This window comes from Haemophilus sp. oral taxon 036 (assembly GCF_002998595.1).
Taxonomy (GTDB): Bacteria; Pseudomonadota; Gammaproteobacteria; order Enterobacterales; family Pasteurellaceae; genus Haemophilus; species Haemophilus haemolyticus_K.
The window spans coordinates 840,858-898,528 of the sequence record NZ_CP027235.1; the positions used below are offsets into that span (position 1 = coordinate 840,858).

A 57,671-nucleotide genomic window follows, 5' to 3' on the forward strand; every position below is an offset into this window, starting at 1 on the left:
GTACAAATCAAAGCGGTGCATAATCTAACTGGTACAGTTTTACACACAAATCTTGGGCGGGCACTTTGGTCTGAAGCAGCACAACAGGCAGCGCTTTCTGCGATGCAAAAAAATGTTTCGCTTGAATATGATTTAGATGAAGGTAAGCGTAGTCATCGCGACAATTACATCAGTGAATTATTATGCAAACTCACAGGTGCTGAGGCAGCCTGTATAGTGAATAACAACGCTGCTGCGGTATTGTTAATGTTAGCGACTTTTGCTCAAGGTAAAGAAGTAATTATTTCTCGTGGCGAATTAATTGAAATCGGCGGTGCATTTCGTATTCCAGATATAATGGAACAAGCTGGATGCCATTTAGTGGAAGTGGGCACCACTAATCGTACCCATCTGAAAGATTATCGTAATGCTATCACTGAAAATACGGCTTTTTTAATGAAAGTGCATAGCAGCAATTATCAAATTTGTGGTTTTACCTCTTCAGTTTCAGAAGAAGAGCTTGCGAAACTAGGCCGAGAAATGAATGTGCCTGTAATAACTGATTTAGGTAGCGGCGCATTAGTTGATTTAAGCCAATATGGCCTACCAAAAGAGCCAACCGTGCAAGAAAAAGTCGCACAAGGTGTGGATTTGGTCTCTTTCTCTGGTGATAAATTACTTGGTGGTGTGCAAGCAGGCATTATCGTGGGTAAAAAAGAATGGGTCGAACAATTACAAGCCCATCCACTCAAGCGTGCATTACGTTGCGATAAAGTCATTTTAGCAGGCTTAGAAGCCACATTACGTTTATATTTAAATCCTGAAAAATTAACTGAAAAGTTACCAACTTTGCGCTTACTCACGCAACCATTAGAACAACTCAAAATAAATGCTATGCGTCTCAAAGAGCGGTTAGAATCTCGCTTAAATTCACAATTTGAGCTTCAAATTGAAGATAGCCAAGCACAAATCGGTAGCGGCTCACAACCGATGGAAAGAATCCCTTCCGTGGCTGTTACTATTGCAGAAAAAACAAACGCAAAACTTTCCGCACTTTCAGCTCGTTTTAAACAACTTTCTCAACCTATTATTGGGCGAATGGAAAACGGAAAAATGTGGCTAGACTTACGTAGCCTTGCGGATATTGAAACATTATTAAATACATTGGATGAACTATGATTATTGTTACTTCAGGTCACGTTGATCACGGCAAAACAGCGTTATTAAAAGCATTAACTGGCACAAGTACCGCGCATTTACCAGAAGAAAAAAAACGCGGAATGACCATTGATTTGGGGTATGCCTATCTGCCGTTAGAAAACAAAGTGCTTGGCTTTATTGATGTACCTGGGCACGAAAAATTCTTATCAAATATGCTAGCAGGATTAGGTGGTGTGCATTATGCAATGTTAATTGTGGCTGCGGATGAAGGCGTTGCAGCACAAACAAAAGAACATTTAGCAATATTACGCCAACTTCAATTCCACGAAATTATTGTTGTTATCACAAAAGCAGATCGTACAAATTCAGAGCAAATAGAATCGTTAATCCAAACAATTAAACAAGATTATAGTTTTTTACGCGATGCTAACTACTTCGTTACCTCTGCAGAAACGGGACAAGGAATTAATGAATTACGTCATTACTTAGCTAATCTACCTGAATTAGCTGATACTCAGAAACCTTTCCGCTACGCAATAGACCGAGTATTCAGCGTAAAAGGGGCTGGTACCGTAGTGACAGGCACAGCCTTTTCAGGAACAGTGAAAGTCAACGATGAAATTTACCTTTCCACAGGACAGAAAGTTCGAGTAAAAGCGATTCACGCACAAAATACATCAAGCGAACAAGGTATTGCAGGGCAACGTTTAGCGTTAAATTTAAATGCTGATTTAGACCGCACGCCAATGAAACGAGGCGATTGGTTATTGCAGGATGAACCTCTCCCACCAACAGATCGCATCAGTGTACAAATTTTGGCTGAAGTACCATTAAATGAAAGCCAACCTGTGCATATTTATCACGGGGCGAGTCGCACTACGGGTAAGCTCACCTTATTACAAGGAAAAAATGCCGCTAAAAATGACCGCACTTTGGCTGAAATCATATTAGATTCACCTTTATTCTTGGCTTTCGGAGACAAACTTATTTTACGCAGTGGTGATGCTAAATCGTTAATTGCAGGTGCGCACGTATTAGAAATTGATTCACCCAAACGCCATAAACGAACAGAGAGACGATTAAGCTTCTTGGCAAATTTAGCGCTTGCTGAAAATGCAGCCCAACGAATTGCATTCATCCTTCAACATAATGCAATATCAGCTCATAAACTGATGTGGATAGAACAACTCACAAATAAACAACTAGATGATGCACTTACCGAACGTAGCGCCGTACGTTATCAAGATTGGTGCTTTAATACAGACTACAAAAAAGAAAAAATACAACTAATTTTAACCGCACTTAATACCTATCACGAGCAACATAATGATCAACTTGGTGTAAGCAAAGCACGTCTCTACCGAATGGCTGCTTTAAATCAGCCAGAAAACTTGATCAATCATTTTATTGATGAAATGTTAGAAGAGGGAAGATTACAGCAAACTCGAGGTTGGCTTCACTTACCCGAACATAAAATCCAATTTAGCCAAGAAGAACAAAAATATTGGGCAAGTGTACTCGATGAATTTGAAAAAGCTCAAGGACAAGCAATTTGGGTGCGTGATATGGCAAATGCCTTGGCTATGGATGAATCCAAAATGCGTAACTTTATGTATAAAGCAGGCAAACTAGGGTATCTCACACCCATCGTAAAAGATAGATTTTTCTTAACTGAAAACATTTATGCCTATGCTCGCCTTATTAAGCAAATCGCAGAAAAAGAAGGGAAAGCATCAGTAAATGAAATTCGAGATCGATTAAATTTTGGGCGAAAACTGACGGTTCAACTCATGGAATATTTTGATCGTACTGGTTTCTTACGTCGCAAAGGAAACGATCATATCCTGCGCGATAAAAATGTTTTTGATTTATAAGGAAACATTTTACTGATATATAACTAACTTCAATGAAGTAAATAACCAAGTGAAGAGCTCGAACAATACAAAGTGTAATTGCACCCATACAACGTGCGTAAAAGTATTTTATCAGTTCTTCACTGACGTAAATCAAATGTACGATGCGTTATTGAATAAATCAGGTGCAACTGGCGTATTCACCGATTTCCCAGATACTGGGTTGAGTTTTTGAAAAAACAAAAATAATACGTAAGTAAAGTAATAAAAAGAGCGGTCAAAATTCGTTGTGATTTTTGACCGCTTTTTTTACTAAAAAATCAATGTCGATTTTGGAAAAAATATATTAGGAGCTATTTTCTACAAACGGAAGATAAATATATGATTGAGGTGCTCTCTTTATACCAAAATCACTTAATTTTTTAGGTTCATGGTATTTATTAACTCTCCCTATTTTTATGGCATAAGCTATATTAGTATTATTAAAATAACTAAAATAATCATCCCTAGAAATACAAATTTTATCTTCAAATTGTTGAAAAATACTTACTGGAGTTCCTGCTATAATATCCTCTACCTCAATCTCTCCTATAACCATCATTATTGGACTAGATGAGTAAACTACTATAGAGCTTACTTTTTTCTGAAAAATCTTCCTTCTTAATTCATACAGTTTTTCACCTGTAAATATTTTATTAGCATACTTGGGTTTAATTGACATCAAAACCTTCATTTAAAAAAACCATTATAAATATGTTCAATTTTGTTTTTCCGATATAAATCTGGGATTTCATCTTTCTTTTCAAAACCATATTTATTAAAAATTTTTGAAAAGGCCTCTACAGATTCTTCTGGAACTGTAATCAATGGTTTGTCTGTTTCCAAAAAATCGAATGCTTTCTGAATGAGTTCGGAGCCAATGCCTCTTTTTTGATAATTTTCTTTCACTCTCAATGTGCAAATTTTTTTCTCATCACATGAGTTTTTCAATATCATTAGACCTGATATAGATAATAAATTTTCCTCATTAGATAAACAAATAAACATTTCTCTACTTTGGGGATCATTATTTATTTCTGCAATAATTTTTTGATACCAAATATCAATATTAGGGTATGCCAACTCTCTCAAAAAAAACTCAACCTGAGATTTTCCATGAATAATGGAAGTGCCTTCTAAATATTCTAATGACAAGGATTTAAATACTTTTTTTAAACCTTCCGGATTTATATCTGAATATCTAATTATTTGATAATTCATAGTTAGCCTCCGAACTTAACTTTAGATAAAAAACTACAAACCCAACCTAAAAAACCATAAACTATATTAGCAGCCACTGAAATTGTCATAATAGCCAAAATATAAGGAGCAAGTCTTCTCTTAATATTCAAAGGATATTTAAATCTTGAAAGGTTCGTAAAAGAAGATATATAATTTACACCTTTTTTTTCTGAAATTTCTTTAAAATGATATGCAATTACATCATTGTTATCTAAAGCTATATAATCCTTCCAAACTTCTCTTTCTAAAAGCCGACTCTTATAGCTATCAGAACCAGAAATAAATTCATCAGTCGAGTCTCTCATTATTAAATAATGAATGCTACTTATATTAAAGGTATTTAATCTAAAAACCTCTTCTTTCATATTATCTGTTATAGCTCTAAAATCATTAATTCTAAAATCTATAATTTCAGTTATTCTTAATGATAGATTTTGTAGTATGTTTGCATCTTCATTTTCTCGCTTTAATATATAAATAGGGTCATTAATTTTTGGATATACTCTTACTCTAAAGTAATAAGTTTTAACTTCACTTAATTCAGAAAAAAGCTCTTCATTCCCAGATAAAATATGTTTAACATTAATTTTTAATTTTCCATATTCATGCTGATCAGAAAAATTAATTAATGACTCGTCTAATTTATATAATATGAATGCCTTACCCTTATCACTAATAGATTTAAAGTTATCACCTCTTTTAGTAATTTTGGTTCTATTAGGATGAATTTTAGATAAAACCTCACAATCCTCATTAAAGATAGCTTCAATAAGATCTGGTTTTTGAGATAACTTACCTCCCAAATCTTCAACTTTATCTATATGAAACGGGCAATACAGTATAATCTCACTAATATTTTTAATATCCTCGATCATAAGACCAAAATCAAAAATCATCGTTGGAGCATTTTCAGATTTTTGAGCATTTACACCCCACAGATTGATGTGGATATCAATCTCAGTATTTTCAGAAGCTTTTTCCCTTTTTTCATACTCTAATAAGAAACTACGCATAAAACTTGTCTTTGCTCACCCATAACTCAACTAGGATACAGTTTAATCTACTTAGAATCTAACGTCTAATAATTTTAAAAACAATTCATAAGAAAAAACTAATAAAATAATACCATTTCACTCTTGGCTCACCTTCACATTTTAAAAATTCTCATCTAAGCAACATTTCCAATCTATCAACAGAATACCTCGTTTCTTACCATATTAGTTCATGCTCGAGAAGGAATCTCATCGCTACAATTAGCTTTTGAATGTTATTAATCCCTTCTTTGTTATTAAGCTCTTATATTTTAATAACAAAAAAGGCTTGCCATTTATCTCAGCAAGCCTTTTAAAATAAGGCAATTAAGCAAATTGTTTTTTATTATTTAAATAGCGTTTTGCACATTCTGCTGCAGCAACTAAACCGCCTGCCATCATAATAATATCTTTAATCACGAGTCGGCCAGCACCTGAGAGATATGGGAAGCCATAATTAGGTGTTGGGAAGTCCCCGCCTAAATTCGGCACCCAGGTTTCTGGCGTAAATATCAGGAAAGACAGCGTGACTATCGACATGCCAAAGGTGAGTAAACCTCCGAATAAACCTAATGTTGGAGACCAAATCCCTGCTAATACTAAAATACCAATGGTGACGATTATCGCGCCAATAATATAAGAAGCGGTATAGGTGCCATTAGCTTTATGCCACTCAATATTTTTAGCGACCATTTTGCCTTCAGGGTTTTTGTATAAGGTATATTCTTTTACTAAAACACCCTTATCATTTTCTACCATGTTCGCTCCATTTTTGTAAAGGAAGCTTAAGAAAGGGCTATTTGACACAAAATGTGCGATACCGTCAGCCTCATATTGGCAAACTTTTAAGCCACCAATCCAAACCATCACTACACAAATAGCAATGCGGATAAAGTTAATAAATTGACGTTGCAATGGCGCAACAATATTAGCTAGCAATGTAACTAAACTACTCATTAAGAACTCCTCATATAGTTCAATTGATATTACGGACAAAATATCCAAGAATTATTCAGTATAAAAAAGAGATACTGACTCACTCAGTATCTCTTATTTTGTATTAATTTTCTGTGAGCAATTTCACATTATTTGAAATTTATTCTCGCATTTCTAAAAATTCGCATCCAAGCACCATCTTCAGACCAATCTTCTGGATACCATGAGTTACTCACGGCACGGAATACACGTTCTGGGTGTGGCATCATCGCAGCAATACGACCGTCCACGTTAGAAATCGCGGTAATCCCTAATACCGAGCCATTTGGGTTGGCTGGATAAGTTTCAGTCACGTTTAAATGGCTGTCGATATATTGCGCCACAATCAAGTTTTGCGCTTGAAGTGCGGTCAAATTCTCAGGTGTTTTGAATTCTACGCGTCCTTCACCATGAGAAACGGCAATCGGCATATGTGAACCTGCCATGCCTTTAAACCACAATGAGTTGGTGTCGTTGATTTTCACCATCGCGGCACGCGCTTCAAAGCGTTCTGATTTATTACGCACGAAACGTGGCCAGTTTTCTGCACCTGGGATAATTTCCGCAAGGGTGGAGATAAATTGACAGCCATTACATACCCCTAATGAAAGGGTGTTTTCATTGGCGAAGAATTGGCTAAATTGATCGCGTAATTGTGGGTTAAATAAAATGGATTTCGCCCAGCCGCCGCCCGCGCCTAATACGTCACCGTAAGAGAAGCCACCACAGGCCACCATTGCGTTGAAATCGTTTAAGTTGTAACGGCCTGTCATTAAATCACTCATGTGAACATCAATCGCCGCAAAGCCAGCGCGGTCAAACGCTGCCGCCATTTCAACATGGCTGTTTACGCCTTGTTCACGCAATACGGCTACTTTCGGTTTCACGCCTTTGCTGATGTACGGCGCAGCAATATCTTCATTTACATCATAGGTTAAGTAAGCCGATAAACCTTTGTTGTCTGTCGTTTTTTTCGCTTCAAATTCTTGGTCAGCACATTCTGGGTTATCGCGTAAGCGTTGCATTTGATGGGTCAATTCTGCCCAAATGCCACGCAATTCAGAGCGTTTTTCATCCAAAATTTCCCTTCCGAATTGATGGATCACAATGCGATCATCGTTGCTAACCTTGCCGATGTCGTAGGTAATTCCCTCTAATCCATGTGTTTTCAACACCGTATAAATAGCGTCAAGTTCCGCCTCTAATACCTGAATCACCGCGCCTAATTCTTCGTTAAATAAAATGGCTAACTCGGAAATTTCTTGCGCATAGTGTTCCGCACCGAGCTCAAGCGCCCATCCTTTTCCGCTATCGAATAACGGAGAAATATCCACATCCACGCCACAGTTACCCGCAAACGCCATTTCTGCAAGCGTGGTAATTAAACCACCGTCTGAACGGTCGTGGTAAGCCAATAATTTACGCTCTGCCACCAATACTTGCATTGCATCGAAGAAATTTTTCAGTTTGGCTACGTTCACCACATCGGCTGGTTTGTCACCTAATTGTTTATACACTTGCGCAAGTGCGGTCGCGCCTAAGCGATTTTTTCTTTCGCCTAAATCAATCAACAATAAACGACTTGCACCTTTGTCTGTGCGCAATTGAGGTGTGACAGTTTTACGAACATCTTCCACGCGCGCAAAAGATGAAATCACTAAAGAAAGCGGTGCAGTGACGGATTTTTTCTCGCCATTTTCTTCCCAAGTGGTTTTCATCGACATAGAGTCTTTACCCACTGGAATAGTGATACCTAATGCAGGGCAAAGTTCTTCACCGACTGCTTTCACCGCTTCATATAAGCCAGCGTCTTCACCACCATGACCCGCTGCAGACATCCAGTTTGCAGAAAGTTTGATACGTTTAATATCGCCAATGTTAGTGCCCGCAATGTTAGTGATAGATTCAGCCACCGCTAAACGTGCAGAAGCACCAAAGTCTAATAACGCTACAGGTGCTCGTTCACCCATAGCCATGGCTTCACCGTGATAGCTGTCTAATGATGCAGTTGTGACCGCCACATCAGACACCGGAATTTGCCATGGGCCAACCATTTGATCGCGCGCCACCATACCGGTTACCGAACGGTCACCAATGGTAATTAAGAAAGTTTTTTCTGCCACCACCGGTAAACGCAATACGCGATGGAAGGCTTCTTTTAATTGAATATTTTCCGTTGCAAGCGGTCGGTTTTCGACAGTTTTTGACGAAACCTCACGGGTCATTTTCGGGGTTTTGCCTAATAACACATTCATTGGTAAATCAATTGGGTTATTGTCGAAATGACTATCGTGCAAGGTTAAATGTTTCTCTTCCGTTGCCTCACCAATGACCGCAAACGGCGCGCGCTCACGTTCACAAAGTGCGGTAAATAATTCGAGTTTTTCTGGCGCAACGGCTAAGACATAACGTTCTTGCGATTCGTTACACCAAATTTCCAATGGTGACATGCCTTTTTCATCGCAAAGGATTGAGCGTAAATCAAATTTACCGCCACGTTCACCATCGTGCACCAATTCAGGCATCGCGTTGGATAAACCACCCGCGCCCACGTCGTGAATAAAGAGAATTGGGTTTTCATCACCTAATTGCCAGCAGCGATCAATCACCTCTTGGCAGCGGCGTTCCATTTCTGGGTTTTCACGTTGAACAGAGGCAAAATCTAAATCTTCTTTTGATTTCCCGCTGTCCATAGAAGAAGCTGCGCCACCGCCTAAGCCGATGTTCATGGCTGGGCCGCCTAATACGATCAATTTTGCCCCGACTGGAATTTTGCCTTTTTGAACGTGTTCGCCACGAATATTACCAATACCGCCCGCTAACATAATCGGCTTGTGATAACCACGCACTTCTTCGCCATTGAAGCTGTTGACTTTCTCTTCATAGGTACGGAAATAGCCTAATAACGCAGGACGACCAAACTCATTGTTAAATGCGGCGCCGCCTAATGGACCTTCAATCATAATATCTAAGGCTGAAGCAATACGGTTTGGTTTGGAAAGTGGATTTTCCCAAGGCTGTTCAAAGTTTGGAATGACGAGGTTTGATACGGAGAAACCAGTTAAACCTGCTTTAGGTTTGGCACCACGACCCGTTGCACCTTCATCACGAATCTCACCTCCTGAACCTGTTGCGGCACCAGGGAATGGCGAAATCGCGGTTGGGTGGTTGTGGGTTTCCACTTTCATTAAGATATGTGCATCTTCATTGTGATAGCGATATTGCCCATCTTGATCTGCAAAGAAACGGCCAACTTTTGAGCCTTCCATCACCGCTGCATTATCTTTATAAGCTGAAAGCACGAAATCAGGGGTTTTCTCAAAGGTATTTTTAATCATTTTAAACAGGGATTTATCCTGTTTTTTGCCATCAATAATCCAATCCGCATTAAAGATTTTATGGCGGCAGTGCTCAGAGTTGGCTTGCGCGAACATATAAAGTTCAATATCGTGCGGATTTCGTCCTAATTGGGTAAAGTTTTCCACCAAATAATCAATTTCATCTTCTGCCAGTGCCAAGCCTAATTCTACATTGGCTGTCACTAAGGCTTCACGTCCGCCTTTCAAAATATCCACGGTTTTAAACGGTTTCTGATCTTGATGGCGGAATAAAATCTCAGCGTCTTCTGGATTATGCACCACGGTTTCCATCATTCGGTCATGTAAAAGTGCGGTCAATTTTTCTGTTGTTTTTTCATCAAGCGGTTGGCTTAACTCAAAATAATACGCCAAACCACGCTCAATACGCTCTACTTCATTTAAACCGCAGTTATGTGCAATATCCGTCGCTTTAGAAGACCAAGAAGAAATCGTGCCAACGCGAGGAATCACGATAAAGGTTTCGCCTTTGGCATCGTGTTCTGCCAAGGTCGGTCCGTAATGTAACAATGCTTTTAATTTTGCTTCCTGCTCGCTAACAAGCGGTCGATTTAATTCCACAAAATGCAAATATTCCGCGTAAACCGATTTCACCGGTAATTGATTTTGTTGGAATTTTTGCATTAAGCCTTGAATACGGAATTCAGAAAGGGCGGGTGAGCCACGAAAAGTTTGAAACATAAGGGGTCCTTTATGAGGATAGAAATGAAAATCGAGGGGTATTATAAAGGATATTTCTAGAAACGAAAACGTTTGCGCTAGCTGAAAATAAAATCCCCATCTTAAGAATTAGATGGGGATAAGAAGGTTATAGGGTTATAAAACCATCATATACATGGGTCGCTTCGCCAGTCATATAAAGTGGATAACCAACGCCATCCCATTCAATGATTAATGAACCGCCTGGCAAATCGACTTGAACTCGATTATTCAATAAACCTTGCATTATTCCAACTGCAACAGCTGCACAAGCTCCACTGCCACAGGCTTGCGTTTCTCCAGCACCACGTTCATAAACTCTAAGTTTAATATGCTCTTTATTGATGATTTGCATAAAACCAGCATTGACACGCTCAGGAAAACGCTCGTGACTTTCTAGCAAAGGACCGAGCTGTTCAACATTTGCTGTTTGAATATCATCTACTTGTACAACACAATGAGGATTCCCCATTGAAACGGCACCACATAAGACGGTTTGAATGTCTGTGCGTAGGATGTAATTTTTCTCGAATTTATTTGCGGTAAATGGAATTTTTGCTGGCTCCCAAATCGGTTCACCCATATTCACACGAATTTGGTTATCGTCTTTTACCGTTAGAACCATATTACCTTTTTGCGTGCTAACCGAGATGTCTTTTTTGTTAGTTAGTCCTTTCAATGTCACAAAACGAGCAAAACAGCGGGCACCATTTCCGCATTGCGAAACTTCACTTCCATCGGCATTGAAAATACGATAATGGAAGTCGAGTTCAGGATCATAAGGTGGTTCGACAAGTAAAAGTTGATCAAAGCCAATTCCACGGTGGCGATCCGCTAAGCGTTGAATGGTTTCTGACGTGAAAAAAACATTTTGAGTAACACCATCAACCACAACAAAATCGTTGCCTAATCCGTGCATTTTGGAAAACTGCATTTTTCCATCCTTTATTTAAATTCAAGATTGATTGCATTATAGAGAGCGGTAAAAAGAATGGCAAATTCAGAATTTTAGATTAAGAAAAGTGCGGTAAAACACAGGAAATTTTTACCGCACTTTATTCGCTAGTTTACTCAGATTACATCCAAGCATTATTGCGAATGATCCCTACTGCAATCCCTTCAATCTCAAAGTTTTCTTGTTCTTCAAGATTTACCACTATTGGATCAAATTCTTCATTTTCTGCGTGTAAATAAATGATAGAGCCTTTTTTCTCAAGGCGTTTTACCGTCACTTCATCTTCAATACGGGCAACGACAATTTGTCCATTGCGTACATCCTTGGTGCTATGTACAGCTAATAAATCACCATCTAAGATACCAATGTCTTTCATGGATTGACCATAAACTTTGAGTAAGAAATCGGCTTGTGGTTTAAACATATCGGCATCTACGCGATAAGTTGCTTCGATATGTTGTTCTGCAAGAATCGGTTCTCCAGCCGCTACGCGCCCCACGAGTGGTAAACCATCAAATTCTTCATTTGCGCTATTGTCTAAAATTCGGATACCGCGAGATGCGCCTGGAATAATTTCAATCGCACCTTTGCGTGAAAGCGCTTTTAAATGTTCTTCTGCAGCATTGGGTGATTTAAAGCCTAATTCTCGAGAGATTTCGGCTCGTGTTGGTGGCATGCCTGTTGTTTCTAAATGACGTTTTAATAAATCCAACACTTCTTGTTGGCGTGCTGTTAATGGTCTCATATACACTCCTGTTTTTAAATACAGATAACTGGTATTGTATACAGATTGTGTAAAGTTGCAATAGTTATTTTTTAAATCTGTGTATTAGGTCACATTCTGCCACTAAATTTTTTAAAGCGGTTGAGATCGGATGTGTTAAAATATTTCAAATTTACAACAAAGAGAAAATTTATCATGGCAAATTTTGTAAATATGTATCGTCAATTATTGAGCTTGCCTCTGTCAGTATTAGTGAAAAATAATCCAATTCCAGCCAATCCGATAGAAGAGCTTTCCCTCAATATTCACCAACCTGTTGTTTATGTTTTGCCTTATACCTCTCAAACCGATTTCGTTATTTTCCGTCGAAATTGTTTGGCGCTAGGTTTGCCTGATCCTGCTGAGAAAAATGAAATTGATGGTGTGAAGTTGCCTCGTTATGTGTATTTAGATGAGGGGCGCCGTATTTTTAAATCGAAAGGTGCGAAAGATGAAACTACCACGATTTTCAATAAATACCTCGAATTACACCGCACTTCTGAGAGTTTAGATGTGCAACTTATTCCAGTTTCCGTTCTTTGGGGGCGTTCTCCTGGGCATGAAGATAAATCCAGTTTGCCTAACTTGCGTTTGTTAAATGGCATGCAAAAAACTTTTGCTGCTATTTGGTTTGGACGTGATACTTTTGTACGTTTTTCTCAAGCCGTTTCATTACGTTATATGGTGAATGAGCATGGCTCTGATGAAAAAATTGCGCAAAAGCTGGCTCGAGTTGCAAAAATGCATTTTGCTAAACAGCGTATTTCTGCCACGGGTCCGCGTTTACCGAATCGCCAAGCTATGTTTAATAAATTATTGCAATCAGAAGCACTTCAACATGCGATTGAAGATGAAGCAAAATCGAAAAATATCAGTATTGAAAAAGCGCAAAAAGAAGCACATAAGATTTTGGATGAAATCGCTGCAGATGTAAGTCATTCAAGTTTACGAGCCGCTGATCGTTTTTTACGTTGGCTTTGGAATAAACTTTATTCTGGTATTGATGTGCAAAATGCAGATCGCGTACGTAAATTAGCACTTGAAGGTCATGAGATTGTTTATGTGCCTTGTCACCGTAGTCATATCGACTATTTATTACTTTCTTATGTGCTTTATCATCAAGGGCTTGTTCCACCGCATATCGCAGCAGGGATTAACTTAAATTTCTGGCCTGTGGGTAGAATGTTCCGCAGTTGGGGCGCATTCTTTATTCGCCGCACTTTTAAAGGAAATAGATTATATTCTGCCATTTTCCGCGAATATTTATCAGAGTTATTCCATCGTGGTTATTCGGTAGAATATTTTATTGAGGGTGGTCGTTCGCGCACTGGTCGTTTACTTGCGCCAAAAACAGGCATGATGTCGATGACTCTTCAAGCGTTGCAACATAATCAAACTCGTCCAATTTCTGTTGTGCCAGTTTATGTGGGCTATGAGCATGTATTGGAAGTGGATACTTACGCAAAAGAATTACGTGGCGCGGCGAAAGAAAAAGAAAATGCAGGTTTGGTTATTCGAGTAATAAAAAAATTACGCAATCTTGGTCAAGGTTTTGTGAATTTTGGCGAGCCAATTACACTTTCAAACTACTTGAGCCAACATTTCCCTGATTGGAAAGAGCAAAATCATGAAGAAAAACCACAATGGTTTGCTCCTGCTGTTGATTCTGTATCAAAACAAATAATGGTGAACATTAATAAAGCTGCCGCGGTGAATGCAATGAATTTGGTTGGGACAGCATTATTGTCTTCTCGTCAGCGTGCACTTTCTCGTGAGCAACTTTTAGAACAACTGTCGAGTTACCAACAATTACTACAAAACGTGCCTTATTCCGCAGATGTTGTATTGCCAACGGTTACGCCTGAAATGATGTTAAAGCATGTATTAACGCTTGATCGTGTTGGCGTGTTAGTCGAAAAAGATAACTTTGGGGAAATTGTGCGTTTAGAACGCGCATCAGCCGTCTTGATGACTTACTATCGCAATAATATTCAACACTTATTTGTATTGCCATCTTTAGTTGCAAGCATCATTTTGCATTATGAGGCGATTCAAAAAGATTTATTAGTCGAAGCTATCGGCAAGATCTATCCGTTCTTAAAAGGCGAGTTATTCTTACACTTTAGTGAAGAAGAGTTAAAAACTCAAATTCACCAAATTATTGATGAATTTGCGCGCCAACAGGTGATTAACTCTAATGATAATTTCTTATCTATCAATAAATCGAAAGTACGTATTTTACAACTTTGGTCTGCGGGAATGCGTGAAATCTTGCAACGTTATTACATCACAGTGACAATTTTGCAAAAACAACCAGATATTTCACGTGCAGAACTCGAAAAAGAAAGCCAACTTGTTGCACAGCGTTTATCTGTATTGCATGGTATTAACGCGCCGGAGTTCTTTGATAAAGCCGTCTTTTCTATGTTCATTGCGAACTTAAAAGAACAAGGTTATTTTGATGATAACGGCCAAGGTAACCTTGAAAAATTAGAGGCGTTATCCTCTATTCTTGCACATTTAATTTCAACCGAAATTTGCCTCACTGTAAAAGGCACGGTAGCTAAAGTTGAAGATAACTAAATATTATCATGTTACAAAGTGCGGTGAATATTCACCGCATTTTTTATTATCAACCCGATAAATAAAAATGTGATAGAGATCACATTTTTCATGTTTTTCAATTGTATTTTATTTTACGTGGGTGTATAACTCTGCCGATGATGAGAGAGAGATTTCGTCGTATCGTTGAGCTATCAGTAGTCGTCTTGATTTAGCACTTCCTTAAACCTCCCTTTCTATATTCTCAATAACGAATCAATGTGTTTTTACATATTGTTTGTTGTCATTTCTACAAATTTATTCCAAATAATTTAATGAAAAAGGACTGTTTTTATGAAATATGAACTTTTAAAACGTACTGCAATTGCGTTATTTGTTGGTGGTATTGTTTCTACTTATGCTATGGCAGATGATAAAGCTGTTGACGAGGCTCTAGCAGCTCTTGGTAAAGCTATTAACGCAAATGCTACAAAACAAACTGAAGCAACTGAAGCAGTGAAATCAGAACTCACTAAAAAAATTGAAGAACAAGATAAGAAAATTAACGATGATCTTTCTGGCGTTGCTAGTGATTTAGTCGGAGTTGCTGCCAATTCTTACAATAACACATTAACTTTAAATGGTTTTAAAGCTGGTGAGGATGTGTTGTATGATGTAGATACTACAACAGGTGCGGTGAGTAAAAAAACAGCAACAGAGGAAGATGTTAAAAATGATCCTTTAGAAGGAAAAGGAGTATTAGCTACAGTTATTAAAAATAAAAATTCTCTTGATGGTTTAAGTGAAGATTTAGGGAATTTAAAAAATAAAGTAGATGATATTGGTGAAACTGCGGCAAATAAAGAAGACTTAGGAAAATTAAATGATGCTGTAGTGAAGCTTCAAGAAGATACTAATGAATTCACAGGTATTTTGAGCAATAATAGTGAAGATATCGCTGCTAACAAGGAAGCTATTGATATAAATAAAAAGGATATTGAAACATTGAAAAAATCAGATCAATATCGTGATCTGATAAAAGTGAAAGATTTAGTTGAAAATAAAGCAGATAAGCAAGCATTAGAAGACCTTAAAAAAGAGGTTAAAGATAACGAAGAAGAAATCGGTAAAGTATCAGACTTTGTTAATAATGTTGACAGTGACGTTGATGAGTTAGTTGAAGAACATAATTCTCTTGCAGAAAAGCATGATAAATTAGTGGAAGGTGTTAAAAAATTTACTGAAGAGTATAATGTCTTTACCAATGCTACAAATGAAGAACTGAACAAAAAAGCATATGCTGATGATGTAGAAGATGCTTTATCTAGAAAGGCAAATGTATCAGATGTATATACTAAGGCTGAAAGCAACAGCAAACTAGATGCTAAAGCAGACAAGAATAGCGTTTACTCAAAATCTGAAACCGATAATAAATTTGCATTAAAAGCGGATAATTCAGTTGTTAGAAATCATACAGTAGACATTGATAAGTTACGTACGGATGTTAATGCTCATACAAAACGCCTTGATCATTTAGATAATAGAGTAAATAAACTTGATAAAGATCTTAAACGTGGTCTTGCTGCTCAAGCTGCTTTAACTGGTTTATTCCAACCATATACTGTGGGTAAAGCAAACTTTACAGCAGCTGTAGGTGGTTATAAATCTCAAACAGCAGTAGCTGTAGGTACAGGTTATCGTTATAACCAAAATATTGCAACCAAAGCAGGGGTTGCCTTTACTCAAGGTGGCGGTGTAACTTATAACGCTGGTGTAAACTTTGAGTGGTAAATAAATATTACCGATAAGGGCAGACATTGTGTCTGTCCTTTTTTCTTTATTAAACGTTAATAAACTGGTTAGAAATAAATTAAGACGGAATCTTATTATAAGTAAAAAACACTAAAGATTTTCACCGCACTTTTAAGTAAAATAGCGCAATTTTCTAAAGAGATAATAAATATGAAAGCCAAATTAGCTAGTTTACTTGCGCAAGCAAATATAAAAATAAGTGATCAACAAATTCAGCAGCTGATTGATCTGGTTAATTTACTCAATAAATGGAATAAAGCTTATAATTTGACATCAGTTCGTGATCCACAAGAAATGTTAGTCAAACATATTTTAGATAGTCTTGTTGTAAGCCCTTATTTACAAGGCGATCGTTTCATCGATGTCGGTACAGGCCCAGGCTTGCCTGGTTTACCTTTAGCAATTATTAATCCTTCTAAACAATTTGTTCTCCTTGATAGTTTAGGCAAACGTATTAGTTTTATTCGAAATGCAGTACGTGAGCTTGGGCTCACTAATGTAACGCCTGTTTTAAGTCGAGTAGAAGAATATCAACCTGAAGATAAATTTGATGGTGTATTAAGTCGCGCTTTTGCTTCGTTAAAAGATATGACTGACTGGTGCTATCATTTACCCAAAGAAAACGGTCATTTTTATGCATTAAAAGGTATTTATCAGGAAGATGAAATTAATGAATTGAATAAAAAATACACTATTCAAGAAGTGATTGAACTACATGTTCCTGAACTTATAGGTGAGCGACATTTAATCGTTTTGCGCTAAATCGTTACACTTTTATAAATTTTTTTCTAAAAGTGTGATTTAATTAACGTTTTTCTATACTTTTTAAGTTGAATCTAATTTGATCAAAGGTATAATTAGCGCGTTTTAAGGTTTTGAAAATGTCGAGAATTATACAACAAGCAAAAACACAGTATCGAAACGCTATTTTAATTGAAATAGTCATTATGCTGGTGTCTGCTTGTTTTTTTGCGTTTTGGCAAATAAAAAGTGCACTCGATTTTTTACTTGGATTTTTTTCTGCTTTACTGCCTTTTAGTGTGTTTATTTATGTGGTGTTTTATCTAAAACAACAACTTACCACAAAATTAACCGCACTTTATCGCGGGGAAGCAATTAAGTTTGTTTTAACGATTATATTGATTTCGATTTCATTTAGATACCTTGAAGTCACCAAGTTTTTACCGTTTTTTAGTGGTTTTTTTATGGCATTAATGCTGAATAACTTTATTCCATTTTTGCTTCGCCGAATTTAATTTTTATTTATACTAAGGGTTCATTATGTCTGGACAAACAACATCGGAATACATTAGTCACCATTTATCCTTCCTTAAGACTGGCGATGGCTTTTGGAACGTTCATGTTGACACATTGTTCTTTTCTATTCTTTCAGCCATTATTTTTCTTTTTATTTTTTCTCGTGTAGGAAAAAAAGCAACAACAGGCGTTCCTGGAAAAATGCAATGCTTAGTTGAAATTGTGGTGGAATGGGTTAATGGCATTGTGAAAGAAAATTTTCATGGCCCACGCAATGTAGTTGCGCCACTTGCATTAACCATTTTCTGTTGGGTATTCATCATGAATGCTATCGACTTAATTCCTGTTGATTTCTTGCCTCAATTTGCAGGTTTGTTCGGTATTCATTATCTTCGTGCTGTGCCAACAGCAGATATTAGCGCAACTTTGGGTATGTCCATTTGTGTTTTCTTTTTAATTCTTTTCTACACAGTAAAATCTAAAGGATTCAAAGGTTTAGTTAAAGAATATACGCTTCATCCATTCAATCATTGGGCGTTTATTCCTGTTAACTTTATTCTTGAAACCGTAACCTTATTAGCTAAACCTATTTCTCTTGCATTCCGTTTATTCGGTAATATGTATGCTGGGGAGCTAATCTTTATTCTTATTGCTGTGATGTACTCCGCAAATGCGGCCATCGCGGCATTGGGAATTCCATTACACCTCGCTTGGGCGATTTTCCATATTTTGGTTATTACGTTACAAGCATTCATCTTTATGATGTTAACGGTGGTTTACTTAAGTATTGCTTATAATAAAGCAGATCATTAATCATTTTTTATTAACCGGCTCTAGGGCTAAAACTTAACTTCTATTGGAGAAAATTATGGAAACTGTAATTACAGCTACAATCATCGGTGCATCAATTCTTCTTGCATTTGCTGCATTAGGCACTGCAATTGGCTTTGCTATTCTAGGTGGTAAATTCTTAGAATCATCAGCTCGCCAACCAGAATTAGCATCTAGCTTACAAACTAAAATGTTTATTGTAGCTGGTCTTTTAGATGCGATTGCAATGATTGCTGTTGGTATTTCATTACTTTTCATTTTCGCAAACCCATTCATCGGTTTATTACACTAATCACCTTATTTGCTTATCAACGTAAAACAAGCATAGTAAGGAGGACGTTGTGAATTTAAATGCAACATTGATTGGTCAACTTATTGCATTCGCACTTTTCGTGTGGTTTTGTATGAAGTTTGTTTGGCCACCAATTATTAATGCGATTGAAACACGTCAAAGCCAAATTGCGAACGCTTTAGCGTCAGCCGAAGCAGCTAAAAAAGAGCAAGCAGATACGAAAAATCTTGTTGAACAAGAACTTTCAGCTGCAAAAGTACAAGCTCAAGACATTTTAGATGCAGCGAATAAACGTCGCAATGAAGTATTAGACGAAGTGAAGGCAGAAGCAGAAGAACTAAAAGCAAAAATTATTGCTCAAGGTTATGCAGAAGTAGAAGCAGAACGTAAACGTGTTCAAGAAGAATTACGTCTTAAAGTGGCTTCATTGGCTGTGGCTGGTGCTGAGAAAATTGTGGGTCGTTCTATTGATGAAGCGGCAAACAATGACATTATTGATAAATTAGTTGCAGAGTTATAAGAGGCTTAGCTTATGTCAGAATTAACTACAATAGCTCGCCCTTATGCAAAAGCTGCATTCGACTTTGCCATTGAACAAAGTGCGGTCGAAAAATGGACTGAAATGTTAGGTTTTGCTGCAGCCGTAGCTGAAGATAAAACGGTAAAAGCTTACTTAAGTAGTTCTCTTTCTGCACAGAAATTAGCTGATACAGTAATTTCTATTTGTGGCGAACAATTGGATCAATATGGGCAAAATCTTATTCGGTTAATGGCTGAAAATAAGCGTTTGAGTGTTATTCCTGCGGTGTTTGAAGAATTTAAACATCACGTAGAGGAGCACCAAGCTATTGCAGAAGTTGAAGTAACGTCTGCGCAACCATTGAATGCAACACAAATCGAAAAAATTGCAGCTGCAATGGAAAAAAGATTAGCTCGCAAAGTGAAATTAAATTGCAACGTGGATAACGCACTTATTGCTGGTGTGATTATTCGTACTGAAGACTTTGTGATTGACGGAAGTAGCAGTGGGCAACTTACTCGTCTCGCAAACGAGTTGCAATTATAAGAGGAATACAAGATGCAACTAAATTCAACTGAAATTAGTGAATTGATTAAAAAACGCATCGCTCAATTCGACGTGGTCAGTGAAGCGCGTAATACAGGGACAATTGTTTCTGTAAGCGATGGTATTATTCGCATCCACGGTTTAAGCGATGTGATGCAAGGTGAAATGATTGCCTTACCAGGTAATCGTTATGCGATGGCACTTAACCTTGAACGCGATTCTGTTGGTGCTGTAGTTATGGGACCTTACGCAGATTTAGCGGAAGGTATGGAAGTTCAATGTACAGGTCGTATTCTTGAAGTACCAGTTGGTCGTGGTTTATTAGGTCGTGTAGTTAATACGCTTGGTCAACCAATCGATGGTAAAGGCGAAATTGAAAATGATGGTTTCTCACCAGTAGAAGTGATTGCACCAGGTGTTATCGATCGTCGTTCTGTTGATCAACCTGTTCAAACTGGTTATAAAGCTGTTGACTCAATGGTGCCGATCGGCCGTGGTCAACGTGAGTTAATCATCGGTGACCGTCAAACGGGTAAAACTGCGTTAGCTATTGACGCTATTATTAACCAACGTAATTCTGGTATTAAATGTATCTATGTTGCGATTGGTCAAAAAGCCTCTACTATCGCAAACGTCGTGCGCAAATTAGAAGAACATGGTGCGCTTGCAAATACTATCGTGGTAGCTGCATCTGCATCTGAATCAGCTGCGTTACAATATTTAGCACCTTATGCTGGTTGTGCGATGGGTGAATATTTCCGTGATCGCGGCGAAGATGCGTTAATTGTTTATGATGATTTATCAAAACAAGCCGTAGCTTATCGTCAAATTTCATTATTATTACGTCGTCCACCAGGTCGTGAAGCTTATCCAGGTGATGTATTCTATTTACATTCTCGTTTACTAGAACGTGCTTCTCGCGTAAACGAAGATTACGTAGAAAAATTCACTAAAGGTGAAGTGAAAGGAAAAACAGGTTCTTTAACCGCACTTCCTATTATTGAAACCCAAGCTGGTGACGTATCTGCGTTTGTTCCAACCAACGTAATTTCTATTACTGATGGTCAGATTTTCTTAGAATCTAACTTGTTTAACTCAGGTATCCGTCCTGCGGTAAACCCAGGTATTTCGGTATCTCGTGTTGGTGGTTCAGCGCAAACTAAAGTTATTAAGAAATTAGCGGGTGGTATTCGTACCGCGCTAGCTCAATATCGTGAATTAGCAGCGTTTGCACAGTTTGCATCAGATCTTGATGATGCGACTCGTAAGCAACTTTCTCACGGTGAAAAAGTAACTGAATTATTAAAACAAAAACAATTTGCTCCATTATCTGTTGCAGAACAAGCGGTTGTATTGTTTGCTGTTGAATTTGGTTATTTGGATGACGTGGAATTATCAAAAATTGCAAGTTTTGAGACCGCACTTTTAGATTATTCTAACCGTAATCACGCTGAGTTTATGCAAGAGCTTACTAAAACCGGTAACTATAATGACGAAATCAAAGATACATTAAAAGGTATTTTAGATAGTTTTAAAGCGAATAGTGCTTGGTAGTAACGGAGAGATAAGATGGCAGGTGCAAAAGAGATAAAAACCAAAATTGCCAGTGTACAAAGTACACAAAAAATTACTAAGGCAATGGAAATGGTGGCGACCTCAAAAATGCGTAAAACGCAGGATCGTATGGCTGCATCTCGTCCGTATTCTGAAACTATCCGTAACGTTATTAGTCATGTGTCTAAAGCAAGTATCGGTTATAAACATCCGTTCTTAGTTGAGCGTGAAGTGAAGAAAATCGGTATCTTGGTTATTTCAACAGATCGTGGTATGTGTGGTGGATTAAATGTTAATTTATTCAAAACCACACTTAACCAAATCAAAAATTGGAAAGAACAAAATATCTCTACAGATTTGGGCTTAATAGGTTCAAAAGGGATTAGTTTTTTCCGTTCCTTTGGATTTAATATCAAAGGTCAACTTTCTGGTTTAGGCGATACGCCCGCTCTAGAAGAATTAATTGGTGTCGCAAATACAATGTTTGATGCTTATCGTAATGGTGAAATTGATGCAGTTTATATTGCATACAATAAATTTGTTAATACGATGTCTCAAAAACCAGTTGTACAACAATTAGTTCCTTTACCAGAATCTAAAGACGATCATTTAAATGAAAGACAACAGACTTGGGATTATCTTTATGAACCAGAACCAAAAGTACTATTAGATAGTCTTTTAGTTCGTTATTTAGAATCCCAAATTTATCAAGCGGTTGTAGATAATTTAGCTTCAGAACAAGCGGCTCGAATGGTAGCAATGAAAGCAGCAACTGATAATGCAGGTAATTTAATTAATGATCTGCGGTTGGTGTATAACAAAGCTCGTCAAGCAAGTATCACAAATGAATTGAATGAAATCGTAGCCGGTGCGGCAGCGATTTAAGAAAAGAGGAACGGTAATGTCAGCAGGAAAAATTGTACAAATCATCGGTGCGGTGATTGACGTTGAATTTCCACAAGATGCAGTGCCAAAAGTTTACGATGCATTAAAAGTTGAATCAGGTTTAACACTTGAGGTGCAACAACAATTAGGTGGCGGTGTGGTACGTTGTATCGCATTAGGTGCTTCTGATGGTTTAAAACGTGGTTTAAAAGTAGAAAACACGAATGAGCCGATTCAAGTACCGGTAGGCACAAAAACCCTTGGTCGTATTATGAATGTATTGGGTGAACCAATTGACGAACAAGGTCCAATCGGTGAAGAAGAGCGTTGGGCTATCCACCGTTCTGCACCAAGCTATGAAGAACAATCAAACAGTACGGAATTATTAGAAACTGGTATCAAAGTTATCGACTTAATTTGTCCATTTGCTAAAGGTGGTAAAGTTGGTTTATTCGGTGGTGCGGGTGTAGGTAAAACCGTTAACATGATGGAATTAATCCGTAACATTGCGATCGAGCACTCAGGTTACTCTGTATTTGCGGGTGTAGGTGAACGTACTCGTGAAGGTAATGACTTCTATCATGAAATGAAAGATTCTAACGTATTAGATAAAGTATCTTTGGTTTATGGTCAGATGAATGAGCCACCAGGTAACCGTTTACGTGTTGCGTTAACTGGTTTAACCATGGCAGAAAAATTCCGTGATGAAGGTCGTGACGTATTATTCTTCGTGGATAATATCTATCGTTATACCCTTGCTGGTACTGAAGTATCTGCGTTATTAGGTCGTATGCCATCAGCAGTAGGTTACCAACCAACCTTAGCAGAAGAAATGGGTGTGTTACAAGAACGTATTACTTCAACCAAAACAGGTTCTATTACCTCTGTACAAGCGGTATACGTACCTGCGGATGACTTAACTGACCCATCTCCGGCAACAACCTTTGCGCACTTAGACTCAACCGTTGTATTAAGTCGTCAAATTGCATCTTTAGGTATCTACCCAGCGGTTGATCCATTAGATTCAACTTCACGTCAGTTAGACCCTCTTGTTGTTGGTCAAGAGCATTATGATATTGCTCGTGGTGTACAAGGTATTTTACAACGTTATAAAGAATTGAAAGATATTATCGCAATTCTTGGTATGGACGAATTATCTGAAGAAGATAAATTAGTGGTAGCACGTGCACGTAAAATTGAACGTTTCTTATCACAACCGTTCTTCGTTGCTGAAGTATTTAATGGTACTCCAGGTAAATATGTTCCATTAAAAGAAACTATTCGCGGCTTTAAAGGTATTTTAAGCGGTGATTACGACCATATCCCAGAACAAGCGTTCTATATGGTAGGTTCAATCGACGAAGCGCTAGAAAAAGCCAAAAATATGTAATCACTTCAAGTCATTTGAAGGAGAACAAAAATGGCGACATTTAATTTAACAATAGTAAGCGCAGAGCGAAAAATCTTTGAAGGTGAAGTGAAACAGATCCAAGCAACAGGTGTTGAGGGAGAATTAGGAATTCTCCCTGGACACACACCATTGCTAACGGCAATTAAACCAGGGATTGTTAAATTTACCCTTCAAGATGGAAATGAAGAAGTTATCTATGTTTCCGGTGGTTTTTTAGAGGTTCAACCAAATATTGTTACGGTACTAGCAGATGTTGCTATCCGTGGTAGTGAATTAGATGCTGAGCGTATTCGCGAAGCAAAACGTAAAGCTGAAGAGAACATTGTATCTCATGCATCAGATGTAGATCATGATTTACTGGTTGCGAAACTTTCTAAAGAGTTAGCAAAACTTCGAGCTTATGAATTGACTGAAAAACTCTTGAAAACAAGACGGTAATAAAAAAGTGCGGTGAATTTTCACCGCACTTTTTATATCTAATAATATATCCTTTAAACATACCTTTCTATATCAACTGTTGACTACTCTATTCACTTATTATAGCCACTCTATACCATATTATTTTCCCAAATGGCTTTGACCAACTTTTCTATATTAGATTAAAATATACGCCTTTTTAAATTTTATCCTTAAGGAAGAAAAATGGAAGAATCTTCGGAATTAGAAAAGCTCCCAAAAATGATAACAGGAGTCCTAAAAATAGTGTTAAGTTCCGCATTAATTGCATTAGCAATTGTACTAATTATTGCTTTGGGTAAAATAACTTATACCTTAGCAATGATGGTTTTAAATACATCAAGCTTTGTACCCTATGATGTTGCTGAACAAGCTGTAATGTTTTTCTTATATTTCGGGTTTATAGGATTAATAGTTCAATATTTTAAAAGTGGCTATCATTTTCCATTGCGCTATTTTATATACGCAGGGATTACAGCAATGTTACGACTCATTATTGTAAATCATGAAAGCTCAGTTGATACCTTATTATTTGCTGGTTCAATTCTTGTTATGGTTATTGCGCTTTGCCTTGTTTTATATTCTAACAGACTTAAAAATCTATAAGGATATAAAAATCCAAAGCATAATAAAACGCACTTCATTGAAGTGCGTTTTATCTATTATAACTAGCATTTATTCTAATTTGCTTTTGAAAGCTAATTTCCATTTTTTAGCATATTTTCCTCATTTTTTTCAAGAGGAATATTGTCTATAGCCATTACGGATTTTAAACTATCTTGTCGTACTTGTTCTGCTAGGACTTTATCACCAGACTGTTCAAAAACGTAAGAAGCCATCATCAAATCATTTGATTCTAATTGATTAGGGCAAGCAATCACCTTTTTAAAAACTTCAGCAGCTTGGGAAAATTCGTTATTACGAACATATAAATAGCCCAACGCTCGATTAATACAACATTTTTCTACATCACCAGCATGTTTAGCTCGTTTTGCTACAAGTTTAATTAACTTGCTGTTATCTTCCGGCTGTAAACGTGTAATTTGAGTGCAAAGCGCTTTACCAATTGGTGTGTTGTCACCAATTTTTTTCAAGATTTCAAGGGTAAATTCTGCTGCAGACTCATGATCATTACAATCAATTAAACGTTGAATTAAGCCTACTTTTAAATCAACATTATTACGGCGACGACGAGGTAGCTCATCCCACCATGCAAGTAATCCATCAACGCCTTCCTCATTCATCTTTTCATCAAGTAGGCCATTTTCTGTTTGCGTACGAAGTTCTTGAAACTCTTCTGTGCTAAATAAACCACTATTTTCTACACTGTCTAAAATCTCATCAAGCGCTTGATAAGCTTTAGAGCGCAAATAAATATCCACAGCAAGTTTTAATACTTCTTTATTACGGTTAGACATTTCAAGCAGGCTATCTACTGAACTACGCGCTGCTGGTAATTTATTTTGTTGTAATAAAATCCGTGTCCGAGCGATTTCAACCAATAAATTATCAGAACCCGCTAACTCTGTTGCCTCAATTAAATAACGATTTGCACTAAATTCATCACCACGTTGTTGTGCAGCTTCAGCTGCTTTGATTAGATTTAATACTGGCTCAGCAGAGTGTTTGGCATTTTTACCAATCAATTTTTCTGCTTTTGCATAATCTCCCTCATTCATTTTAACCAAACCTTCAAGGGTTTGTTTTTGTGCTCTAACACGTTTACGGCGTGAAAACCAGTTGTAAGATCCTCTACTTAAACGTAAAAATCGGGTAATAATCCACTCCAATCCATAAATGATTGCTAACGCGATAACAAAAAAGATGACTAGCGTTGTAATAGACATTTCAATAATATTGTTAGCCGTTTCAATACGGACATAACCTTGCTGACCAGAAAGATAAGGTCCAGCCACAAGTCCTGCAAGCAGCGCTATCATTAGAAAAAGCACTCTAAACATAGGCTCTCCTTATTGTTGATGCTCGGCTTTTGCCGGTTTATCTTCAGATTTTTGCATTGTATCCTCTACTTTCGGCATACTTTCAACCGCTTTATCTGTCTCAATTTCTACTTTTTGTACATCTAATGGTAAGCGATTAAGATATTTATCAAGCAATGTTAAACTCGCCAATTGTTCTGGAACATCCACATAAATAGACAGTTCTAACAATTCATCCACAGATTTTAAGAAGTTCTGCGTAGTTTCAGAATTTGTATCAAAATAGCTACGAACCCAAGACGACACAGCATCTAAAGATTGTTTATAAAGCTCATCCTGTTGACGAGGTACAGCCATAATAGCAAGTTGTAAACGTAAACGAATATTTTCACGAAGATAAATATCTTGATTCGGTGCTAATAATTCTTTCTTATTTGCACTTTGTTTTGGCGAAATACGAATAAAATGATTTAAGAAAGAAGTAGCACTTTTTTCAACATTTTGTTGCCAATCCTCGATACTATCGGATAATTTATTATTATTTTCAGGGGTGTCATCAAAATTTACATTAAGCACTTGCAACTCATCAACTGTGTTGGCAAGCTGTGAAAGTTTTTGCATCACTGAATTTTGATCCACACTAGAAAGAGAAAGTAATTTCTTCAAATCTTGGTTAATCGCATTACGAACAGAATTAGCTTGAGTATTATTAATTTTAACTAGCGTTTCATCAGCTAATTTCAATAAAGAAACAGCTGTATCAACATCATTATCTAAAATAAGTTTACGTAGTGCGTTATTCAATAAAAAATCAACTTCAGAGAATAACCAATCATTTGGTTGTTGTGCACTTGCAAGTTGACCCACTTGTTTTATTTGTGCCTGTAAAGTAGTAATTTCTTCCGTTTTACTTTTATTAAATTCTTCTAATTGAATTACCTTTTCCTGCATGGCTTTTAAACCACTTTCTAATTGGCTTACTTGCTCATTTTTCTCATTTGAAGTAACACGAGAGGCTGACTCTCCTACTTGGTTTTCAAGAACAATTAACTTTTTCTGAAAGTCTGTAACTTGTTGTTGGCCAATATAATAACCAGCACCGCCAACACCAAGCGCAATTAAAATAGCTAACAAACTTAATGCTGTACCATTTTTTTTAACTATCGTTTGTTGAAGAACCGGCTGTTCTGCAAATTGTTCCGCTTCCGTTTTTTCTACTACTATTTCAGGGGTATCGCTGACTTGTTCAGTGATATCATTTGATTGATTCTTTGCCATATCAATTCCTTAATGAGTCTTAAGTAAGGTATTTAATAAACTTGTGTTATCTGCTTTAGGAGAAATGACGACATTAGCCCAACCAGCTTCTTTCGTAAAATTAGCAATACGTTGGCTTACAGTAATCAGTGTGCATTGTTTTAACCATGCCTGATCATTTTCAGGCACAAATGTTAATAGGGATTGAACGATGTCTAAACTTGTCGCCACAATAGTATTTACACCTAAACGCTTACAAATATTTATTTTTTCTTCTGCATCATAAAGAAGAGGCTCCCGACGGTAGCATTCAACATAGCTTACCAATGCTCCACGTAATTCTGCTTGTTTGCGAAAAAAATCTCGACCACTATTAGCCCGTAATATTAAAATTTGTTTGCCTTGCAAAAATTGCATTTCGGGTAACTCTAACAAACCTTCACTGCTTTCAGAACAAATGGGGTAACGCACATTGCGCTCGCTTTGACAAGAAAAATACTGTGCGGTTCGTTCTCCAACTGTAAAGAAATGTAAATCTTTTCTCCAAACATTATTTGTTTTTTTTAATATTTTATCAGCAAAATCCACCGCACTTTTAGAAACCAGAAACACATAATCACCAGCATTGAGTTGATTTAATCTAGTGGGTAAATTAACAAGCTCATAGCCTTCTTCTAGAGTAAATAAAGGTAAATGAAGTGCTGCCACACCTGATTGACTTAACATCTCAACCAATTGTTTACCACGTTCGTCAGGGCGAGTCACTAAGACAGCCATTACTTCCCCCTATTATGCATAAATTCTTGCTAAAATTTTATCAGCACCTTGAGCTAATAACTGTTTAGCCAAAGTACGGCCTAATTCTTCTGCATTTTCTACCGCACTTTTGCCTTCTGCTCGAAGAATCAACGAACCATCCACATCACCCACTAATGCACGTAAATAAATTTCATCTCCCTGTAACACAGCATACCCGCCAATTGGTACCTGACATCCACCTTGTAATGCAGTATTCATCGCACGTTCAGCCAAAACACATGCTGTTGTTTCTTCATCAGCTAGCGGTGCTAATAAATCTTTCACGACTATATCATCCATTCGGCATTCTATTCCTACGGCACCTTGTCCTGCAGCCGGCAATGACTGTTCTACTTCAATAAAAGAAGCTATTCTAGATGCTAAACCTAAACGAATTAAACCTGCAGAAGCCAAAATAATGGCATCGTATTCACCAGCATCAAGTTTACTTAAACGCGTACCCACATTTCCACGTAAAGAACGAATATCTAAATCTGGTCGAAGCTGTTTTAACTGGCATTGACGACGTAAGCTAGATGTTCCTACAATCGCACCCTGTGGTAATTCAGATAAAGAACAGTAAGAATTTGAAACAAAAGCATCTCGTGGATCTTCGCGTTTACAAATCACACTTAAGCCCAAACCTTCAGGAAAAGTCATTGGTACATCTTTCATTGAATGTACAGCAATATCTGCTCGCTTCTCCAATAATGCATGCTCTAGTTCTTTCACAAATAAACCTTTTCCCCCAATTTTTGCTAAAGGTGAATCTAAAATCACATCACCTTTTGTCACCATAGGCACAAGTTCAACAGTTAAATGGGAATGAAGTTGCTCTAAGCGTTCTTTTACAAAATTTGCTTGCCATAAAGCTAAAGGACTTTGACGCGTTGCGATTTTTACAATTCGAGATTGGGTCATAATTGATTCAATTTACATAATAAAATTGCCAATTATCCTATCACTGTTAGGAAAAAAAGTCATTTTGATTGTACTGTGATGATGATTAGCAAAATAAAAGTTCAACTTAATTTTTTGATCTCGATCACAAAATAAAAATAATTATCAAAAACATATACAAAATAAAAAATTCATTATTTATAATAATTATCATTTATATAACTTAAGGAAATTATTGTGAAAAAATACAAATTAACACCTTATACACTATTGTTAATAGCAACAGGGATATCTGTAACAAGTTATGCTTTGGCTGAGGAGCAATTGTCTGAGATTAAGGTTACGGATGAAATGAGTAGTACAACTCATACACAAACTCAACCAGCTGTGATTCATAAAAATGTAAGAGCTATTCGTGAAGAGATGATTCGTGATACACGAGATCTTGTACGTTATACAACAGATGTTGGTATAAGTGATAATGGTCGCCATTTAAAAGGCTTTGCTATGCGTGGTGTAGAAGGTAATCGCGTTGGTACTAGCGTTGATGGTGTTTCTATTCCTGATTTTGAAGAAAACTCTCTTTACGCTCGTTATGGTAACTTTAATAGCTCTCGTCTGACTATTGATCCTGAGTTAGTGCGTGGAATTGATGTTGTTCGTGGTTCTAGTTCTTTTAACTCTGGTAGTGGGTATTTAGGTGGTGGTGTAAATTATCATACTTTAGAAGCTATTGATTTAGTAAAACCTGAAAATAAGTTCGGTGGATTATTAAAAAGCGGTTATTCCAGTAAAAACCGAGAATGGATTTATACATCAGGTCTAGGTTATAAAGATGGAAAATGGGAAGCTGCATTACTTTATTCTCAACGTCGTGGTCATGAAATGAAAAGTAATGGTAAGGGTGGGCTAGATACTTATGGTAGTTCACGTGGTATTCCAGACCCATCTCAACATACTAATCATAGTTATTTAGCTAAAATATCCTATTTACTAAATGATACTCATAAATTTAGTGCATCATTAAATGGACAAATAAATAAAAATAATACAGATGAGAAATCTTATAATTTACAAGAGGGCGATTGGCGTGAAACTAGTGATTTGGGAAAACGTCAAATGGTTAATTTAGCCTATGAATATTTTCCTCAAGAGGGAGGGATTAGCTATTTTCGTACAGATTATGATTGGCAAAAAACAGATGTTGGAGCTATAAATTACAAAGGTGCATACCCAACTGACTATACTACATTTCTACCTGATTTTAATAAAAAAGAATTAAGACAAATTTATGATCGTCTTATGCAAACTGACTTCAATCGAATTTCTTTTAGATTGGATAGTAAGGAATTTGATAGTGATATTGGTATTCATAAATTTTCATTAAAAGTAGGAACATCTCGCCATAATTTCAGAAATATAAATATAGATAGAGAGGATGTGACTTCAACTGAAATTAATCGTAATACAATACAAAGACCAATAAGAACTAATCATACTTATATTTCTTTGCTTGATTCAATAACTTGGAATAATACTTTTAGCTCTGATGTAGGAATACGTTATGATCGCTACAAACTCAAACCTCAAGCTTTAAATGCAAGATGTATATTTTGCACTACTGATATTGATAAGGCAAGTTTTAATGGTTTAAGTGGGTTTGTGGGATTAAATACAAATTTGACTGAAATATGGAAATTAGGATATACATTATCGAGTGGTTTTCGAGTTCCAAATGCTTCAGAAATTTATTTCACTTACACGCATCCCGCGGGAAACTGGTTGGCTAATCCAAATTTAAAATCGGAAAAAAGCTTAACGCATAATATTTTATTAGAAGGAAAAGGGGAGTTAGGCAAACTTAGTGTTAATTTATATTACACCAAATATAGAAATTTCTTGTTTGATGAAACAACGGTTGGTATTTATGATAATCGTGAAACCTTGTTTACTCAGCAAGTAAATAAAGATAAAGCTCATATTTCTGGAATTGAAATTAATGGACACCTCAATTTGCATCAATTAGCCTCATCCATTCCAAATGGATTCAAGTTTATGGGGGGATTAGGATATTCAAAAGGTAAAGTATCGGGAGAAACTAGTTTGTTATCTATTCAACCATTAAAAGCAATTTTGGGGCTAGATTATGAAGATCCTAATGGAAAATGGGGAATATTCAGTCGTTTAACTTATTTAAGTGGTAAAAAAGGGAAGGATGCAAAGGTTTTAATAGATGATGAACGTTGTACTGTTCCAGAGGTTCCTAATCCAGATTACACTAATGGTGATTATTGGGCACCCCCAATAATATGTCCAACTCACAAAAAACTCTATTTAGATAGTATTGAATTTCCTTATTTAAATAAACGAGCAATGATTTTTGATTTATATGGTTATCTAAATGTAACAAAAGATATAACATTAAGAGCTGGCGTATACAATGTGTTTAACCGTCGTTATCATACTTGGGATTCATTAAGAGGTATCCCATTAGTTGGGGCTACAACTAACACAGTTGATTCACAAGGGAAAGGTCTTCAACGTTTCTATGCTCCAGGTCGTAACTTCGCAGCCTCTTTAGAAATTCGATTCTAATTAATTTGTAGGGTGTGAGAATAGTTTTCCATTAACGCACATAAATAATCTCAGTGTATGGATTGTACTAACTTCCATTCCCTACGTATAAAGTACGCATAATTCTATGCGTACTTCTTTTTATTTTAGGAGCAATCATTATGATGATAGATAAACGCCTAATTAACACGGTGGCTGACAGCAAAAAATGGATTGGCGTCACTGTGTTGTGGAATTGGGTCGCGTTAGTTGGCGGAATTATTAGTGCCGTCGTGTTTTCTTATATTTTACAAGCCGCTTATTTTAAAGAGTTGACGATGTCAAGTGCGGTGGGTTTAGGTGTGATTTTAATTGCAGCATTGGCATTACGTGCTTTTGCAGGTAAAAAATCAGTGCAGGCGTCTTATTTTGCTAGCACAAAAGTGAAGCATGAATTACGTAGCCTTATTTATCGTAAATTGGCTTCTATGCCACTTAACCAAGTGAACCAACAATCTACTTCAAGCATTATCCAAGTGGCATCAGAAGGTGTAGAACAGCTTGAAATCTACTTTGGGCGTTATTTGCCGCAACTTTTTTATAGCTTGCTTGCACCGCTTACCCTCTTTGTTTTCTTGATTTTTTTCAGCTTTAAAACAGCCATTATTTTATTAATTTGCGTGCCGCTTATTCCGATGTCAATTATTGCAGTGAATAAAATTGCGAAAAAACTCTTGGCAAAATATTGGTCGATTTATGTGGGATTAGGCAGCAGCTTTTTAGATAACCTACAAGGTTTAATCACGTTAAAAATCTATCAAGATGATGCTTATAAAGCGAAAGAGATGGATAAAGAGGCTGAGCATTTCCGCAAAATTACCATGAAAGTGCTTACCATGCAGCTTAACTCAGTTTCTCTTATGGATTTACTCGCTTATGGTGGCGCAGCAATTGGGATTTTAACCGCATTATTACAATTCCAAGATGCGCAACTCAGCGTGTTAGGCGTGATTTTATTTATCCTACTTTCCTCCGAGTTCTTTATTCCGCTTCGTTTGCTTGGTTCATTCTTCCATGTGGCGATGAATGGTAAAGCGGCTTCAGATAAGATTTTCACATTGCTTGATACGCCAGTGGAAACCCAACAAAGTGCGGTAAATTTTGAAGCAAAAAATAACCTTCAAGTGGAAATAAAAGATCTACATTTTGCGTATTCTGCAGAAAAACCAGCAATTCAGGGTTTAACTTTAACGATTCAACCAAATCAACTTTCTGTGTTTGTGGGTAAAAGTGGTTGCGGTAAATCAACTTTAGTTTCGTTGTTGATGGGTTTTAATAAAGCGCAACAAGGTGAGATTTTGTTTAATGGACAAAATGCCTCAGAAATTGACCGCACTTCTTTCTATCAAAAAGTATCGTTGGTGAGCCATAGCAGCTACGTGTTTAAAGGCTCGCTGCGTGAAAATATGACGATGGCGAAAATTGATGCCACAGATGAACAAATTTATGCTTGTTTAGAACAAGTGAATCTTGCCCATTTTGTACGCGAAAATGGTGGATTAGATATGCAGCTATTAAGCTGTGGTGCAAATTTATCGGGCGGTCAGATTCAACGTTTAGCCTTAGCGCGTGCTTTATTACACAATGCCGAGCTTTATATTTTTGATGAAGCGACCAGTAACATTGATGTAGAAAGCGAAGAAATTATTTTGCAGTTTATTCAACAATTTAAACAACAAAAAACCATTGTGATGATTTCTCACCGCTTAGCAAATGCGGTAAATGCGGACTGTATTAACGTACTTGACCAAGGCAAATTGATTGAGCAAGGCACTCACGAAACCTTAATGGCAAAACAAGGTGCGTATGCTGAAATGTTCCAACAACAAAAAGATTTAGAACAAATTAGAGAGGTGGCAAATGCGTAAAAATGGTTTTGTTGTAATGGGGCATTTGTTGAAATTAGTGACTCCACTTGCACATATTATGGCGTTTACCATTACTATGGGTACGCTCGGTTTTCTTGCCGCCATCTTTATTATGGTGCTGGGTGCGATGGGGTTAGTGAATCTCTTAAACTTTGATACCCATTTAAGTTTCTCTGGAATTTTGACCGCACTTATCGTATTGGCGGTGGCTCGTGGCGCATTGCGTTATTTAGAGCAAATGTCAGGGCATTATATTGCTTTTAAATTACTCGCATTATTGCGTGACAAAGTGTTTTCTTCTTTGCGCCGTTTGACTTTTGTGAAGTTGCAGGACAAACAAGCTGGGCAATTAGTGTCATTAGTAACCAATGATATTGAATTACTCGAAGTGTTCTATGCGCACACTATTGCACCAATTATGATTGCGTTCTTTACCTCTGCGATTTTATTGTTGGTCTTTGCGCATCTTTCAGGTTGGTTTGTGCTTGTGGCATTGGCTGCGTATTTAACAGTGGGCGTGATTTTACCGATTATCACCACCAAATTGGCACGTGAAGATGGCAGACGTTATCGTGAATTAGTGGGCGAAATGAATGATTTCTTCCTCGACAGCGTGCGTGGTATGAAAGAAATTCAACTTTTTGGCTATGCACAACAACGTTTAGCAGAAATCCAACAACGCAGCCAAAAAATCGATACGGCTTTTGAGCGCATTAAAGATCAAGAAGCGAAAGTCCGTGTTTATACTGAAGTGGCGGTATCTGTTTTCAACATCATTATGCTATTTACCGGATTAATTTTATTTAGCTTAGATAAAATTGATTTTTCTGCCTTTTTAATCGGCGTGATTTTATTGATGTCGAGCTACGGGCCAGTTATTGCGTTAAGTAACCTTTCAAGCAACTTATTACAAACTTTGGCTTCAGGTGAGCGTGTATTAAGTTTGTTAGCGGAAGAACCAGAGTTAAAAGACGTAGAAAGTGCGGTCGATTTGAAGGACGTTTCTTGCATTGATGTGGAGAATGTAAACTTTGCTTACGGCGAAGAACAAATTTTATCGGATGTGAGCTTATCTGTGAAAAAAGGTGAAATTTTGGGTATTCACGGCAGAAGCGGTAGCGGTAAAAGTACCTTGTTGAAATTGCTGATGCGTTTTTACGATCCAAAATCAGGCAGCATTAAAATTAACGGCGAAACCTTACCGAATATCAACACTCGTAGCTTGCGTGACAATATGGCGTACATTACTCAGCAAACCTATATTTTCAACGAAACCATTGAAGAAAATATTCGTCTTGCGCGCCGTGACGCAACGTTAGAAGAGATTATGGAAGCGGCGAAGAAAGCCTCAATTCATGATTTCATTTTAAGCTTACCACAAGGCTATCAAACAAAAATGACGGAATTGGGCGGTAACCTCTCTGATGGTGAAAAACAACGTATCGGTATTGCCCGAGCATTCTTGCATAATGCGCCGATTATCTTGCTTGATGAGCCAACCAGCAATTTGGATAGCTTAAACGAAGCAATGATTTTGAAATCATTACTCGATGTTAAAGCTGAAAAATTGATTATTCTCGTTAGCCACCGCCAATCCACGATGGCAATTTGTGATCAGGTGATTGGTATAGAAAACGGCAGAATGTCCTAAATTAATATAAGAAAAAATCGCACTGTTAAAGGTGCGATTTAATTATATTTTAAAACTAATCTTATAAAAAAGAGCGGTGAAAATTCACCGCACTTTTACTTTCAAACACAGAAAATCTTATTCCCCACGCTTCAGCATGCCTTGTTTTTTCAAATTCACCAAAATAATTGAAATTGCAGCAGGGGTGATACCTGAAATTCGGCTGGCTTGGCCAATGGAAACAGGACGATGCTGTTCCAACTTCGCACGTACTTCATTAGATAAACCAGACACTTTGCTGTAATCAAAGTTAGCTGGGATAGCTGTATTTTCGTGGCGTTTTTGTTTTTCAATTTCTTCTTGTTGATGCTCAATATAGCCTTGATACTTAATGGCAATTTCCACTTGTTCTACGGCTTCTCGGTCTTCCATTGCCGGTTTGTATGGCGTTAAAGAAGTCAAAATATCATAGGTCATTTCTGGACGGCGTAATAAATCTTCACCGCTGGCTTCACGCACAAGTGGGCTACCAAGCACTTTATTCACTTCTTCTAAATATTCAGAACGCGGATGCAACCAAATGCTGCGTAAGCGTTGGCGTTCCTGTTCAATATTTTCCATTTTTTGATTAAAGCGCGCCCAGCGAGCCTCATCAATCAAACCTAATTCATGGGCAATCGGCGTTAAACGAATGTCTGCATTGTCTTCACGTAATAACAAACGGTACTCAGCACGAGAAGTGAATACACGATATGGTTCTTTGGTACCAAGTGTGCAAAGGTCATCAACCAGTACGCCAGTATAAGATTGATCACGACGTGGATACCATGCATCTTTATCTTGTACGTAAAGACCTGCGTTAATCCCAGCCAATAAACCTTGTGCTGCCGCTTCTTCATAACCCGTTGTACCGTTAATTTGACCTGCAAAGAATAAACCTGAAATAGCTTTTGTTTCTAACGTTGGTTTTAAGTCACGCGGATCAAAATAATCATATTCAATGGCATAACCTGGCTTCACAATACGTGCATTTTCTAAACCTTTCATGGAATTCACAATGCCCATTTGTACGTCAAACGGCAAACTGGTAGAGATCCCGTTTGGATATACTTCATTACTGGTTAAGCCTTCTGGTTCCAAATAAATTTGATGTGAATTACGATCTGCAAAACGCATCACTTTATCTTCAATGGATGGGCAATAACGTGGACCAATCCCTTCAATCACACCGGTATACATTGGACTGCGATCCAAGTTATTACGGATAACTTCATGGGTTTGTTCATTGGTATGGGTGATATAACAAGGAATTTGTTGAGGGTGATCATCCACTGATCCCATAAAAGAGAATACCGGTAATACGGCATCACCATGCTGTTTAGCCAATATATCAAAATTGATCGTACGCGCATCAATACGTGGTGGTGTACCTGTTTTAAGACGATCTACACGTAATCCTAGATCTCTTAATCGATGTGAAAGGTTTACAGAAGCAGGATCCCCTGCACGACCACCTTCATAGTTTTCCAAACCTATGTGGATCTTACCGGCTAAGAAAGTACCTGCAGTTAATACCACTGATTTAGCACGAAAAGTTAATCCCATTTTTGTGCTAACGCCTGTAACTCGATCTTGCTCAATCAGAATATCGGTCGCTTCTTGTTGGAAAATATCTAAATTAGGTTGATTTTCTAATGCTGTACGAACAGCTTGACGATATAAAACTCTGTCAGCTTGAGCTCGAGTAGCACGTACTGCTGGGCCTTTACTGCTATTTAAAGTACGAAATTGGATCCCTGCTTTATCTGCAGCATGAGCCATTAAACCGCCCATTGCATCGACTTCTTTTACTAAATGACCTTTACCGATCCCACCAATTGCAGGGTTACAAGACATTTGCCCTAAAGTATCTACATTATGTGTTAATAAAAGGGTTTTAAATCCCATACGAGCTGGTGCAAGCGCGGCTTCTGTACCCGCATGACCACCACCGATCACAATCACATCATAAGTTTCAGTGTAAAACATATCTATCTCTATTTATTCGGATCAAAAAATTGGCGTTATTCTACAGAAATTTAAAACACCTGACAAAAAATAATGGATCTATTGATCCTTTGAAAGATCACGTTTGTATTAGTAAATAAGATCTCTTTTTATATATAAAGATCTTATTATTGTTACTATTAAGATCTTTTGTGATTGTGAGTAACCTTATTCGATCCTTATGGAAACAGGTGTTATAGGATCCAAAGATCTTGTGAAAATGCGATCATTTTCTTTAAAAATCTTGTGTGTAAAATGGAAAGTTATTAACAACTTTATCTTTTCTAAAAGTTACCAAGTGAGTAAAAACAGTTTTATGACAGATTATTTATGAGTTATCCACAGGTAAAAATGAATTTTTATTGAAATCCCTATAATTTAGTTTTTTTAAACAATTAATTTTATTAAATGCACGTTTTATGATTTGACTTTGTAGTTACTACAGGTTTTATGCTTCCTTCAAATCAAATGGTTAAGGAAATAAAATGAAAGAAGTTTCTATAGTAAAAAATTATACTCCTAAAGAATATCAGCAGCATTCATCTTGCCCTCATAGTCAAATCTCTAAAAATAAAATGGTATTAGGCATTAGTTTTGCAATTATTACCTTTTATATGGTTGTTGAATTTCTAGGGGGATATTGGTTTAACAGCCTTACTTTGATGGCTGATGCTGGGCATATGGCAAATGATAGTTTATCTATTTTTTTAGCATGGATTGGATTATTTTTAAGTCTAAGATGGCAAAAATGGTTAGCTTTAATCAATGGAATTTCATTAGTTTGGGTCGCTATTTGGATTTTCATCGAGGCTGTAACACGTTGGCAGGCTCCGATAGAAATAGCCGCTTTGCCAATGTTAGGTGTAGCTTTACTAGGGTTTGGGATTAATTTGTTGGTAGCTTTTATAATGCTAAAAAGTAATCGCCATAATTTGAATATTCGTGCAGCGTATTTGCATGTTTTAGTAGATTTATTTGGTTCGGTTGTTGCTATTATTGCAGGAATAAGTGCTTATTGGTTAAATTGGCAATGGGTTGATGTAGTGGCTAGTGGTATTTTAAGTCTTTTTGTCTTATACAGCGGTATTTCCACAGTTTCTAGAGCAGTTAAATCCTTGTATGATAGTAATACAAATTTGTTATTAGATGACCATTCTCATTAAAGTAAAAAATTGCTTGAGGAAATAATGAAAATTAGTGAATTAAGTAAATCTACGCATACTAATATTGAAACTATCCGCTACTATGAAAAGCAAGGAGTATTGCAGCCATCTAAGCGATTGGCTAATGGTTATCGATATTATGATGAAGAAAGTGTAGAACAATTAAAATTTATCAAAAAATGTCGAACGTTGGGTTTCTCTTTAGAGAATATTAAGGCACTCAATCGTATTAAATTTAGTATGAAAGATCATTATCAAGCAGATCAATTAGTACTTAATAAACTGATTCAAGTGGAAAATAAAATATCTCAATTATTAGAAATCAAAGATTTTTTACAGTCTATTGTTACCGAAAGTGAACATAATGAAGAGGAATGTAAAGCAATAGAAGGATTGAAAAGCGAATGTAATTTGTAAAAATACTGAAAAATTTGACCGCACTTTAGAAGAAAAAATGCCGCCTAAATTTTGATCTTCAGGCGGCATTTTATTTTTCTAATTATTATTTAGATAAATCAATTTGATATACAGCAAATCCAACTTCATCTGTACCCACTTGTTTCATTGGATACTGTGCTTTTTCTTTGATGAATTGAGCTGCTTGTTCGCTTGGTGAGGTTTCAAAACGAACATCTAATTTATCGTTGCCTTTAATTGGCGTAAAGCGCCAGTTTTTATCCGCGCTAGGGTTTACAGAACCTTCTTTTTCACTGGTTACTTTAATGTAATCAGCTAAAATTTGACGGTTTTCATCTGGTGATGCGTAAACAATATGTTGATCGCCAGTGCCTGGGAATTTATTACCGTAAGCACGATAGTTATTCGTTGCAATCAAGAATTCTGCTTTTGGATCAACTGGTTTACCTTGATAAGTGAGGTTCACTACACGATGTGATTCTGGGTTAATTAATTTACATTCACCATCGTAACGAGCAGGTTTGGTTAGATCATATTCATAATTGACACCATCAATCACATCAAAGTTATAAGTGCGGAACCCTTCCCAATCGATTAATGATTGTGGTTTATCACTTGCAGGGTCAATTTGTTTAAACATACCTGCACTGCATTCTAACCATTCTTTTAATTGTTCACCTGTTGCTTTAACAACTACTAATGTATTTGGATAGAGATATAAGTCTGCCGCATTACGGAAAGTTAATTCACCTTTATTTACTTCGGTATAACCTGTAGGGTCATTTTTACGACCACCCGCTTTAAATGGTGCGCCTGCACTTAAAATAGGTAAGCCAGCCATTGCTGCAACACTTGGTGCAACTTTTTCTACATAGGCTTTTTGTGCTTGGTTTACAATTTGAATAGTTGGATCATCTTGTACTAATGCAAGATAGCTGTACATATTATCTGTTGCTTTACCAATAGGTTGAGAAACAAATTTACGTGTCGCTTCGTGAACTGGTTTTAAAAGTGCGGTAATTTCTGGGTCATTTTCTGCAAGTGCTTTTTTATTTTCTGCATCATAAATTGGACGTAGAACCGCTTTTCCAGAGGTAACAATCCATTTACCTTTGTGTTCTGTTAAGCCTAGATCCACTACACTGATATTATTTGCCCAATAGCCTGCCATACTTTCTGGTACACCTTTTACTGTACCATTTACGATGTCTGCATTTGGTGATTTCGCAAATTCTTTATTTGGGAATAAACGGTGTGAGTGTCCAAAAATAACCGCATCAATATGTGGAACATCCGCTAAATAGAATGCAGAGTTTTCAGCGCCTTCTTGATAAGGTTCATCAGATGGGCCAGTGTGAGCTAATGCAACGATAATATCTGCCCCTTTTTTCTTCATTTCAGGGATATATTTTTGTGCTGTTTTTACAATATCACGAGTTTCAACTTTACCTTGAAGGTTCGCTTTATCCCAAACCATGATTTGCGGTGGCACAAAACCGATGTAACCAATTTTTAATTTATGTGTTTTACCTTGATTATCAACAACTGATTTTTCTTGAATGACATAAGGTGTGAAATAAGGTTCTTCAGTTCCTACTTTTACTACGTTGGCATTTACAATTGGGAATTTAGCTTGTTTGATACAGTCAGCTAAATAATCTAAGCCATAGTTAAATTCATGGTTACCTAAGGTTCCTACTTCATAGTGCATAGCATTTAAGCAATCCACCGCAGGGTTAGATTTGCCTTCTTTATAGCCTTGAGCAGCTTGATAATCAGCAATAGGGTTACCTTGAATTAAATCCCCGTTATCAACCAATACGCTATTTTTTACTTCAGCACGTGCTTGACGAATAAGGCTTGCAGCACGAGTAAAACCGAATTTCTCGGTTGGTGCGTCTTTATAATAATCAAAGTCTGTTAAGAAACTGTGAACGTCAGTAGTGGCAACAATACGTAAATCTACATCATGTTTACCTTTTGCTGTCGCAAAACGGCTTGCACTTAATGCAAGAATACTGCTTGCACCGATTTGAATAAAATGACGTCTGTTTATCATTATTTTCCTCTTTTGACTGGATAATTTTACTTTATTTTAATATAAAATTAATTTAATAAAATACTAAAAATGTTAAAATTATGTAAAAATTTTTGTTAAATATGATATATATCAAAAAAATATAAAAAAATATAGATATACCTATTGACATGAAAAATTTTGAGGTTTAGATTTTTCGTTGAAAGCTTTAATAAGGATATAGGAGTTATTTATGAAAAAAAATGTAAATAGTAAATATCTAATAATTTATCTATTAGATAATGTATTCTATTCTATTAATTTATACCTTAATTTACCATATTACAAAAAAAGGTGATTTTTATAATAAATTTTTTATTTTCAAAAATTTATTTTGAAAATATATTTTAAATATAAAACCCTTAATTTATTTAAATAAATTAAAACTCTTTAACTAAACAAATTAGAACTAAAGGAAATAAAATATGAGTTCTGAAATAAGTGCAAAAAAAGCTAAAAAGATGGGTGTATTAGCTTTAACGCTTGTGACTGCCTCCAATATGATGGGGTCAGGTGTTTTTTTACTCCCAACTAATTTAGGTAGCATAGGAGCTATTTCCATTTTTGGATGGATCATTACTATTTTAGGAGTAATGGCATTAGCTCTGGTTTTTGCTAAAACTTCTCTTATTCATGAGAGAATTGGCGGTATTGTTGCTTATTCGAGAGATGCATTTGGTCCATTCGTTGGTTTTCAGTCAACGGTTGCATATTGGGTAAGTGCTTGGATTGGTAACGTTGCTTTATTAGTAGCTGGTGTCGGTTATCTTGCTTACTTTTTCCCTATTTTGAAAGATCCAACCGTAGGGACAACTTATAGTTGTGTAGTAGCAATAGCTATTTTGTGGGCATATGTATTTTTATCTTCATTTGGTGCAAAAGTAGCAGGATCTGCTCAATCATTTACAGCTCTTTGTGGATTAACAGTAATTCTTGGTGTAGGTGTTTTTGGTTGGTTTTACTTTAAACCTGAAACTTATTTAGAAGTAGTTAATGATACAGGTAACAGCAATTTTAGTGCTATTATTGCTGCTGCATCTCTAGCTTTATGGGGATTTTTAGGTGTTGAATCAGCAGTAGTATCAACAGGGCAAGTTGAAAATCCAGAAAAAACTGTGCCAAAAGCAACTGTTTATGGTTTATTAATTGCTGCCGTTTGTTATGTAGCAAGTAGCACAGTTATTGCTGGAATAATTCCACACGAAGTGCTTAAAAATTCAAGTGCACCATTTGCTGATGCTGTGAAATATATGTTCAATTCTGAGTTAGCTGGTTCAATTGCTTCTGGCCTAAGTATTCTTGCTTGTTTTGGCTCTATCTCTGGTTGGTTTATTTTACAATCGGAAGCTCCTCGTGCAGCTGCAGAATCAGGATTATTTCCAAAATGGTTTGCTGAATTAAACAAAAATGATGTACCAATGAAGAGCTTAATTTTCACTGCAGTATTGATGTGCGGAGTATTGTTATTAACAGCAAGCCCTAATCTTGCAGAACAATTCCAAATTGTTATTTTAATGTCAGTTTATTGTTCTTTGCTTCCATATTTGTATGCTATTACTGCATTACCAATATTATGGACTGCTAAAAAACTCAAAAAAGATGGTAATTATAAATGGCATACTTTATTAGTGCTCGTTAGCATCTTATATTGTATGTTTGCCTTAGTAGGTTCTGGTGCAGATTCTATTTTCTGGGGAACATTACTTGTAACATTTATGATACCAGTATTTACATTCCCAGCTCTAAAACTTATTAATAACAAAGAATTAGATGTAAAAGTTGATTAAATTTTATAAAAAAGGAGTTCTAAAATGAAACTTTCAATGAAAGACCAAGTTAAATTAGATGAATTTTATGGATATTGTTTAAAAAACCGTTTTTTTAATTTAGGTTATCCTGAATCAGCAGATATAGATTATTCTGTCTTAGAAAAATTCTGGAATATTAACTTTAATAACTGTGGAGACTGGGCTGAATATTGTAATTTTAAACTTAATACTTTTGAGTTTGAAAAAGAAGTAATGGAATACTTTTATGATTTATTTAAAATAAATAAAGAAGATGCTTGGGGGTATGTTACTAATGGTGGTACCGAAGGAAATATGTTTGGTATTTGGTTAGCTCGAGAAACTTTCCCTGATTCAACATTATTCTATTCAAAAGAAGCTCATTACTCAGCTGCAAAAATAGTTACATTACTTAGAATGAAGTCTTGTGTAGTTGAACGTCAAAAAGATGGTATTGTCAATTATGAAGATTTAATTAATAAAATTGTTAAATCAGGTGAAAAACATCCTATTATTTTAGCAAATTTAGGATCTACAGTACATGGTGCAATTGATGATATAAATAAAATTCAAGATCTTATGGCAAAAGCAGGTTTTAAACGTGAAGATTATTATATTCATGGAGATGCAGCATTAAGCGGAATGATTTTACCATTTGTTGATGATCCTCAACCACATACCTTTGCTGATGGTTTAGATTCTATTGGCGTTTCTGGACATAAAATGCTTGCTTCACCTATTCCATGTGGTATTGCTATTGGTCGTAGAAAATTAGTTGATAATATTACAGTTGAGGTAGATTATATTGCGGCACACGATAAAACAATTACTGGTTCTCGTAATGGACATACTCCATTAGTATTATGGACTGCAATTAAAGGGCATACCTTTGATGATTTTAAAGCTAGAATATCTAGATGCTTAGCAATGGCTGATCATGTGGTAAATAGAATTCGTGCAGCTGGTTATAATGCATGGAAACATAAAAACTCCATTACAGTAGTCGTTCCTCGTCCAGAAGAAGATATTTGGGAAAAATGGTCATTAGCTCCATCTGGAAATGAAGTTCATATTGTTACAACTGCTCATAATGAATGGGAAACAGAGAGGGTAGAACAATTATGCGACGAATTGATTGAAAATTATAAAAAAATCAATTGCCAAGATAAAATATAATTAAGAATAAAGGCTACCATAAAGTTATTGGTAGCCTTTTATTTATAAATTAATGTGAGTTTTTATGCGTGAGAGAGAAATTAATAAAAGTTTAACTTTACGACATATTCAATTTTTAGCTTTGGGTTCTGCTATTGGTACAGGACTATTTTATGGTTCTTCTGAATCTATAAAACTTGCTGGACCATCAGTTATATTTGGCTATATTCTAGTAGGATTTGTTATTTATATAGTAATGAAATCATTAGGTGATTTAATTTTGAATACACCTATAGGAAATACCTTTGGAGATTATGCTTCTATCTATTTAGGAAAAAAATGGGGATTTGTAACTGGTTGGGCATATGTCTTAGAGATGATTATTGTTTGTATTGCTGATTTAACTGCTTTTAGTATATATATGAAGTTTTGGTATCCTGAAGTTGATTCTTGGATTTGGATATCGTTAGTTATTTTTTTTATTACTGCTATTAATTTAGTCAATGTAAGGGTATTTGGAGAATTGGAATTTATGTTAACTATCATAAAAGTTATTACTATAGGTTTTATGATAGTTGTTGGATTGTGGTTATTATTTTATACTGAATCTAGTAAAGATAGTTTAGAACAAGTAGCGAGTGTTAATAAATTGATAAATTATGGAGGTTTTATCCCTAATGGGATTGATGGTTTTCTTTACAGTTTATCTATAATAGCATTTTCCTTTGGAGGGATAGAAATTATTGGTATTAGCGCTGGAGAAACTGCAGAGCCTAGTAAAACTATTCCTGTTGCTATTCGCTCTATTCCTTTTAGAATTCTTTTTTTCTATATATTTACGATATTTATTATTTTAACTATAGTTCCTTGGAATAATTTAGATGGTTCAAAAAGTCCTTTTGTTACTATTTTTGAATATATAGGAATTCCTTATTCAACTAATATTTTAAATATTGTTGTTATTTCAGCTTCAATTTCAGCTATTAATAGTGATGTATTTAGTGCGAGTAGAATGATTTATAGTATGTCAAAAAGAAATCATGCTCCAGAAATATTATCTCAAGTTTCTAAATATAATGTTCCTTGGATAGTTGTTTTGTTAATAGCTTTTATACTATGTTTAGGTATTTTTTTAAATTATTTTTTTTCTGATCATGTTTTTATTTTTGTAGCTTCTGCTGCTAGTGTTATTACTATTTTTGTATGGTTTGTAATATTGTTTTCTTGGGTTTCTATGAAAAATAATGTTTTAAATAACTTTATAGGGGTTTTATTAAAAAATAGTTCTGTTTTGTTTTCTATTGTGTTTCTTTTTATAATTGTTTTATTTATGTTTTTAAATAAAGAAACAAAAGTTTCTACATTAATTGGTCTAATAATGATTTCAATAATTTTTATTATTAGTAGTAAGTTTAATGGTCATGTTAAAGGAGAATAGTTATGAGCCTTAAATATCAATCTATTAAAGGTATGAAAGATGTACTACCTAGTGAATCACCTAAATGGATATTTTTTGAAAAAATAATAGTAGATTGGATGAGAAAATATGGGTATGAGCAAATTAGAACGCCTATATTAGAAAATACTAATTTATTTATTCGTTCTATAGGTGAAGCTACAGATATAGTTGAAAAAGAAATGTATTCTTTTGTAGACTCTTTAAATAAAGATGCACTAACATTAAGACCAGAAGGTACAGTAGCATGTCTAAGAGCTTGTTTAGAAAATAATTTATTATATAATTCTACTCAACGGTTATGGTATATGGGACCTATGTTTAGACATGAAAAACCACAAAAAGGAAGATACCGCCAATTTACACAAGTTGGAGTTGAAGCTTTGGGTTTAGAAGGGCCAGATATAGATGCTGAAATGATTTCAATGACAAAAGAACTTTGGGATCAATTTGGTTTTAAAAATATAGAGTTACAAGTTAATACTTTAGGAACTATCGTTGAAAGATCTAATTATAGAAGTGTTTTAATTAAATATTTAGAAGATAACATTGATGTTTTAGATGAAGATGGACGTAGAAGATTATATAGTAATCCCCTTCGAGTTTTAGATTCCAAAAATGAGTCTATGCAGGATGTATGTAATAATGCTCCAAAATTAATTGAATTTTTAGGAAAAGATAGTTTATCTCATTATCAAAAGTGGTTAAATATTTTAGAAAAATTAAATATTTCCTATGTTGAAAATACGAGATTAGTTAGAGGGTTAGATTATTATAATAATTCAGTTTTTGAGTGGGTTAGTTATGATAGTGGTTCTCCATTAACATTTTGTGCTGGTGGTCGTTATAATGGATTAATAGAAGAGCTTGGAGGTGAACCAAAACCTGGTATTGGTTTTGCAATGGGTGTTGAAAGAGTATTAGATATGTTAGATACAAAAATAATTCCAAAAAATAGTGATTTAATATATATAATACATTTAGGAGAAAAAGCAACTGAGTGTGGATTATTAGTGTCTCAAAAACTTAGATACGCAGGATTTAATGTAAAACAAGATTTTGAGCATACATCTATCAAATCTCAACTAAAACGTGCAGATAAACAGAATGCAAGATTTTGTATCATTATCGGTGAAAATGAGATTTTATTAAATAAGGTAAAAGTTAAAGATATGCATTCTAGAAATGAATCTATTATAGATTTAGATAAACTAGTTGATTTTTTAATGTTTTATTTTAAATGATAATTATATGGCCAATATGTTATTTATTGGTCATTTTATTTTTATAAAATAAGTATAAATATTATACTCTAGTAATAAATTAATTTTTATCAAAATAAAATTTAGTTTCATAATGAATCATAAGTACTATCTACACCAAGAATAAACTAATTTCATTGGCTCCATAGGCTTTTGCATTAGCTAAGCCTTTATCTACTACGGCTTGTTTTCGTCCACGAACAAAGTCTGGATTTATAATTTGTTTGCCAAGAAAAATTTCAAAACAACCTAAGTCTTCCAAGTAATCCGCAATGCGAGAAGTTGTCCAAAATTCACTCCAACCAATTTCTGGAAAACGATGAAATTCACGACGCCATTTAATAAGTTGATTTAAATCTAAGTTCATTTTTTTTCCTCTAAAAGTCTATAAAAACAGACCGCACTTAAATAAAGTGCGGTCAATTTTTTACTATTTTTACAACATAAATAATGCTAAGAATAAAACAGCAAGTATCATGCCTGGTGCGGTACGTTTTACCATTTCTACTGGGCTTACCATCGCAAGGCCTGCACAAACAATGGTTACGCCTGCAATTGGTGAAGCTGTACGACCGATTGCACCTGCAATGGCTGCTGCCATACCAAGATTTACGTGAGTGTAGCCGAGTTCTACAGCATGTGGTGTGACAGCACTGTTAAAGGCAATCGCTGCTGCATCACCAGAGCCTGTAATTAAGCCCATTAAGAATGGTCCAATTGTTGCCCCCCAACGTACAAATTCGTTGGATTCTTTTAAGAAAGAAATTGCAGCATCAACTGCACCCGTAGATTTTAATCCTGCTACAAATACGCTGGCTGCAATGATGATACCAAGTACGTTTGCATAAGAATTTCCCATACCATTGAAAAATTCTTCAGTAATTTTTACTGGGGAAATACGAGTTACTATAATGCCGTAAATTGCGCCAATAAGCATCGCTTGAGGAACGCCCATCTTAGTCCATTCAAGACCCGGCACTTTTTGTAATGACGTTCCACCAATTACTAAAATAACTAATGGTATTAACGGTGCAAGGGCATAAAGTACATTGACGCCTTCAACAACTTTAATTTCACTTTCTTTTTGTTCTGCAAGATAAGCTTGGCGATGTTGTTCACCATAATCTTTAAAAACAAGTGCAAGAATTGTTAAAACAACGGCACCTATTGCTCCCGCAATCATGTTATATGGCGCATGTGAAAGGTTTACTTGAGCGATAGTTAAGCCTGACATTTCACTAATCATTGCTGAGTGAGAAGAACCTGGGCTCATCATTGATCCAAAAGTTCCTGCTAAAATAGCTGCCCCAGCAGTAGCTGGTCGAACACCCGCACTTTTTAAAACAGGAATTAATGTTGCGCCAACCGCAGCTGCACAACCAGCAGCAGAAGGAATAGCAATATTGATGAAAAAGGTGATGACTGTTGCAATCGGAATTAAGAAGAATTTTAATCCGCTTAATGGTTTAGTAAGTAAATGCACTAGATGAGTATCACATTGAGTGTATTTCATTACATAAGCAAAACCCATACTAGAACAGATAGCCATAATTAATCCGCTAGATGTCATGCTTTTGGCAAAAGCATCTAATGCGCCCATTGGATTAAGCGTCAGAATGGACATTATTAAACCAACACCAATCAAAACGGTTCGGGTTTCGGCTTTTTTAATCAGAAAATAAATTGTGGCAATAATGCCAACCACTGCAACGATGGATTTAAATAATTCCATTATATGTTCCTTTTAAGTTAATAAGAAAAAGTTGTATTGATGTCAAATGTGCCACATTCCATATTTTCACTGAAGCACAAAATAGGATTTTCACCCAACACAGTTGCCATTTCATTTTGTATATGAAGCGCAGAACCTTCAGGCAATGCATATACAAGTGCGGTTGGATTAACGAGTAAAAATTCTGCCAAACGTTCTTCTCGGCTTTCACCATTGTGGCCTTGCATTTTACCTGAAATAAAGTGCGGATTAATTTGATGAGGAAAAAATTGCAATGCTTTAAGAATACGAGTATCGATATTATCGAAACATTTTTTAAGCATAGTAAATCCTTTTTATACTAACAAAAAAGATAACTTATTATAAAAGAAACTGCCTAGAAAAACTGTGATCTAGGCGGCAATTTTGACTAATTAAACGCTATATAAGGATACTTGTACTACCAGTAAAATAGATCCGATTAATAATAAGCATCCAATCATTGGCATCACGAATTTAACCCATCTATCAAATGGAATATGCAACATTTGGAGTGTCACCAATACTAATCCTGTCGGAGCCAAGAATAGCATTGCATATTGTCCCCAGTTGTAAGCGGAAACCACGATATCGCGTGGAATACCCACTGAGTCAGCAAGTGGCGCCATAATTGGCATTGAAAGTACAGCTAAACCAGAAGAAGACGGTACGATTAAACCTAGGAAAATAAATACGACTAATTGGCCTAAGATGAATACGCTACCTGGCATACCACTAACCACATTAGACATATAATCAAGGATAGTATCAGAAATCATACCTTGTTCGAGCACTAAGTTTACGCCACGAGCAAGGCCAATGATTAAGGACACGCCTACTAATTCTGATGCGCCTTCTGTGAAGGATTCCACAATATCTTTTTCAGACAAGCCACTTATAAACATAATGATGATAGTAATGGCAAGGAAAGATGCAGCCATTTGAGGGAACCACCATCCGCCAACCATTACACCCCAAATCATAATAGGGAATGCAATACAGAAAAGCATTAAGATTAATTTGCGACGAACTGAGAATGCGATAGTTGCATTTGGATCAAAGTTTTTCATATAACGTTGGCGAAATTCTTCGCGATCGTCGTAAGTGAAAGAAAAACTTGGGTCAGCTTTGATTTTTTTACAGTACCAATAAAGATATGCGATTACGCAAGTTGCGCCTAAAGCTAAACCTAGAGCACGGAAACCAATACCTTCAGTAAATTGAATACCAGCTGCATTTGATGCGATAACAACGGAGAATGGGTTAATTGTAGAGAATGCAGTTCCCATAGATGAAGCAAGGAATATTGCCCCTACGCAGACTATCGCATCATATCCCAGAGCCAAGAATACTGGCACCAGAATCGGATAGAATGCTACCGCTTCTTCTTCAATACCACATGTTGTGCCACCTAACACCATTAAGACGGATACGCTGAATACAATAAAAAACTCATTACCTTTGGTTTTCTTCGCCAGAGCCATCAAACCAGCATTAAAAGAACCAGTACGGTTAATGACACCAATCATTCCCCCTAATACAAAGATAAAGACCATGACATCAACGGCTTCAATGGTTCCTTCTACCATACTTTTAGTAATGTCTTCAATGCCTTTGTGGTGTTGTTCTACACGTTGATAGGTACCAGGAATAGCGATTGGTTTTTTGATCACGCCTTCGGTGAAGTTGGAGAGTTTTATTTTGATATTGAGATTATCAAGGGTGTCTGTTGTGGCGGGATAAGTTTTATCGTCAACGCCGTAAGCTTTGACTACAAAAACATTATCTGTGGAGTTATATGTTAATTTTGAATATGAACCGGATGGAATTACCCAGGTCAATCCAACAGCGAGAATTAATATTGCAAATAAAATGGTAAACGCTGATGGGAAATTAAATGTTTTCTTCTTTTTGGACGCATCCATAGCGAGCTCCTTATGTTTAACGTTTAAAGTGCGGTTGGTAAAAACATCGGTTAAACCGACCGCACTTTTTACTTTGAGAATGATTTCTCAAAGTTCTTTTATTATTTAAGCATAATAGGATATACCTTCAGCTTTTTTAGTAATACGAGTACCAGCTTTTCCTTTCACAATGTCCACAATATCAGATAAAGAGCCTATTACTGCATCTTTTCCTGTTTGTTTCGCAAAGTTGATCGCGGCTTGTACTTTTGGTCCCATGGAACCTGCAGCGAAACCAAGTTCTGAAATGGCTTCAGGTGATGCGACAGAAATTGCTTTTTGAGTTGGTTTACCCCAATCTACGAAAGTTGCGGAAACGTCTGTTGCGATGATAAATAAATCAGCGTCAAGATTTTCTGCAAGTAAAGCTGAACATAAATCTTTGTCGATAACAGCTTCAACACCTTGTAAATTATGGTGCTCATCATAATAGGTCGGAATACCACCGCCACCCGCGCAAATTACGATACTGCCTTTTTCAAGTAACCATTTGACTGGACGAATTTCAAAAATACGTTTTGGTAATGGGTTTGGCACAACACGACGATATTTATCACCATCTTGTGCGATAGACCAATTTTTTTCTTTTGCCAAACGTTCAGCTTCTTCTTTCGTATAAACAGGGCCAATGGTTTAGTTGGATTTTTGAAAGCTGGGTCGTTGATATCAACTTCTACTTGAGATAATAAAGTTGCAAATGGCACTTCAAATGGAACTAAATTACCGAGTTCTTGTTGAATCATATAACCAATCATTCCTACTGATTCTGCACCTAATACATCTAAAGGATAGGTTGGTACATCAGTATAGGCAGCACCTTGTAAGGTGAGCAAACCGACTTGTGGGCCATTACCGTGCGCAATTACTAATTCATTATTTGGCCAAATCTTAGCAATTTGCTCACAAGCAATGCGAACATTTTGTCGTTGATTTTCGGCTGTCAGCGGCTCTCCGCGTCGTAATAACGCATTACCGCCTAATGCAATAACTATTCTCATACGTTCTCCTTATGCCAAACTTGCTACCATGACTGCTTTAATTGTGTGCATACGGTTTTCTGCTTGTTCAAATGCAATGTTCATTGGAGATTCAAATACGTCTTCAGTCACTTCAATGCCATTAGCTAATTCAGGATATTTTTCAGCAATTTGACGGCCAACTTTGGTTTCACTGTTATGGAAGGCAGGTAAGCAGTGCATAAATTTCACTTTTGTATTACCAGTGCGTTTCATTAATTCAGGTGTCACTTGATAAGGAAGTAATAATTTAATGCGTTCGCCCCAAGTTTCTAATGGTTCACCCATTGAAACCCACACATCAGTATGAACAAAATCTACACCTTTCACAGCTTTGTCGATATCTTCAGTTACAGTAATACGAGCGCCACTTTCTTTCGCAAATTTTTCGCACATTTCCACAAGACTTGCTTCTGGTAATAATGCTTTAGGTCCACAAATACGAACATCCATACCTAATTTTGCACCAATTAATAAAAGTGAATTACCCATGTTATTGCGAGCATCTCCAATATATACATAGCTAATTTCGCTTAATGGTTTGTCGCAATGTTCAATCATGGTAAGTACGTCGGCAAGCATTTGTGTTGGGTGGAATTCATCGGTTAAACCATTGAATACTGGCACACCAGCATAATCAGCAAGTTCTTGAACGATACTTTGTTTAAAGCCACGATACTCAATGCCATCATACATTCTGCCTAATACGCGGGCGGTATCTTTCATACTTTCTTTGTGGCCAATTTGGGAGGAGTTAGGGTCGATGTAGGTGACTTGAGCGCCTTGGTCATGAGCGGCGACTTCGAATGCACAACGTGTGCGGGTGGAGGTTTTTTCAAAGATGAGCGCAATATTTTTGCCTTTTAATGTTTGTTGTTCTGTGCCTGCATATTTGGCTCGTTTTAAATCTCGGGAGAGATCTAAGAGATATTTAATTTCACGTTCTGTGTGATGAACAAGACTAAGTAAATGTCTATTTTTCATATTGAAAGCCATAATAATCTCCTTGTGTTTTGACTATCCATTGGGAATAAACATACATCATTCGATGATACTGTTTGTTGTTCGAACAATTGTATTGTAAGAGAGATAAAATGAAATTTGTTATCGTATTTCAGCTGGTAATGTAAAGATATCGAATTTTATTGCGAGGTTTTTAGTGTTATTAGAATTTATGTTTTTCTAAACTAGAAAATCAATTCATTATTGGTATTAGCTTAATCTAGATCAAACAAGTTCTAATTAATTAAAATTTCCTTTTGTATCTAGTAGAAAAAAGGTTTTATCATTTTTTCATAAATCTGAGTGATTTTATCGGGTTTATAACGAAACTTTCTATTCTAACAAAAGGACTTAATTATGTACTGTGTACAATGTGAACAAACTATGCGTACTCCAATGGGTAATGGTTGTAGTTACTCTCAAGGAATGTGCGGTAAAACTGCGGAAACTTCTGATTTACAAGATCTTCTTATTGCAACTCTGCAAAGCTTATCTGCTTGGGCTATTCAAGCAAGAGATTTAGCTATTATCGATAATGAAATTGATGCTTTTACAGCACAGGCATTTTTCTCTACCTTGACTAATGTAAACTTTGATTCTCAACGTATTGTTGAATATGCGCAACAAGCCATCGCTTATCGCGATAATTTAATGAAACGTTGCCGTACACTAAATCCAAGTATTGATGTAAACCATCCGTTAGCTCATTTACAGCTTGAAGGTGCAACTATTTCTGATTTAACAAAACAAGCTGCGAATTTTGCCCTAAATTCTGACCGCACTTTGATTGGGGAAGAAGTACATGGTGTGCGTATGCTTTGTTTATACGGTTTAAAAGGTGCGGCTGCTTATATGGAACATGCCCATGTTTTAGGTAAATTTGATAATGAGGTATATCGTCAATTCCATGAGTTTATGGCGTGGCTAGGAACTAATCCAAGTGATCTAAATGAATTGTTAGAAAAGGCGCTTGGCATCGGTAATATGAATTTTCAAGTAATGAGTTTATTAGATGCGGGTGAAACAGAAGCATTTGGCCATCCTGTTCCAGCAACGGTAAATGTGAAGCCTGTAGCAGGAAAATGTATTTTAATTTCTGGTCATGATTTAAAAGATTTAAAAGCACTTTTAGAACAAACGGAAGGAACAGGGATAAATATTTACACTCATGGTGAAATGTTGCCTGCGCATGGTTATCCGGAATTGAAAAAATACAACCATTTGGTTGGTAACTATGGAAGTGGTTGGCAAAATCAGCAGAAAGAATTTGCGAAATTCCCTGGTCCTGTAATTATGACCTCTAACTGTATTATTGATCCTAATGTTGGTAATTACGCGGATCGTATTTATACCCGTAGTATTGTGGGCTGGCCTGGTGTAACGCACATTGAAGATCGTGATTTCAGTCAAGTTATCGCGAAAGCACAAGAAATGACGGGATTCCCTTATGATGAATTAGAACACAAAATTACTGTTGGGTTTGGTCGTCAAACTTTATTAGATGCTTCAGATGCTGTGATTAATCTTGTTGCTGGTGGAAAATTACGTCATGTTTTCTTAGTGGGCGGTTGTGATGGTAGCAAAGGTGAACGTAGCTATTACACTGATTTTGCTCGTCAAGTACCGGAAGATTGTGCGATTTTAACTTTAGGTTGTGGTAAATATCGTTTTAATAAATTAGATTTTGGCGCTATTGATGGGTTACCTCGCTTGTTAGATGTTGGGCAATGTAATGATGCGTATTCTGCGATAATGCTTGCTGTAAATCTTTCACAAAAACTTGGTATTGGCGTTAATGAATTGCCATTAACACTAGTGCTTTCTTGGTTTGAGCAAAAAGCTATTGTTATTTTGCTTACCTTATTGGCGTTAGGTGTTAAAAATATCTATACAGGACCGACTGCGCCAGCGTTTTTAAATGATAATGTGATGGCATTATTAAATGAAAAATTCGGTTTGCGCGGTTTGACTACGCCTGAACAAGATATGGCAGAAGCTTTAGCTAAATAACATTTCATAGAAAAGTGCGGTCGATTTTTTAATTTGTAGTATTAGTTTTATAAACATTTTAAAAATCCACCGCACTTTTTTCTATCTTCAAAGAGAAAATTCTATGTCAAATAATCAGAATCCGTTGTGTTATAACGAAATGCAGGTGCATTCCATTCATCAGGAAACTGATGATGTTTATACAATTGAATTAATAGCACAAGATTTTTACCCTTATGAGCCTGGCCAGTATGCTTTAGTAAGTATTCGTAATACACCAAATATTGTGCGAGCTTATACGCTATCGTCTACGCCAGGAATGAGCCGTTTTGTTACTTTAACGGTTCGTCGTATTAAAAATGGAGTTGGTTCTAATTGGATTACATCCGAAATTAAAGAAGGTGATCAAATTTGGCTATCTGATCCAATGGGTAAATTTACCTGTACCCGTATTGTAAGTGATCGATATTTACTTGTGGCTGGTGGATGTGGCGTTACGCCAATCATGTCTATGACTCGCTGGTTATTAAAAAATAAACCAGGTGTAGATGTGGTTGTATTCTATAGTGTCCATTCGCCTAAAGATGTTATTTTTAAACGAGAATGGGCGTTACTGAAAGAACAATTTCCACAGTTAAAACTATTTATTAATGCTTCTGTTGATGCGGACGATGACTTTATCGCTGGACGTTTAAATAGTCAAATGTTATCTGACCTTGTACCTAATATAGCTGATTATACAGTGCTGACTTGTGGTCCTGAAAGTTATATGAGTGATTTACGTGCGATGACAGAATCCCTTGGTATCCCATCTGAGCGTTTCTTTTTAGAGCAATTTCATTCTTCAGCAGAAAATTGTATGTTAGATAATAGTAAACAAGTGACGCTTTCTATTACTAATCCAGTACCTCAAACTTTTTCTGTACCTGTTGGAAAAACCTTATTAGCTGCTTTGGAAGAACATAAAGCACCGATTATTGCCGCCTGTAGAGAAGGTATTTGTGGTTCTTGTAAAACTTTAGTGGTGAGTGGTGATTATGAAGTGAGTTCAAACGGACCACTAACAGAAGACGAAATTAAACAAGGCTATGTTTTAGCGTGCTGCTGTCAAATGAAAGGAAATATATCAGTTGATTTAATGCCTTAATTCTTAATAAAGTGCGGTTATTTTTATTACGGTTTTTTATACATTGATCTTAGACAAGGGCAATTTGTATATTTAGTGATATGATAACCGCAAATTATTTTTTGAGGTTTTTATGAATTTACCTTTTAGAGCAATGGTGTCTGATTTAGATGGCACCCTTTTAACACCTGAACATTTAATCGGTGATCTTACTATTGATACGCTGAGAGCATTAGAGCAAAACGGTGTGGATATCATTTTGGCAACGGGGCGTAACCATACTGATGTGTCATCCATTCTTGGAAAAATTGGTGCGGAACGTGCGGTTATGATTACATCAAATGGTGCTCGTGTACGGGATTTACAGGGTAATTTGCTTTATAGCAACAGCTTGCCTGAAGAATTAGTTCTAGAGCTTTACAAAACGCCATTTGATACTTCCAAAGTATGCATGAATAGCTATCAAGATGAAGGTTGGTTTACTAATAAAGATATTCCTGCAATGCGTCAGTTCCATAAAGAATCTGGATTCGATTATAACGTAGTTGATTTTTCCAAACATCATGGACGTGGGACAGAAAAAGTTTTTTTTATTGGTAAAACTCCAGAGGATTTAGTTGAAGTAGAAGCTTATTTACGAGATAAGTTTGGTGACGTAACGACAATTGTTTATTCAGCATTAGCTTGTTTGGAAGTAATGAATAAGAATGTTTCAAAAGGCGATGCATTAAAACATTTACTCGAATCACGAGAATATGAGTTAAAAGACTGTATTGCTTTTGGTGATGGAATGAATGATGTAGAAATGCTTTCTTGGTCTGGTAAAGGCTGTATCATGCAAGATGCAGATATTCGTTTAAAAAAAGCTTGTCCAGAGTTAGAAGTTATTGGCTCAAATAAAGAAGAATCAGCCGCTCGTTATTTGCGAACTCAATTTGGATTAGATTATTAATGCAGGCATTATTATTCATAAGTTGTGGCGCAATATTAGGCGCGTCATTGCGTTGGACTATAGGATTGTTATTTAATCCTGTATTTTCTTCGTTTGCTTTTGGGACTTTAATCGCTAATTTGCTTGGTTGTTTAATTATTGGTGTATTACTTGGGCTTTTTTGGCAATTCCCACAAATTAGTGCTGAATGGCGGTTATTTTTAATTACCGGTTTTTTAGGATCGCTAACCACATTTTCTTCTTTTTCTTCCGAAGTTGTGGAATTATTTTTTAATGACAAGTGGTTAAATGGATTTTGTGTATTGATGATGCATTTATTCGGATGTTTAGCTATGACTGTGTTGGGCATTTGGATATATAAAATTTGCTCTCAACTTTTACATTAATCCCATTCACTTTGGTTTTTCCCAATTAAATCAGCAAATTCATTGCTACGAAATCCATGTGATAGCATATATTGCCAAATTTTTTGTTTTATTTTAGGCGTTTGCTGTTCGTTGTAATTTGGGAATTTTTTACGTAACAAGTTCTCTGCCATTTCATACCAATCAATTTCTGATTCTATTAAAACTTCATCAATAATATCAGAAGACACACCTTTTAATTGGAGTAATTCTTGTCGAATTCTTCCTACACCATAACCTTTTTGTGCGCGTGAATTTATATAATTTTCTGAAAAACGACGATCGCTTTGCCAATTTTTTGCCTGGCATAAAGATAATGCATCATCAATTTCTTCTTCTGAAAAGTTCTTTTCCTGCATTTTATTACGGAGCTCGAATTCACTATATTCTCTGTGAGAAAGAAGATTAACTATGTAATTAAAAGCGAGGGATGACAAGGAATGGTTCCTTTATTTTTATTGAGTTAATATAAAGTGCGGTTAAAAATGACCGCACTTTTGGCGTTGATAATTTGATTTATTCAAAATCACTTTCTGATTCGGAACTATTTTCAGATTGTTCAATGTCAGCCATTAAAGCTTGTTCTGGATTAGCTACTAATTCTGCGCGTAAACGAGCTTCTAACTCATCTGCTTTTTCTGGATTTTCATTGAGCCATTTCATTGAGTTAGTTTTACCTTGGCCAATTTTTTCTCCATTATAGGCATACCATGCACCTGATTTCTCTACAAGCTTGTGTTTTACACCAAGTTCTAATAACTCACCCGCTTTTGAAATCCCTTCACCATAAAGAATTTGGAAATCTACTTGACGGAATGGTGCCGCTAATTTGTTTTTCACTACTTTTACGCGAGTTTCATTCCCAATAATATTTTCGCCATCTTTTACAGAACCTGTGCGACGAATATCTAAACGAACAG

Annotated in this window: 46 protein-coding genes and 4 pseudogenes (2 of these 50 cut by a window edge); 29 read left to right on the forward strand and 21 right to left on the reverse strand. The window is 36.2% G+C overall.

Annotation, left to right across the window (positions count from 1 at the left end):
• From selA to C3V42_RS08700, 3 genes and pseudogenes are all read left to right on the forward strand, one after another.
• A protein-coding gene (selA, locus tag C3V42_RS04110; protein ID WP_106013775.1) for an L-seryl-tRNA(Sec) selenium transferase crosses the window boundary here: on the forward strand, positions 1-1,158 show its 3' portion. 228 nt of this gene lie to the left of the window's left edge; only the last 1,158 of its 1,386 coding nucleotides appear in the window; its start codon lies off the left edge, out of view; its stop codon occupies positions 1,156-1,158.
• Positions 1,155-3,014 (forward strand): selenocysteine-specific translation elongation factor, encoded by a 1,860-nt coding sequence (gene selB, locus C3V42_RS04115; protein WP_106013776.1) that lies wholly within the window; start codon positions 1,155-1,157, stop codon positions 3,012-3,014. The genes selA and selB overlap by 4 nt, the downstream gene beginning before the upstream one ends.
• 51 nt (positions 3,015-3,065) lie before the next feature.
• A pseudogene (locus C3V42_RS08700) lies at positions 3,066-3,228 on the forward strand (glycerophosphodiester phosphodiesterase); the annotation flags it as partial.
• 111 nt (positions 3,229-3,339) lie between these two features.
• Here the strand turns inward: C3V42_RS08700 and C3V42_RS04120 are convergent.
• From C3V42_RS04120 to lexA, 7 genes are all read right to left on the reverse strand, one after another.
• Positions 3,340-3,714, reverse strand: a complete 375-nt coding sequence (locus C3V42_RS04120) for a hypothetical protein (protein ID WP_204371008.1) — start codon at positions 3,712-3,714, stop codon at positions 3,340-3,342.
• Positions 3,715-3,722: 8 nt separating this feature from the next.
• Positions 3,723-4,253, reverse strand: a complete 531-nt coding sequence (locus C3V42_RS04125; RefSeq protein WP_048953371.1) for a GNAT family N-acetyltransferase — start codon at positions 4,251-4,253, stop codon at positions 3,723-3,725.
• A gap of 2 nt (positions 4,254-4,255) precedes the next feature.
• The gene (locus C3V42_RS04130; RefSeq protein ID WP_048953372.1) at positions 4,256-5,287 is read right to left on the reverse strand and encodes a hypothetical protein; all 1,032 of its coding nucleotides are present in this window, start codon (positions 5,285-5,287) and stop codon (positions 4,256-4,258) included.
• Between the two features lie 345 nt (positions 5,288-5,632).
• Positions 5,633-6,262, reverse strand: coding sequence for a YkgB family protein (locus C3V42_RS04135; RefSeq protein WP_106013777.1), 630 nt, complete (start codon positions 6,260-6,262; stop codon positions 5,633-5,635).
• 128 nt (positions 6,263-6,390) lie between these two features.
• Entirely contained in the window at positions 6,391-10,338 is a 3,948-nt protein-coding gene (gene purL / locus C3V42_RS04140) for a phosphoribosylformylglycinamidine synthase (protein WP_164994219.1), read from the reverse strand.
• 127 nt (positions 10,339-10,465) lie between these two features.
• Positions 10,466-11,290, reverse strand: a complete 825-nt coding sequence (gene dapF / locus C3V42_RS04145; protein ID WP_106013779.1) for a diaminopimelate epimerase — start codon at positions 11,288-11,290, stop codon at positions 10,466-10,468.
• A gap of 142 nt (positions 11,291-11,432) precedes the next feature.
• Positions 11,433-12,056: a transcriptional repressor LexA gene (gene lexA, locus C3V42_RS04150; protein WP_005632942.1), complete on the reverse strand. Its 624-nt coding sequence runs from the start codon at positions 12,054-12,056 to the stop codon at positions 11,433-11,435.
• 174 nt (positions 12,057-12,230) lie between these two features.
• Here lexA and plsB point away from each other — a divergent pair, with 174 nt between their 5' ends.
• The 13 genes from plsB (at position 12,231) to psiE (ending at position 24,785) form a co-directional block, all read left to right on the forward strand.
• Positions 12,231-14,657 carry a glycerol-3-phosphate 1-O-acyltransferase PlsB gene (gene plsB, locus C3V42_RS04155; RefSeq protein ID WP_106013780.1) on the forward strand — a complete coding sequence of 809 codons (2,427 nt, stop codon included), beginning with the start codon at positions 12,231-12,233 and terminating at the stop codon, positions 14,655-14,657.
• Positions 14,658-14,969: 312 nt separating this feature from the next.
• On the forward strand, positions 14,970-16,406 hold the full coding sequence (locus C3V42_RS08705; RefSeq protein WP_240610366.1) for a YadA C-terminal domain-containing protein: 1,437 nt from the start codon (positions 14,970-14,972) through the stop codon (positions 16,404-16,406).
• Positions 16,407-16,577: 171 nt separating this feature from the next.
• Positions 16,578-17,189: a 16S rRNA (guanine(527)-N(7))-methyltransferase RsmG gene (gene rsmG / locus C3V42_RS04165; RefSeq protein ID WP_106013781.1), complete on the forward strand. Its 612-nt coding sequence runs from the start codon at positions 16,578-16,580 to the stop codon at positions 17,187-17,189.
• 119 nt (positions 17,190-17,308) lie between these two features.
• On the forward strand, positions 17,309-17,683 hold the full coding sequence (locus tag C3V42_RS04170; protein ID WP_106013782.1) for an ATP synthase subunit I: 375 nt from the start codon (positions 17,309-17,311) through the stop codon (positions 17,681-17,683).
• A gap of 25 nt (positions 17,684-17,708) precedes the next feature.
• A complete protein-coding gene (gene atpB, locus C3V42_RS04175; RefSeq protein ID WP_106013783.1) occupies positions 17,709-18,497 on the forward strand; it encodes a F0F1 ATP synthase subunit A in 789 nt (262 codons plus the stop codon).
• A 55-nt stretch (positions 18,498-18,552) separates the two neighbouring features.
• A complete protein-coding gene (gene atpE, locus C3V42_RS04180; protein ID WP_005629249.1) occupies positions 18,553-18,807 on the forward strand; it encodes a F0F1 ATP synthase subunit C in 255 nt (84 codons plus the stop codon).
• Between the two features lie 49 nt (positions 18,808-18,856).
• Complete coding sequence (atpF, locus tag C3V42_RS04185; RefSeq protein ID WP_005649414.1) at positions 18,857-19,327, forward strand: F0F1 ATP synthase subunit B; 471 nt, start codon at positions 18,857-18,859, stop codon at positions 19,325-19,327.
• 12 nt (positions 19,328-19,339) lie between these two features.
• A complete protein-coding gene (atpH, locus tag C3V42_RS04190) occupies positions 19,340-19,873 on the forward strand; it encodes a F0F1 ATP synthase subunit delta (protein WP_106013784.1) in 534 nt (177 codons plus the stop codon).
• A gap of 12 nt (positions 19,874-19,885) precedes the next feature.
• On the forward strand, positions 19,886-21,427 hold the full coding sequence (gene atpA / locus C3V42_RS04195) for a F0F1 ATP synthase subunit alpha (RefSeq protein WP_005629241.1): 1,542 nt from the start codon (positions 19,886-19,888) through the stop codon (positions 21,425-21,427).
• Positions 21,428-21,442: 15 nt separating this feature from the next.
• The gene (gene atpG, locus C3V42_RS04200) at positions 21,443-22,312 is read left to right on the forward strand and encodes a F0F1 ATP synthase subunit gamma (protein WP_106013785.1); all 870 of its coding nucleotides are present in this window, start codon (positions 21,443-21,445) and stop codon (positions 22,310-22,312) included.
• A 16-nt stretch (positions 22,313-22,328) separates the two neighbouring features.
• Positions 22,329-23,702, forward strand: a complete 1,374-nt coding sequence (gene atpD / locus C3V42_RS04205) for a F0F1 ATP synthase subunit beta (protein WP_048953132.1) — start codon at positions 22,329-22,331, stop codon at positions 23,700-23,702.
• A gap of 30 nt (positions 23,703-23,732) precedes the next feature.
• Positions 23,733-24,161, forward strand: a complete 429-nt coding sequence (locus tag C3V42_RS04210) for a F0F1 ATP synthase subunit epsilon (RefSeq protein ID WP_048953133.1) — start codon at positions 23,733-23,735, stop codon at positions 24,159-24,161.
• A gap of 204 nt (positions 24,162-24,365) precedes the next feature.
• Positions 24,366-24,785, forward strand: coding sequence for a phosphate-starvation-inducible protein PsiE (gene psiE / locus C3V42_RS04215; RefSeq protein ID WP_065265661.1), 420 nt, complete (start codon positions 24,366-24,368; stop codon positions 24,783-24,785).
• Between the two features lie 92 nt (positions 24,786-24,877).
• Here psiE and C3V42_RS04220 read toward each other — a convergent pair whose 3' ends face one another.
• From C3V42_RS04220 to hemC, 4 genes are read right to left on the reverse strand one after another with little or no spacing between them, the layout of a single operon-like run.
• Positions 24,878-26,140 carry a heme biosynthesis protein HemY gene (locus C3V42_RS04220; RefSeq protein ID WP_106013786.1) on the reverse strand — a complete coding sequence of 421 codons (1,263 nt, stop codon included), beginning with the start codon at positions 26,138-26,140 and terminating at the stop codon, positions 24,878-24,880.
• Positions 26,141-26,149: 9 nt separating this feature from the next.
• Complete coding sequence (locus tag C3V42_RS04225; protein WP_106013787.1) at positions 26,150-27,397, reverse strand: uroporphyrinogen-III C-methyltransferase; 1,248 nt, start codon at positions 27,395-27,397, stop codon at positions 26,150-26,152.
• Positions 27,398-27,406: 9 nt separating this feature from the next.
• Positions 27,407-28,153: a uroporphyrinogen-III synthase gene (locus C3V42_RS04230; RefSeq protein WP_106013788.1), complete on the reverse strand. Its 747-nt coding sequence runs from the start codon at positions 28,151-28,153 to the stop codon at positions 27,407-27,409.
• Positions 28,154-28,165: 12 nt separating this feature from the next.
• The gene (gene hemC / locus C3V42_RS04235) at positions 28,166-29,095 is read right to left on the reverse strand and encodes a hydroxymethylbilane synthase (protein ID WP_106013789.1); all 930 of its coding nucleotides are present in this window, start codon (positions 29,093-29,095) and stop codon (positions 28,166-28,168) included.
• A gap of 216 nt (positions 29,096-29,311) precedes the next feature.
• Here hemC and C3V42_RS04240 point away from each other — a divergent pair, with 216 nt between their 5' ends.
• The 3 genes from C3V42_RS04240 to C3V42_RS04250 all read left to right on the forward strand — a co-directional run bounded on the left by C3V42_RS04240 (position 29,312) and on the right by C3V42_RS04250 (position 35,206).
• Positions 29,312-31,669 carry a TonB-dependent hemoglobin/transferrin/lactoferrin family receptor gene (locus tag C3V42_RS04240; protein WP_106013790.1) on the forward strand — a complete coding sequence of 786 codons (2,358 nt, stop codon included), beginning with the start codon at positions 29,312-29,314 and terminating at the stop codon, positions 31,667-31,669.
• A gap of 140 nt (positions 31,670-31,809) precedes the next feature.
• Positions 31,810-33,555, forward strand: coding sequence for an ABC transporter ATP-binding protein/permease (locus tag C3V42_RS04245; protein WP_106013791.1), 1,746 nt, complete (start codon positions 31,810-31,812; stop codon positions 33,553-33,555).
• The gene (locus C3V42_RS04250; protein ID WP_106013792.1) at positions 33,548-35,206 is read left to right on the forward strand and encodes an ABC transporter ATP-binding protein; all 1,659 of its coding nucleotides are present in this window, start codon (positions 33,548-33,550) and stop codon (positions 35,204-35,206) included. The genes C3V42_RS04245 and C3V42_RS04250 overlap by 8 nt, the downstream gene beginning before the upstream one ends.
• Positions 35,207-35,323: 117 nt before the next feature.
• Here the strand turns inward: C3V42_RS04250 and mnmG are convergent, their stop codons facing one another.
• Entirely contained in the window at positions 35,324-37,213 is a 1,890-nt protein-coding gene (mnmG, locus tag C3V42_RS04255; protein WP_106013793.1) for a tRNA uridine-5-carboxymethylaminomethyl(34) synthesis enzyme MnmG, read from the reverse strand.
• A 503-nt stretch (positions 37,214-37,716) separates the two neighbouring features.
• On the opposite strand from mnmG, the gene C3V42_RS04260 reads away from it, so the two are divergent.
• Together C3V42_RS04260 and C3V42_RS04265 are read left to right on the forward strand one after the other, a co-directional pair.
• Positions 37,717-38,394, forward strand: a complete 678-nt coding sequence (locus C3V42_RS04260; RefSeq protein ID WP_005638352.1) for a cation diffusion facilitator family transporter — start codon at positions 37,717-37,719, stop codon at positions 38,392-38,394.
• Between the two features lie 24 nt (positions 38,395-38,418).
• Positions 38,419-38,811 carry a MerR family transcriptional regulator gene (locus tag C3V42_RS04265; protein WP_005635322.1) on the forward strand — a complete coding sequence of 131 codons (393 nt, stop codon included), beginning with the start codon at positions 38,419-38,421 and terminating at the stop codon, positions 38,809-38,811.
• Positions 38,812-38,896: 85 nt separating this feature from the next.
• Here C3V42_RS04265 and cpdB read toward each other — a convergent pair whose 3' ends face one another.
• Positions 38,897-40,870: a 2',3'-cyclic-nucleotide 2'-phosphodiesterase gene (gene cpdB, locus C3V42_RS04270; protein WP_005635324.1), complete on the reverse strand. Its 1,974-nt coding sequence runs from the start codon at positions 40,868-40,870 to the stop codon at positions 38,897-38,899.
• 443 nt (positions 40,871-41,313) lie between these two features.
• Between cpdB and hdcC the strand changes: the two genes are divergently transcribed.
• From hdcC to hisS, 4 genes are all read left to right on the forward strand, one after another.
• Positions 41,314-42,675 carry a histidine-histamine antiporter gene (hdcC, locus tag C3V42_RS04275; RefSeq protein ID WP_106013794.1) on the forward strand — a complete coding sequence of 454 codons (1,362 nt, stop codon included), beginning with the start codon at positions 41,314-41,316 and terminating at the stop codon, positions 42,673-42,675.
• 24 nt (positions 42,676-42,699) lie between these two features.
• The gene (locus C3V42_RS04280; RefSeq protein ID WP_106013795.1) at positions 42,700-43,851 is read left to right on the forward strand and encodes a histidine decarboxylase; all 1,152 of its coding nucleotides are present in this window, start codon (positions 42,700-42,702) and stop codon (positions 43,849-43,851) included.
• Between the two features lie 64 nt (positions 43,852-43,915).
• Positions 43,916-45,268: an amino acid permease gene (locus C3V42_RS04285; protein ID WP_106013796.1), complete on the forward strand. Its 1,353-nt coding sequence runs from the start codon at positions 43,916-43,918 to the stop codon at positions 45,266-45,268.
• Between the two features lie 2 nt (positions 45,269-45,270).
• Positions 45,271-46,530, forward strand: a complete 1,260-nt coding sequence (gene hisS / locus C3V42_RS04290; RefSeq protein WP_106013797.1) for a histidine--tRNA ligase — start codon at positions 45,271-45,273, stop codon at positions 46,528-46,530.
• A gap of 151 nt (positions 46,531-46,681) precedes the next feature.
• Here the strand turns inward: hisS and C3V42_RS04295 are convergent.
• The 6 genes and pseudogenes from C3V42_RS04295 to C3V42_RS04320 all read right to left on the reverse strand — a co-directional run.
• Positions 46,682-46,915: pseudogene (locus C3V42_RS04295) on the reverse strand (amidohydrolase); the annotation flags it as partial.
• Positions 46,916-46,984: 69 nt separating this feature from the next.
• The gene (dcuC, locus tag C3V42_RS04300) at positions 46,985-48,280 is read right to left on the reverse strand and encodes a C4-dicarboxylate transporter DcuC (RefSeq protein WP_106013798.1); all 1,296 of its coding nucleotides are present in this window, start codon (positions 48,278-48,280) and stop codon (positions 46,985-46,987) included.
• Positions 48,281-48,297: 17 nt separating this feature from the next.
• Positions 48,298-48,546 (reverse strand): annotated as a pseudogene (locus C3V42_RS04305) (Type 1 glutamine amidotransferase-like domain-containing protein); the annotation flags it as partial.
• 147 nt (positions 48,547-48,693) lie between these two features.
• Positions 48,694-50,223 (reverse strand): YfcC family protein, encoded by a 1,530-nt coding sequence (locus tag C3V42_RS04310; protein WP_106013799.1) that lies wholly within the window; start codon positions 50,221-50,223, stop codon positions 48,694-48,696.
• Positions 50,224-50,328: 105 nt separating this feature from the next.
• Positions 50,329-51,260 (reverse strand): annotated as a pseudogene (gene arcC / locus C3V42_RS04315) (carbamate kinase).
• Positions 51,261-51,269: 9 nt separating this feature from the next.
• Positions 51,270-52,274 carry an ornithine carbamoyltransferase gene (locus C3V42_RS04320; protein WP_106013800.1) on the reverse strand — a complete coding sequence of 335 codons (1,005 nt, stop codon included), beginning with the start codon at positions 52,272-52,274 and terminating at the stop codon, positions 51,270-51,272.
• A 363-nt stretch (positions 52,275-52,637) separates the two neighbouring features.
• Between C3V42_RS04320 and hcp the strand changes: the two genes are divergently transcribed.
• From hcp to crcB, 4 genes are all read left to right on the forward strand, one after another.
• Positions 52,638-54,290, forward strand: a complete 1,653-nt coding sequence (hcp, locus tag C3V42_RS04325) for a hydroxylamine reductase (RefSeq protein WP_106013801.1) — start codon at positions 52,638-52,640, stop codon at positions 54,288-54,290.
• A 103-nt stretch (positions 54,291-54,393) separates the two neighbouring features.
• Positions 54,394-55,416: an NADH oxidoreductase gene (gene hcr, locus C3V42_RS04330; protein WP_106013802.1), complete on the forward strand. Its 1,023-nt coding sequence runs from the start codon at positions 54,394-54,396 to the stop codon at positions 55,414-55,416.
• A 112-nt stretch (positions 55,417-55,528) separates the two neighbouring features.
• On the forward strand, positions 55,529-56,347 hold the full coding sequence (locus C3V42_RS04335) for a Cof-type HAD-IIB family hydrolase (protein WP_106013803.1): 819 nt from the start codon (positions 55,529-55,531) through the stop codon (positions 56,345-56,347).
• Positions 56,347-56,733 carry a fluoride efflux transporter CrcB gene (crcB, locus tag C3V42_RS04340; protein WP_065265644.1) on the forward strand — a complete coding sequence of 129 codons (387 nt, stop codon included), beginning with the start codon at positions 56,347-56,349 and terminating at the stop codon, positions 56,731-56,733. The genes C3V42_RS04335 and crcB overlap by 1 nt, the downstream gene beginning before the upstream one ends.
• On the opposite strand, the gene recX is transcribed toward crcB, so the two are convergent.
• Together recX and recA are read right to left on the reverse strand one after the other, a co-directional pair.
• The gene (recX, locus tag C3V42_RS04345) at positions 56,730-57,188 is read right to left on the reverse strand and encodes a recombination regulator RecX (protein ID WP_106013804.1); all 459 of its coding nucleotides are present in this window, start codon (positions 57,186-57,188) and stop codon (positions 56,730-56,732) included. The two genes, crcB and recX, sit on opposite strands and share 4 nt — an antisense overlap.
• Positions 57,189-57,267: 79 nt before the next feature.
• Positions 57,268-57,671: the end of a recombinase RecA gene (recA, locus tag C3V42_RS04350; RefSeq protein WP_009499645.1), read on the reverse strand. Its footprint extends 661 nt past the window's final position; the window shows 404 of its 1,065 coding nt (coding positions 662-1,065); its start codon lies off the right edge, out of view — the gene reads right to left on this strand; it ends in the stop codon at positions 57,268-57,270.

What these genes read in the sequence shown, in the direction of transcription:
- rsmG (WP_106013781.1), top strand. Translation starts at nt 16,578, where the DNA reads ATGAAAGCCAAATTAGCTAGTTTACTTGCGCAAGCAAATATAAAAATA.
- C3V42_RS04120 (WP_204371008.1), bottom strand. Translation starts at nt 3,714, where the DNA reads ATGTCAATTAAACCCAAGTATGCTAATAAAATATTTACAGGTGAAAAA.
- atpH (WP_106013784.1), top strand. Translation starts at nt 19,340, where the DNA reads ATGTCAGAATTAACTACAATAGCTCGCCCTTATGCAAAAGCTGCATTC.
- cpdB (WP_005635324.1), bottom strand. Translation starts at nt 40,870, where the DNA reads ATGATAAACAGACGTCATTTTATTCAAATCGGTGCAAGCAGTATTCTT.
- C3V42_RS04230 (WP_106013788.1), bottom strand. Translation starts at nt 28,153, where the DNA reads ATGGCTGTCTTAGTGACTCGCCCTGACGAACGTGGTAAACAATTGGTT.
- C3V42_RS08705 (WP_240610366.1), top strand. Translation starts at nt 14,970, where the DNA reads ATGAAATATGAACTTTTAAAACGTACTGCAATTGCGTTATTTGTTGGT.
- C3V42_RS04210 (WP_048953133.1), top strand. Translation starts at nt 23,733, where the DNA reads ATGGCGACATTTAATTTAACAATAGTAAGCGCAGAGCGAAAAATCTTT.
- atpG (WP_106013785.1), top strand. Translation starts at nt 21,443, where the DNA reads ATGGCAGGTGCAAAAGAGATAAAAACCAAAATTGCCAGTGTACAAAGT.
- atpE (WP_005629249.1), top strand. Translation starts at nt 18,553, where the DNA reads ATGGAAACTGTAATTACAGCTACAATCATCGGTGCATCAATTCTTCTT.
- atpA (WP_005629241.1), top strand. Translation starts at nt 19,886, where the DNA reads ATGCAACTAAATTCAACTGAAATTAGTGAATTGATTAAAAAACGCATC.
- plsB (WP_106013780.1), top strand. Translation starts at nt 12,231, where the DNA reads ATGGCAAATTTTGTAAATATGTATCGTCAATTATTGAGCTTGCCTCTG.
- C3V42_RS04265 (WP_005635322.1), top strand. Translation starts at nt 38,419, where the DNA reads ATGAAAATTAGTGAATTAAGTAAATCTACGCATACTAATATTGAAACT.
- C3V42_RS04130 (WP_048953372.1), bottom strand. Translation starts at nt 5,287, where the DNA reads ATGCGTAGTTTCTTATTAGAGTATGAAAAAAGGGAAAAAGCTTCTGAA.
- crcB (WP_065265644.1), top strand. Translation starts at nt 56,347, where the DNA reads ATGCAGGCATTATTATTCATAAGTTGTGGCGCAATATTAGGCGCGTCA.
- dcuC (WP_106013798.1), bottom strand. Translation starts at nt 48,280, where the DNA reads ATGGAATTATTTAAATCCATCGTTGCAGTGGTTGGCATTATTGCCACA.
- C3V42_RS04225 (WP_106013787.1), bottom strand. Translation starts at nt 27,397, where the DNA reads ATGGCAAAGAATCAATCAAATGATATCACTGAACAAGTCAGCGATACC.
- hdcC (WP_106013794.1), top strand. Translation starts at nt 41,314, where the DNA reads ATGAGTTCTGAAATAAGTGCAAAAAAAGCTAAAAAGATGGGTGTATTA.
- selB (WP_106013776.1), top strand. Translation starts at nt 1,155, where the DNA reads ATGATTATTGTTACTTCAGGTCACGTTGATCACGGCAAAACAGCGTTA.
- hcr (WP_106013802.1), top strand. Translation starts at nt 54,394, where the DNA reads ATGTCAAATAATCAGAATCCGTTGTGTTATAACGAAATGCAGGTGCAT.
- C3V42_RS04310 (WP_106013799.1), bottom strand. Translation starts at nt 50,223, where the DNA reads ATGGATGCGTCCAAAAAGAAGAAAACATTTAATTTCCCATCAGCGTTT.
- hcp (WP_106013801.1), top strand. Translation starts at nt 52,638, where the DNA reads ATGTACTGTGTACAATGTGAACAAACTATGCGTACTCCAATGGGTAAT.
- dapF (WP_106013779.1), bottom strand. Translation starts at nt 11,290, where the DNA reads ATGCAGTTTTCCAAAATGCACGGATTAGGCAACGATTTTGTTGTGGTT.
- C3V42_RS04320 (WP_106013800.1), bottom strand. Translation starts at nt 52,274, where the DNA reads ATGGCTTTCAATATGAAAAATAGACATTTACTTAGTCTTGTTCATCAC.
- psiE (WP_065265661.1), top strand. Translation starts at nt 24,366, where the DNA reads ATGGAAGAATCTTCGGAATTAGAAAAGCTCCCAAAAATGATAACAGGA.
- hemC (WP_106013789.1), bottom strand. Translation starts at nt 29,095, where the DNA reads ATGACCCAATCTCGAATTGTAAAAATCGCAACGCGTCAAAGTCCTTTA.
- atpD (WP_048953132.1), top strand. Translation starts at nt 22,329, where the DNA reads ATGTCAGCAGGAAAAATTGTACAAATCATCGGTGCGGTGATTGACGTT.
- mnmG (WP_106013793.1), bottom strand. Translation starts at nt 37,213, where the DNA reads ATGTTTTACACTGAAACTTATGATGTGATTGTGATCGGTGGTGGTCAT.
- C3V42_RS04245 (WP_106013791.1), top strand. Translation starts at nt 31,810, where the DNA reads ATGATGATAGATAAACGCCTAATTAACACGGTGGCTGACAGCAAAAAA.
- lexA (WP_005632942.1), bottom strand. Translation starts at nt 12,056, where the DNA reads ATGAGACCATTAACAGCACGCCAACAAGAAGTGTTGGATTTATTAAAA.
- C3V42_RS04170 (WP_106013782.1), top strand. Translation starts at nt 17,309, where the DNA reads ATGTCGAGAATTATACAACAAGCAAAAACACAGTATCGAAACGCTATT.
- C3V42_RS04125 (WP_048953371.1), bottom strand. Translation starts at nt 4,253, where the DNA reads ATGAATTATCAAATAATTAGATATTCAGATATAAATCCGGAAGGTTTA.
- hisS (WP_106013797.1), top strand. Translation starts at nt 45,271, where the DNA reads ATGAGCCTTAAATATCAATCTATTAAAGGTATGAAAGATGTACTACCT.
- purL (WP_164994219.1), bottom strand. Translation starts at nt 10,338, where the DNA reads ATGTTTCAAACTTTTCGTGGCTCACCCGCCCTTTCTGAATTCCGTATT.
- C3V42_RS04260 (WP_005638352.1), top strand. Translation starts at nt 37,717, where the DNA reads ATGAAAGAAGTTTCTATAGTAAAAAATTATACTCCTAAAGAATATCAG.
- C3V42_RS04135 (WP_106013777.1), bottom strand. Translation starts at nt 6,262, where the DNA reads ATGAGTAGTTTAGTTACATTGCTAGCTAATATTGTTGCGCCATTGCAA.
- C3V42_RS04250 (WP_106013792.1), top strand. Translation starts at nt 33,548, where the DNA reads ATGCGTAAAAATGGTTTTGTTGTAATGGGGCATTTGTTGAAATTAGTG.
- atpB (WP_106013783.1), top strand. Translation starts at nt 17,709, where the DNA reads ATGTCTGGACAAACAACATCGGAATACATTAGTCACCATTTATCCTTC.
- C3V42_RS04285 (WP_106013796.1), top strand. Translation starts at nt 43,916, where the DNA reads ATGCGTGAGAGAGAAATTAATAAAAGTTTAACTTTACGACATATTCAA.
- C3V42_RS04335 (WP_106013803.1), top strand. Translation starts at nt 55,529, where the DNA reads ATGAATTTACCTTTTAGAGCAATGGTGTCTGATTTAGATGGCACCCTT.
- C3V42_RS04220 (WP_106013786.1), bottom strand. Translation starts at nt 26,140, where the DNA reads ATGTTTAGAGTGCTTTTTCTAATGATAGCGCTGCTTGCAGGACTTGTG.
- C3V42_RS04280 (WP_106013795.1), top strand. Translation starts at nt 42,700, where the DNA reads ATGAAACTTTCAATGAAAGACCAAGTTAAATTAGATGAATTTTATGGA.